General features: G+C 69.3%; 38 protein-coding genes. 23 read left to right on the top strand and 15 right to left on the bottom strand.

Annotated features, from left to right (window positions below; all coding sequences use genetic code 11):
- The coding region (locus ABD378_RS36115; protein WP_344528194.1) for an amidohydrolase at positions 1–1,830 on the bottom strand (1,830 nt) is incomplete at its 3' end.
- Positions 1,831–1,986: 156 nt separating this feature from the next.
- On the opposite strand from ABD378_RS36115, the gene ABD378_RS36120 reads away from it, so the two are divergent.
- From ABD378_RS36120 to ABD378_RS36140, 5 genes are all read left to right on the top strand, one after another.
- Positions 1,987–3,009 (top strand): LacI family DNA-binding transcriptional regulator, encoded by a 1,023-nt coding sequence (locus ABD378_RS36120; RefSeq protein WP_344528196.1) that lies wholly within the window; start codon positions 1,987–1,989, stop codon positions 3,007–3,009.
- 149 nt (positions 3,010–3,158) lie between these two features.
- Complete coding sequence (acnA, locus tag ABD378_RS36125) at positions 3,159–5,873, top strand: aconitate hydratase AcnA (RefSeq protein WP_344528198.1); 2,715 nt, start codon at positions 3,159–3,161, stop codon at positions 5,871–5,873.
- Between the two features lie 115 nt (positions 5,874–5,988).
- The gene (locus ABD378_RS36130) at positions 5,989–9,213 is read left to right on the top strand and encodes an NACHT domain-containing protein (protein WP_344528200.1); all 3,225 of its coding nucleotides are present in this window, start codon (positions 5,989–5,991) and stop codon (positions 9,211–9,213) included.
- Positions 9,214–9,341: 128 nt separating this feature from the next.
- Entirely contained in the window at positions 9,342–11,534 is a 2,193-nt protein-coding gene (locus ABD378_RS36135; protein WP_344528202.1) for an ATP-binding protein, read from the top strand.
- Entirely contained in the window at positions 11,531–13,078 is a 1,548-nt protein-coding gene (locus tag ABD378_RS36140) for an ABC transporter substrate-binding protein (protein WP_344528204.1), read from the top strand. Before ABD378_RS36135 ends, ABD378_RS36140 begins: the two co-directional genes overlap by 4 nt.
- On the opposite strand, the gene ABD378_RS36145 is transcribed toward ABD378_RS36140, so the two are convergent.
- Both ABD378_RS36145 and ABD378_RS36150 read right to left on the bottom strand, forming a co-directional pair.
- Positions 13,073–13,459, bottom strand: coding sequence for a VOC family protein (locus ABD378_RS36145; protein ID WP_344528206.1), 387 nt, complete (start codon positions 13,457–13,459; stop codon positions 13,073–13,075). The genes ABD378_RS36140 and ABD378_RS36145 overlap by 6 nt on opposite strands.
- A 145-nt stretch (positions 13,460–13,604) precedes the next feature.
- Positions 13,605–13,958: a hypothetical protein gene (locus ABD378_RS36150; RefSeq protein WP_344528208.1), complete on the bottom strand. Its 354-nt coding sequence runs from the start codon at positions 13,956–13,958 to the stop codon at positions 13,605–13,607.
- Between the two features lie 226 nt (positions 13,959–14,184).
- Between ABD378_RS36150 and ABD378_RS36155 the strand changes: the two genes are divergently transcribed.
- Positions 14,185–16,986: an AfsR/SARP family transcriptional regulator gene (locus tag ABD378_RS36155; protein WP_344528210.1), complete on the top strand. Its 2,802-nt coding sequence runs from the start codon at positions 14,185–14,187 to the stop codon at positions 16,984–16,986.
- A gap of 4 nt (positions 16,987–16,990) precedes the next feature.
- Here ABD378_RS36155 and ABD378_RS36160 read toward each other — a convergent pair whose 3' ends face one another.
- The 3 genes from ABD378_RS36160 to ABD378_RS36170 form a co-directional block, all read right to left on the bottom strand.
- On the bottom strand, positions 16,991–18,340 hold the full coding sequence (locus ABD378_RS36160) for an MFS transporter (RefSeq protein ID WP_344528212.1): 1,350 nt from the start codon (positions 18,338–18,340) through the stop codon (positions 16,991–16,993).
- A gap of 74 nt (positions 18,341–18,414) precedes the next feature.
- Positions 18,415–18,660 (bottom strand): DUF397 domain-containing protein, encoded by a 246-nt coding sequence (locus tag ABD378_RS36165; RefSeq protein ID WP_344528214.1) that lies wholly within the window; start codon positions 18,658–18,660, stop codon positions 18,415–18,417.
- The gene (locus ABD378_RS36170) at positions 18,657–19,484 is read right to left on the bottom strand and encodes a helix-turn-helix domain-containing protein (RefSeq protein ID WP_344528216.1); all 828 of its coding nucleotides are present in this window, start codon (positions 19,482–19,484) and stop codon (positions 18,657–18,659) included. Before ABD378_RS36170 ends, ABD378_RS36165 begins: the two co-directional genes overlap by 4 nt.
- An 84-nt stretch (positions 19,485–19,568) precedes the next feature.
- Here ABD378_RS36170 and ABD378_RS36175 point away from each other — a divergent pair, with 84 nt between their 5' ends.
- Positions 19,569–20,051 carry an ATP-binding protein gene (locus ABD378_RS36175; RefSeq protein ID WP_344528316.1) on the top strand — a complete coding sequence of 161 codons (483 nt, stop codon included), beginning with the start codon at positions 19,569–19,571 and terminating at the stop codon, positions 20,049–20,051.
- Here ABD378_RS36175 and ABD378_RS36180 read toward each other — a convergent pair.
- The gene (locus ABD378_RS36180; protein ID WP_344528218.1) at positions 20,002–20,679 is read right to left on the bottom strand and encodes a hypothetical protein; all 678 of its coding nucleotides are present in this window, start codon (positions 20,677–20,679) and stop codon (positions 20,002–20,004) included. The genes ABD378_RS36175 and ABD378_RS36180 overlap by 50 nt on opposite strands.
- A gap of 219 nt (positions 20,680–20,898) precedes the next feature.
- Between ABD378_RS36180 and ABD378_RS36185 the strand changes: the two genes are divergently transcribed.
- Together ABD378_RS36185 and ABD378_RS36190 are read left to right on the top strand one after the other, a co-directional pair.
- Positions 20,899–22,884, top strand: a complete 1,986-nt coding sequence (locus ABD378_RS36185) for a trypsin-like serine peptidase (RefSeq protein ID WP_344528220.1) — start codon at positions 20,899–20,901, stop codon at positions 22,882–22,884.
- Positions 22,885–22,978: 94 nt separating this feature from the next.
- A complete protein-coding gene (locus ABD378_RS36190; RefSeq protein ID WP_344528222.1) occupies positions 22,979–24,625 on the top strand; it encodes a M1 family metallopeptidase in 1,647 nt (548 codons plus the stop codon).
- Here ABD378_RS36190 and ABD378_RS36195 read toward each other — a convergent pair.
- The 3 genes from ABD378_RS36195 to ABD378_RS36205 form a co-directional block, all read right to left on the bottom strand.
- Complete coding sequence (locus ABD378_RS36195) at positions 24,622–25,422, bottom strand: hypothetical protein (protein WP_344528224.1); 801 nt, start codon at positions 25,420–25,422, stop codon at positions 24,622–24,624. The genes ABD378_RS36190 and ABD378_RS36195 overlap by 4 nt on opposite strands.
- Before the next feature lie 45 nt (positions 25,423–25,467).
- Entirely contained in the window at positions 25,468–27,867 is a 2,400-nt protein-coding gene (locus ABD378_RS36200; protein WP_344528226.1) for a hypothetical protein, read from the bottom strand.
- A gap of 188 nt (positions 27,868–28,055) precedes the next feature.
- Positions 28,056–31,904 (bottom strand): GH92 family glycosyl hydrolase, encoded by a 3,849-nt coding sequence (locus tag ABD378_RS36205; RefSeq protein ID WP_344528227.1) that lies wholly within the window; start codon positions 31,902–31,904, stop codon positions 28,056–28,058.
- Positions 31,905–32,454: 550 nt separating this feature from the next.
- On the opposite strand from ABD378_RS36205, the gene ngcE reads away from it, so the two are divergent.
- From ngcE to ABD378_RS36270, 13 genes are all read left to right on the top strand, one after another.
- Positions 32,455–33,888, top strand: a complete 1,434-nt coding sequence (ngcE, locus tag ABD378_RS36210; RefSeq protein WP_344528229.1) for an N-acetylglucosamine/diacetylchitobiose ABC transporter substrate-binding protein — start codon at positions 32,455–32,457, stop codon at positions 33,886–33,888.
- A 211-nt stretch (positions 33,889–34,099) separates the two neighbouring features.
- Complete coding sequence (locus ABD378_RS36215; RefSeq protein WP_344528318.1) at positions 34,100–35,014, top strand: carbohydrate ABC transporter permease; 915 nt, start codon at positions 34,100–34,102, stop codon at positions 35,012–35,014.
- 21 nt (positions 35,015–35,035) lie between these two features.
- Entirely contained in the window at positions 35,036–35,929 is an 894-nt protein-coding gene (locus ABD378_RS36220) for a carbohydrate ABC transporter permease (RefSeq protein ID WP_344528231.1), read from the top strand.
- 148 nt (positions 35,930–36,077) lie between these two features.
- Positions 36,078–37,340 (top strand): ABC transporter substrate-binding protein, encoded by a 1,263-nt coding sequence (locus tag ABD378_RS36225; RefSeq protein ID WP_344528233.1) that lies wholly within the window; start codon positions 36,078–36,080, stop codon positions 37,338–37,340.
- Positions 37,341–37,460: 120 nt separating this feature from the next.
- Positions 37,461–38,339 carry a carbohydrate ABC transporter permease gene (locus tag ABD378_RS36230; protein ID WP_344528235.1) on the top strand — a complete coding sequence of 293 codons (879 nt, stop codon included), beginning with the start codon at positions 37,461–37,463 and terminating at the stop codon, positions 38,337–38,339.
- Complete coding sequence (locus ABD378_RS36235; protein WP_344528237.1) at positions 38,339–39,223, top strand: carbohydrate ABC transporter permease; 885 nt, start codon at positions 38,339–38,341, stop codon at positions 39,221–39,223. Before ABD378_RS36230 ends, ABD378_RS36235 begins: the two co-directional genes overlap by 1 nt.
- Positions 39,224–39,422: 199 nt before the next feature.
- Positions 39,423–40,622 (top strand): ROK family transcriptional regulator, encoded by a 1,200-nt coding sequence (locus ABD378_RS36240; RefSeq protein ID WP_344528239.1) that lies wholly within the window; start codon positions 39,423–39,425, stop codon positions 40,620–40,622.
- A 122-nt stretch (positions 40,623–40,744) separates the two neighbouring features.
- On the top strand, positions 40,745–41,827 hold the full coding sequence (locus ABD378_RS36245) for a substrate-binding domain-containing protein (protein WP_344528241.1): 1,083 nt from the start codon (positions 40,745–40,747) through the stop codon (positions 41,825–41,827).
- Between the two features lie 183 nt (positions 41,828–42,010).
- Positions 42,011–42,799 (top strand): ATP-binding cassette domain-containing protein, encoded by a 789-nt coding sequence (locus ABD378_RS36250; RefSeq protein ID WP_344528243.1) that lies wholly within the window; start codon positions 42,011–42,013, stop codon positions 42,797–42,799.
- The gene (locus ABD378_RS36255) at positions 42,796–44,079 is read left to right on the top strand and encodes a sugar ABC transporter permease (protein WP_344528245.1); all 1,284 of its coding nucleotides are present in this window, start codon (positions 42,796–42,798) and stop codon (positions 44,077–44,079) included. The genes ABD378_RS36250 and ABD378_RS36255 overlap by 4 nt, the downstream gene beginning before the upstream one ends.
- Before the next feature lie 248 nt (positions 44,080–44,327).
- Complete coding sequence (dxs, locus tag ABD378_RS36260) at positions 44,328–46,298, top strand: 1-deoxy-D-xylulose-5-phosphate synthase (protein WP_344528247.1); 1,971 nt, start codon at positions 44,328–44,330, stop codon at positions 46,296–46,298.
- Between the two features lie 157 nt (positions 46,299–46,455).
- On the top strand, positions 46,456–47,946 hold the full coding sequence (locus ABD378_RS36265; RefSeq protein WP_344528320.1) for an amino acid permease: 1,491 nt from the start codon (positions 46,456–46,458) through the stop codon (positions 47,944–47,946).
- 83 nt (positions 47,947–48,029) lie between these two features.
- A complete protein-coding gene (locus tag ABD378_RS36270) occupies positions 48,030–49,541 on the top strand; it encodes an ArnT family glycosyltransferase (RefSeq protein WP_344528249.1) in 1,512 nt (503 codons plus the stop codon).
- Here ABD378_RS36270 and ABD378_RS36275 read toward each other — a convergent pair.
- Complete coding sequence (locus tag ABD378_RS36275) at positions 49,496–49,903, bottom strand: NTP pyrophosphohydrolase (RefSeq protein ID WP_344528251.1); 408 nt, start codon at positions 49,901–49,903, stop codon at positions 49,496–49,498. The two genes, ABD378_RS36270 and ABD378_RS36275, sit on opposite strands and share 46 nt — an antisense overlap.
- Before the next feature lie 123 nt (positions 49,904–50,026).
- Between ABD378_RS36275 and ABD378_RS36280 the strand changes: the two genes are divergently transcribed.
- Entirely contained in the window at positions 50,027–51,148 is a 1,122-nt protein-coding gene (locus ABD378_RS36280; RefSeq protein WP_344528253.1) for a PLL family lectin, read from the top strand.
- 110 nt (positions 51,149–51,258) lie between these two features.
- Here the strand turns inward: ABD378_RS36280 and ABD378_RS36285 are convergent, their stop codons facing one another.
- The 4 genes from ABD378_RS36285 to ABD378_RS36300 all read right to left on the bottom strand — a co-directional run bounded on the left by ABD378_RS36285 (position 51,259) and on the right by ABD378_RS36300 (position 57,520).
- A complete protein-coding gene (locus ABD378_RS36285; RefSeq protein ID WP_344528255.1) occupies positions 51,259–53,400 on the bottom strand; it encodes a 3-hydroxyacyl-CoA dehydrogenase NAD-binding domain-containing protein in 2,142 nt (713 codons plus the stop codon).
- Complete coding sequence (locus ABD378_RS36290) at positions 53,397–54,623, bottom strand: thiolase family protein (protein WP_344528257.1); 1,227 nt, start codon at positions 54,621–54,623, stop codon at positions 53,397–53,399. Before ABD378_RS36290 ends, ABD378_RS36285 begins: the two co-directional genes overlap by 4 nt.
- 884 nt (positions 54,624–55,507) lie before the next feature.
- Positions 55,508–56,779 carry an HRDC domain-containing protein gene (locus ABD378_RS36295; protein WP_344528259.1) on the bottom strand — a complete coding sequence of 424 codons (1,272 nt, stop codon included), beginning with the start codon at positions 56,777–56,779 and terminating at the stop codon, positions 55,508–55,510.
- A gap of 78 nt (positions 56,780–56,857) precedes the next feature.
- Positions 56,858–57,520 (bottom strand): response regulator transcription factor, encoded by a 663-nt coding sequence (locus ABD378_RS36300; RefSeq protein ID WP_160507754.1) that lies wholly within the window; start codon positions 57,518–57,520, stop codon positions 56,858–56,860.
- Positions 57,521–57,671: the final 151 nt, after the last annotated feature.

Genomic DNA, 57,671 nt, shown 5'->3' on the forward strand with positions numbered 1-57,671 from the left:
GGGCCCCGCCGCCGCGCGCGTCACCCGGGCGGCGGCAGCGCGCCCGGCCGACGTGTCGGCGTCATGCACCACTGTGCCTCCGGTCAGCGTCAGACGCACTTCGGCAGAGCTGATATCAGCCACCGGACACCGCGTCACATCGCGGTCGAGCAGCACGAGATCGGCCGACTTTCCCCGCTCGACGGTTCCGGTCAGATGGTCCATACGGAGTTGCCGTGCCGTGCCGAGGGTGTGCATGAGCAGGGCGGACGAGCGGCTGAGGCCTTCCTGCTCGCGATACAGGTCACCTTCCGCCTCTTCTCCCTCGGCTCCGAACCGGTCGACGGAGGTGCGCACCTGGTTCCACACCTGGAGCGGATCGACAGGCCAGTCCGAGCCACCGGAGAGCCGGGCCCCGTGCCGCTCCAGGCTGCGCGCCGGGTACTGCCAACGGTGGCGCGCGGCACCGATGTAGGGCAGCAGGGCGTCCATGGTCCAGGTGTTGCGGGTGGCCCACTGGAGCTGCATGCAGGGGATGACGCCGAGCCGGGCGAAGCGTGGCAGGTCGGCGGGGTCGACGAGTTGGAGATGGGCGGTGGTGTTGCGCAGGCCGCGCGCCCCGGTCGCGCGCAGGGCGTACGCGTACCCGTCGAGTGAGGTGCGGACCGCGCGGTCGCCGATGGCGTGCGCGTGCATCTGCCAGCCGTCCTTGTTGAAGGCGGCGGTGAGCCGGCCGTAGTCGGCGGCCGACACATACAGTTCGCCGCGGTGGTCGGTCGGCTTCCCGTCCTTGTCCAGATAGGGCTCCAGCAGCGCCGCGGTCTGGGCGGGGTACTCGATGACCCCGTCGAGGAAGACCTTCACCGTGCCGAAGCGCAGTCCGTGGACGCCGCCGAAGTCGGCACGCAGTCCGCGCGCGTACGCCAGGGCCGCCGCCGGGTCCTTGGCCAGATCCGAGTCGATCCGCAGCGCGGGCACGACGCGCTGCGGCAGAGCGCCGCGTTCGGCGAGCGCCTGATAGACGCTCAGCTCGCTCTTGCCGACGACCGCTTCCATGAAGGTGGTGATCCCGGACGCCGCGGCCTCGGCGAAGATCTTCGCGGCGGCGGCGACGAGCTGTTCGCGATCGGGCTCGGGGATGTGCCGGGTCACCAGGGGCTGCGCGTCGTCCTTGAGCACACCACTGGGCTTGCCGTCCTTGTCCTTGACGATCTTTCCGCCGGGCGGCTCCGGGGTGGCCGCGGTGATCCCGGCGATGTCGAGGGCGCGCTGGTTGACCCAGATGTTGTGCCCGTCGCCGCCGACCAGGGCGACGGGCCGCCGGGTCGGCAGGGCGTCGAGCATCGAGTGGTGCGGCGCGGTCCCGTGCGGCAGCAGACCCACCGGATTCCAGTCCTCCACGACGAGCCACCCGTCGGGCTCCTGGTCCTTGGAGTCCTTCAGGAACTCGGTGAGCGTCTTCCGCAGCTCCTCGACGGTCTGCTCGGCCCCCGCGAGCGACGGCTTCAGTGAACGGTCGGCGGCGCCCATCGGGTGGGCGTGCCCGTCGTGGATCCCGCTCATGAGGGTCCCGCCGCGCGCGTCGACGACTTCGGTGTCCCGCCCGATGAACCGCCGCAGCGAGGGGTCGCTCCCGACGGCGAGTATCTTCCCGTCCCGCCCGACGGCGACGGCCTGTGCGTGGGCGTGCCCCCGAGTGCCGGTGAAGACACGGGCGTTGTGCACGACCAGGGAGGCGGACCGGCGAGGTGCGGCAACGGCGGGCGCACCCACGGCGGTGAGTAGCCCGGCAGCCCCGGCGGAAGCAAGCAGTCCGCGCCGGGAGAGAGGGGAGAGATGCGGGGAAGGCATGGAGACTCCTGAGGGCAGCCCGGACCCAGGACGCACACGATGCGCCGCGGGGCAATCGGGTGGGTGGGCGGGAAAGATCCGCCGCGAAGCGGCGGCACAAAGACTCGCTGCGTAACCCGTTAACCAGAACCCACCCGCGACGACGGAATCCGTACGATGTGCCCCGTGCCAAGGCCAACCCTTGCCGACATAGCCCGCGCAGCGGAGGTATCGACTGCGACGGTCTCGCACGCCCTGAACGGCACAGGCCGCCTGGGCCAGACCACCCGCCGCCGGGTGCGCGAGGTGGCCACGGCCCTGGGCTACGGGGCGCCCCAAGCCCCCCGCACCCGCACCCTCGGCGTCGCCGTCACCACGTACCCGCGAGCCTGGAACTACACCGAGGTCGCCTACTTCTCCCGCGCGGTCGCGGCGGCGACCACCGCCGCCCATGCCCGCGGTTACGCCCTCACCACGCTCCCCGCTGACCGCGTGACCGAAGACACCTGGCACAGCATCGCCGTGGACGGAATGCTCGTCATGGACAGCCCGCGGGGCGACCCCATGGTCCGTGCGCTCCGCGCCCGCGGCATCCCGCTCGTCTTCGACGGCGTCCCCGGCGACACGCGCCCCGGGGACCACTGGGTGGACAACGACCACGTGGCGACCACCCGCGAGGTCCTCGACCACCTCACCGCGTCCGGGGCGCGCCGCATCGCCCTCCAGTCGGGCGACGGCCACGAGCACTACGCGCGCGTAGTGACCGAGACGTACGAGGAGTGGTGCGCCGACCGTGCGATGCCCCCGCTGGTGGTCCCCTTCGATGCGTACGACGATGAAGGTCACGCCTTCGACGAGGTGCTGGGACGGGAGGTGCCCGCAAGGGAGGCGCTCGGACGGATCGACGCCGTCCACGCCGCCTACGACCCCGGCGGCCGCCAGCTCCTCGCGGCGGCGGCCCGGCACGGCCTGCGCGTCCCGGACGATCTGCTGCTCGTGTGCGCGAGCGAGGATCCGGGGTACGCGGAGACCGAGCCGCCCGTCACCACGGTGACGCTCGACCCGGAGCGCACGGCCCGCACGGCCGTGTCCCTCCTCGTCGATCTGATCGAAGGAGGGCAGGCCGAAGCCCCCGGCACGGTCCTGGTCCCCGCCGGTCTGAGACCCCGCGCCTCGTCGCGACGCCGGGTGATGTACTAGAGTTATCTCGACATCGAGATATCTGCCGAGGCGCACCAGAAGCCGCCACTCGGTAAGGGTTACCTAACTAAGCCTTACCTTAGCGGATCGACGAGGAGTCGTGGCGGCAGGATGTGACGGAAACGCGCACATATATGAAGGAGACTGTCGTGTCGGCGAACAGCTTCGACGCCCGCAGCACGCTGCGCGTGGGCGACGAGTCGTACGAGATCTTCAAGCTGGACAAGGTCGAGGGCTCCGCGCGCCTCCCTTACAGCCTGAAGGTGCTGCTGGAGAACCTGCTCCGCACCGAGGACGGCGCGAACATCACCGCCGACCACATCCGTGCGATCGGCGGCTGGGACTCCCAGGCCCAGCCCTCGCAGGAGATCCAGTTCACGCCGGCCCGCGTGATCATGCAGGACTTCACCGGCGTGCCCTGCGTCGTGGACCTCGCCACGATGCGTGAGGCCGTCAAGGAGCTCGGCGGTGACGCGGACAAGGTCAACCCGCTCTCCCCGGCCGAGCTGGTCATCGACCACTCCGTGATCGCCGACAAGTTCGGCACGGCGGAGGCCTTCGGCCAGAACGTCGAGCTGGAGTACGGCCGCAACAAGGAGCGCTACCAGTTCCTGCGCTGGGGTCAGACCGCCTTCGACGACTTCAAGGTCGTCCCCCCGGGCACCGGCATCGTCCACCAGGTGAACATCGAGAAGCTGGCCCGTACGGTCATGGTCCGTAACGGCCAGGCCTACCCCGACACCCTGGTCGGCACCGACTCGCACACCACGATGGTCAACGGCCTCGGCGTCCTTGGCTGGGGCGTCGGCGGCATCGAGGCCGAGGCCGCGATGCTCGGCCAGCCGGTCTCCATGCTCATCCCGCGCGTCGTCGGCTTCAAGCTGACCGGTGAGCTGCCCGCCGGCACCACCGCCACCGACCTCGTGCTGACCATCACCGAGATGCTGCGCAAGCACGGTGTCGTCGGCAAGTTCGTCGAGTTCTACGGCGAGGGTGTGGCGGCCACGAGCCTCGCCAACCGCGCCACCATCGGCAACATGTCGCCGGAGTTCGGCTCCACCGCCGCGATCTTCCCGATCGACGACGAGACGCTGAAGTACCTCCGTCTGACCGGCCGTGACGCCCAGCAGGTCGCGCTCGTCGAGGCGTACGCCAAGGAGCAGGGCCTCTGGCTCGACCCGGCCGCCGAGCCCGACTTCTCCGAGAAGCTGGAGCTTGACCTCTCCACGGTCGTCCCCTCCATCGCCGGTCCCAAGCGCCCGCAGGACCGCATCGTCCTCGCCAACGCCTCGCAGCAGTTCGCGCTCGACGTACGCAACTACGTCGAGGACGACGACGAGGCGGGCAAGGAGTCCTTCCCGGCCTCCGACTCCCCGGCCTCCTCGAACGGCGTTCCCTCGCGTCCGACCACCGTCACCGCCCCCGACGGCTCGACGTACGAGATCGACCACGGCGCCGTCACCGTCGCCGCGATCACCTCCTGCACCAACACCTCGAACCCGTACGTCATGGTCGCCGCCGCGCTCGTCGCGAAGAAGGCCGTGGAGAAGGGCCTGACCCGCAAGCCGTGGGTCAAGACCACTCTGGCGCCCGGCTCGAAGGTCGTCACCGACTACTTCGACAAGGCGGGGCTCACCCCCTACCTCGACAAGGTCGGCTTCAACCTCGTCGGCTACGGCTGCACCACCTGCATCGGCAACTCGGGCCCGCTGCCCGAGGAGGTCTCCAAGGCGGTCAACGACCACGACCTGGCCGTGACGTCCGTCCTCTCCGGCAACCGGAACTTCGAGGGCCGCATCAACCCCGACGTCAAGATGAACTACCTGGCGTCCCCGCCGCTGGTCGTCGCGTACGCCCTCGCGGGTTCGATGAAGGTGGACATCACCAAGGACGCGCTCGGCGCCGACCAGGACGGCAACCCGGTCTTCCTGAAGGACATCTGGCCCTCCGAGGCCGAGGTGAACGACGTCGTCGCCAACTCCATCGGCGAGGACATGTTCAACAAGTCCTACCAGGACGTCTTCGCGGGCGACGCCCAGTGGCAGTCCCTGTCGATCCCGACCGGCAACACCTTCGAGTGGGACCCGCAGTCGACCTACGTCCGCAAGCCCCCTTACTTCGAGGGCATGACGATGGAGACGACCCCGGTCGCCGACATCACGGGCGCCCGCGTCCTGGCCAAGCTGGGCGACTCGGTCACCACCGACCACATCTCCCCGGCCGGTGCGATCAAGGCCGACACCCCGGCAGGCAAGTACCTCACGGAGCACGGCGTCGAGCGCCGTGACTTCAACTCCTACGGCTCGCGCCGTGGCAACCACGAGGTCATGATCCGCGGCACGTTCGCCAACATCCGCCTGCGCAACCAGATCGCGCCGGGCACCGAGGGCGGCTTCACCCGCGACTTCACGAAGGAAGACGGCCCCGTCTCCTTCATCTACGACGCCTCGCAGAACTACCAGGCGGCCGGCACCCCGCTCGCGATCCTCGCGGGCAAGGAGTACGGCTCCGGTTCGTCCCGCGACTGGGCCGCCAAGGGCACCGCGCTGCTCGGCGTCAAGGCCGTCATCGCCGAGTCGTACGAGCGCATCCACCGCTCGAACCTCATCGGCATGGGCGTCCTGCCGCTCCAGTTCCCGGAGGGCCTGTCCGCCGAGTCCCTCGGCCTGACCGGCGAGGAGGCCTTCTCCTTCACCGGCGTGACCGAGCTGAACAACGGCACGACCCCCCGCACGGTCAAGGTCACGACCGACACGGGCGTGGAGTTCGACGCGGTCGTCCGCATCGACACCCCGGGTGAGGCGGACTACTACCGCAACGGCGGCATCATGCAGTACGTGCTGCGTTCGCTGATCCGCAAGTAGGCGTCGCCGTAGGGCAGTTGTGCCATAAGGCAGTTGGGCCCGTATCCCCCATGGTGGGGGGTACGGGCCCTACGCTTTGTGTGCCAGGGAACGCGCGGCGGCGACGGGGGTTGCAGTGGACGCTGGAGCAGTGGGCATCAAGGTCGCGTCCTCGGTCGTGGTGCCGCTGCTGAAACGGCTGCTCCTGCCGCCGCCCAAGGCGCCCGGAGCCGAGTACACCGAACGGCCCGTGCGGATCAAGGGGTTGCTGTCCTTCGCCGGTGACCACCCCGCGCTCAGCAAGGACGACATGCACCGGCTCGCCCGGGAGCTGGTGCGCCGGGCGGTGCGGGCCGCGGGGCCGCACGAGCGGCCGATCGCGGACGACGAGCACGACGCCGTGGGGCAGGCCCTGACCCGCACCCTCTTCGCCCTCGGCAAGCTCGACATGGACGACGTACAGGTCTTCGTGCTCGGGCCCGAGGAACTGGCCAGGGAGCTGTCCCGGCAGGCCGGGCCCGACACCCGCAGGCTGCTCACCCGCGACGCGGCGCTCTTCCACGACGTACTCCTGCAGACGGCCTGCGTGCACCTCGTGCGGTTCTTCACCCAGCGGCCCGGGTTCGCGGCCCGCGCCCAGCTCGAGGAGTTCCACGAACTGCGGCGCCAGCGCGACCAGTTGGAGGTCATCCTGCGCCGCGTATCGGGCGACGACTGGACGACGGCGGACGCCCGCTTCGAGGAGAAGTACGCCGCCTACGTCATCGAGCGCCACGGCAGCCTCACCCTCTACGGAGTAGATCTGCACGACCCCGGCGGCGGCCAGGAGTGGCCGGAGTGGCCCCTGGAGAGCGCCTATCTGAGCCTGCGGGCCGTCGCGACGCCTGCCCTGGACGCCGAACCCGACATGGCCATCGAGGGAAGGGCGGCGGAACTCGAGGAGAGCGTCGAGACCGTCCTCGTCGGCCACGGACGCGTACTCCTGCAGGGGTTCGCCGGTACGGGCAAGACGACGCTCGTCCAGTGGCTGGCCCTGACCACCGCGCGGCAGGACACGGTGCCGGGCCATCTGCCACAGCTCCTGGGCCGCGTTCCCTTCGTCCTGCCGCTGCGTACGCTGGTCCGCGAAGGCACCGAACTGCCCCTGCCCGACGACTTCCTGCGCCGGATGGGCTGCCCGCTGGTGGGCACCGAACCCGACGGCTGGGCGGCGCGCGTGCTGCAGAACGGCCGTGGTGTCCTGCTCATCGACGGCCTCGACGAAATCCCCGAGGCCGACCGCACACGCACCAGGGACTGGCTGCGCCGGCTCATCGCCGCCTTCTCCGGCAACCTGTGGCTCGCCACCACCCGCCCCTCCGCGCTCGCCCCCGGCTGGCTGGACCGCGAGGGCTTCCACGAGTTCACCCTGAACGCGCTGCGCCCCGACGACCTGCGGCGCTTCATCCAGCGGTGGCACGCGGCGACCGCGGCGCGCGAAGGGACGGACGACGCGCTGATCGAATCCCTGCGCACACAACCGGAATTGAGCAGGATCGCCACCAACCCGCTGATGTGCAGCCTGATCTGCGCCCTGCACAGGGGGCGCAAGGGATTTCTGCCCGAGGGGCGCGCCGCCCTCTACAAGGCGGCCCTTTCCATGCTGCTCGAACGGCGCGACAAGGAGCGCGGCGTGCGCCCCAAGATCGGCGATGAGGCCGTCGCGCTCAGCGAGGAAGCGGCTGCCGAGCCCCTCAAGCGCTTCGCGTACTGGCTGATCCGCAACGAACGCACCCAGATCGAGCGAACGGACGCCCTGGAGCTGCTCGGCAGGCTTCAGCCGCAGGTGCCGAGCCTTCAGCAGCTCGGGCGACCCGAGGATGCCTTGAAGTATCTCCTTGAACGCACCGGACTGCTGCGTGAACCCGCCTCGGGAGCCGTGGACTTCATTCACCGCACCTTTCAGGATTATCTCGGGGCCAAGGCGGTGCTCGAAGAGCGGGACTTCGGCATTCTGGTGAAGAACGCCCACGCCGACGAGTGGGAGGACGTGGTGCAGATGGCCGTCGCGCAGAGCGATCACAAGGGACGCGCCGATCTGCTCATGCGGCTCAACGAACGCGGCAACCGCGAGAAGGACGCGACGGTCCAGGCCAGACTGCGACTGCTCGCCCTCGCCTCCCTCGAGCAGGCCACCCGGCTCGACCCCGCCGTGCGCCGGACCATCGAGACCGAGGCGGCGCGCATGCTCCCGCCGCGCAGCCTGCGCCAGGCCAGGCTCCTTGCGCGCACGGGGCCGCTGCTGCTCGGCCTGCTGCCCAGGGCGCAGGACCTGGACGGCGACGAGGAGCTTGCGACCGTCCACGCGATCTGCCAGATCGGCGGTGACGCCGCCATCCCGCGCCTCAGGGAGTTCCGCGACACCCGCCAGCCCTTGGTGCGGGCCCAACTCCTCGGGCACTGGGACCGGTTCGACACCGATGTCTACGCCGACGACATCATCAGGCCGCTGCTCACCGCGGACCCTTCGCAGCCCGTCACCGTGCGCTCGCGGGCCGAGCTCGACGCGCTCGCGGGCATGCCCGGCTGCGAACGCGTCGGCATACACGGCGACTTCGCCCCGGAGGCCGTGCGCGCGGCGCTGGATCCGCAGCGCCTGCGCGAGCTGCGGCTGCGCGGCGCGCTCCAGCTTGACGACCTCGGTCTGCTCGCGGACTTCCCCGCACTGGAGAGCCTCACCCTGCAGAGCTGCCGCAACCTCAGGGAGCCCGCGCCCCTCACCAGGCTGCCCCGCCTGCACACCCTCGTACTGGAAGACCTCCCGCAGTTCGAACCGCTGGCGAAGCTGGCGGACTGCCCGCGCCTCGGTGCCCTGCACCTGGGTCTTCAAGTGCCCTGGCGCGGGCTCACCGAACTGTCCCGCCTCGGGGATCTGCGGGTCCTCGCGCTGCCGATGGGCACGGTCGAGCTCTCGGAGATCAGGCACTTCCAGGCCCTGGAGGAACTGCGCCTGCACGAAGCGGGCGGCCGGCTGCTGCCGGAGGGATGGGGCGCCCTGCTCGCCGGACTGCCCGAGCTGCGCACGCTGACCCTTTCCCCCGAGCAGCTGAGCGCGCTGCTCTACGACCCGAAGGCGCAGATCGCGCAGGTCACGCACCTCTATGTGTACGCCAAGCCGGGCGCACCCGTGTCGTTGCGGCGCATCGCCCGGAGGCTGCCGGGCCTCGTGGAGATCCATCTCACCCAGGGCAACGAGATCGATCTCTCTCATCTGGCCGGCCTGTCGGGGCTGCGGCGGGTCAGGCTCGCGTACCCCGGGGAGATCCGTGCGGCGGCGAACCTGCCCGACCGGGTAGATCTCGAGATTTACCCGCAACCCTGAACCGAACGGGGGTAAGTTCCACTGTTCCGAGGGGATTTGGAGCAGTAGTCAGCGGCTGGTGTCCGGGGGAGCGCTGCACCTCGCCCCGGTGACGGCCAAGGCCCCAGGGGGAAGCGGGATATCGTCGGATGGGCAAGCCGCAAACGCCACTGCTGTACGGTCGCGATCCTCTGGTGGGCTCACTCATTCCGTCACTCACCGGCCTGGCGTACGACGAACGGGCGCGCAGGAAAAGGGAGTTCGGCGACGACGTGCCCGTCATCCTGCTCACCGGGCAGCACGGACTCGGTCGCAGCGCCGTCCTGGACGGGCTCGCGCGGCACTACCACAAGAGGCTCCCGCTGGCCCATGTACGGGTCGTGGTGCCGGGGGAGTCCACCGCCGTCCGCGTCGTCCCCGCACAGCCGGGGGGCGTGCCCGCCGCGCCGGCCGCCGACTTCGTGCAGGTCCTGGAGCGGATCGTGTGCGCGCTCGCACCCGGGCTCGGCCTGTTCCCCGTCCTGCTGCCGGGCCTGTTCGCGGTCTCCGGCTGGTTCCTGGGCGACGCGGACGGGCGGGACGCCATCTGCGCCCGGCACGCCCGGCTCCTGATCGCCTGCGGTCTTCTTGCCGGGGGCGAGCGGGACGTGGCGCGGCAGTGGTCGGAGCGGGTCGAAGCCTCCGTCGCCGAGGCGGCGGGCGCGGTCGCCGCCGGTATCGAGGTGGAGGACGACGACGGTTCGCAGCCGGTCACCGCGGCGATCCTGCGTGAACTCCAGTCCCTGCGCGGCCTCGCCCCGGCCCGGAACTGGTACGGGCAGCGGCACACCACGCCGGACGGCGTCACCACGAAACCCGACGCGCTGCTTGAGCTCGGCCGGCGCTTCCACCGGGGCGGCGACTACCGGCACGCCGTCGAGAACACCCTCATGGCCGCCTTCCTGGAGGAGGTGGCCGCCGCCTACGGCCTGGTGCGGCACCTGAACCGTGAGCCCTGGCCGCTGATCCTGCTCGACGAGGCGCACGCCCCCGCGGGGCAGCGCTTCCTGAACCTGCTCCTCGAACACCGCGCCACCTCGCAGCGGCGCCACCGCGACCGGATCACCGTCGTCGCGACCCGTCTCGGGGACGTACCGCAGGGCGAGGCGCCGCAGGCGGTGCGCCGCGAACTGGCCGACCTGCTGCCCGCCGTGGGCGGCGCGCGGCGCAAGCAGGCCGCCGCCATCTGGCAGCGCACCGGGCACGATCCGTCGGCCGGGCTGGTCGTCGTGCCGCTCACGCCGCTCGGCAGGGACGACGTCCTTTCCATGCTCGACCGGGCGTCCGTGCGGCTGCTCCATCCGCATCTGGCATCGGCGCTGCACTCGCTGACCGGAGGCCACCCGGCGGCCAGTACGGTGCTGTGCGACGCCGTGGTGCACGCGGCGGGGCAGAACCGCACGGTGACCCCCAGGGACCTGCTCGACCTGCCCACCGCGCAGGGGCGCCCGGTCACCCAGGTGCTTCTGGAGGATCTGCTGCCCGACCGGCGCCAGCGTGACCGGCTCCTGGTGCTGTGCCTGGCGCGGGACAACGCGACCGCGGAGGCCCTCGCCGAGGATCTGGGTCTTGACGGGCCCGAGCAGCTGCCCGCCAACGCGGCGGCACAGTACCTGGTGGAGCGGCAGTGGCAGCAATCCGTCCCCGTCGATGAGCCGTTGGTCGAGAACAGGCTGCTCCAGTCGCTCCTGGTCCACGAGGCGCGCCGCACATCGCCACACCCCGACGATCCGCACAGCTGGCACCAGATCCACGGCTTCCTGCATCAGCACCACAGGCAACGCTCCGACACCGCGAGCGAAGCGGCCGCGTTGCGGCACAGCCTGGCCACCGGGAACGCGGCGAAGGTGGTGGAAATGCTGACGGACGAGTTCGTCGCGGAGGAGGCGGAGCAGAGCGTCGAGCCCTGGCTGATCTGTCTGCGGCACTGCGCCACCGCCCCGACCCCGCCGTCGGGAAGCGCCGGATCGGCTGTGAACCCCCAGGACGGCACGGACGGTTGGAGCGACCGACGGGTGGAGATCGCGCTCGGGGAGCACGCCGCCCGCTACACCCATCTCGACGAGGCGGGCCGCTCCATCAACCGGCTCCTTCACGCCCTGTGGTATCTGTCCGAGCCGTACGCCGACGCGGCGATCGACCCGGACGCCGAGACCCTGTGCCAGGCGGTGGGCGACGAACTCGGATTCCTCTCCCGGCGCCACCGCACCTGGTACGCAGCCCTTGGCAGGGCCGCCCGGGACTGGCCGGTGGCCGCCCGCAGACGGCAGGTCCTGCCCGTCCCCGCCAGTGAGGGGTCATGATGTTCAACCACCCGCCCAAGGAGTGGGGCCCCCTCGAATGGCTGGTGGCCGCGGTGGTGGTCATCGCCCTCGTCGTCGGGCTCGTCACCTGGAACAGCTCGCGCCCCGGTCCGTGCGGTGACGGCCTGGAGGAGATCGCCGGGGAGTGTGTCGGGGTCACCGACCACGCCTTCGACGCGGACGAGAGGACCGAGAGCCTCATCGAGGCCGTGGCGGACGAGAACGCCCGGGTCCGGCAGGACTGGGAGAACCCGTCGGGCGACAGGGCCCGCATCCCCTACGTACGTGTCGCCCTGATGATGCCCTTCACATCGAACGCGTCCAGTGCGATGACCGGCGACATGATCCGGCGCGCGCTTGCGGGGGCCCTCGCGGCGCAGCTGGAGGCGAACAGCGCCAGCGGGCCGCACTACCAACTGCTCTTCGCCCCCGACGGCAAACACCTCAGCGAGTGGAAGCCCGTAGTCGACCGGCTCGCCGAGATGACGAGGGACAAGGAGGCGCCGCTGGTGGGCGTGACGGGCATCCCGAGCAGTACGACGGAGACCCGCGAGGCGGTCGCCGAGCTCACCAGGCGCGGCATCCCCACGGTCGGCCCGGTGATCACCGCGGCCTCCATGAACTCCCGGTACTTCTTCAAGACGTCGCCCAACAACGAGGAGTTCGCCAAGGCCCTGTCCCGCTACCTCGACCGCTATCCGCAGGAGGAGCGGGGCCTGCTGCTCTGGGACAGCCGCGAGGGCGACGTGTACTCGCAGAACCTGCGTGCCGTCTTCGACCGGCAGTTCGGCAAGACCTACGACCTGAAGAACCACAACTCCCACTACATCGGTTCGTCGGGCGACGACCAGGGCATCCCGCAGCGCTTCGCCGACGCCGTCGCGAGGATCTGCCGTGACAAGGCGGACACAGTCTTCTTCGCGGGGCGTGATCAGGATCTGCCCGCGTTCATCAAACGCCTTGCCAACGAGGGCGGTTGCGACCGCGGCGGCAAGCTGCGGATCCTCAAGATCGGCATCGGCCTGGAGCCGACGCTCACCTCCGCCGACACCGAACGCAGTCTGCGCAGGGCCGACGCCACGATCGTCGACGCATCGGCCTACGACCCCTCCTGGGAGGAGACCCCCGGCGATGCGCCCTCGGGCTTCTCCCCCTTCCACGCCCGCTTCAAGGACATCGAGAGCGAGCACGAGCTGGGGGACAAGGCCTTGGAGGACGGGTACGCGGCCATGTACTACGACGGGTTCGCCCTCCTGGCGTCCGCGGTCGACCGTGCGTACAGCGAGATCAACGCGCTGCCCTCGACCAAGGACGTGTACAGCACGCTCACCTTCTCGACCATCAACGGCGGGACGTGCACCGGCTGTCTCGTCGGGGCGGGAGGCACCTATGGGTTCACCGGCCCCGGCGAGAACAACCAGTGGGCGGTCTGCAAGCCCGTCCCGGTCATCGAGTTCCCGCCGGTCGCCCGGTCCGGCGACAAGGAGAAACTGCCGCTGTACCGGACGTACCGGGGGGACAAGGCTAAGAGCTGCCCGTCATGAACCGCCGCCGTACGGCACGGTGATGATCTCCATGGCGTGGCCCGCGGGGTCCAGGAAGTAGACGCCGCGACCGCCGTCGTTGGTGTTGATCTCACCCGGCAGCTTCTGATGCGGATCGGCCCAGTGCTCGATGCCCTGGGCCGTGATCTTCTCGTACGCCGCCTCGAACTCGGCCTCGGAGATCAGGAACGCGTAGTGCTGCGGGGTGATCTTGTCCGCGGGGATGGTGGCGAAGTCCAGGGTGACGGAGTTGCTCAGCTGCACCGCGATGAACGGGCCCCACTCCGAGGCGATCTCAAGCCCCAGAAGATCCGAGAAGAACTCGGCGGACTCCCGGTTGTCCCGGGCGTGGATGATCGTGTGATTCAGTTCGACCGACAAGGAATGCCTCCAGAAGGCATCTCCCGACACCTCCATGCCTCACCCAGTCGGTGACCGACACGCGATGTCGCCGTGGATCTTAGACACGGCGACATCGCGCTGTCGAGCTATTTCGTGTGGGCGGTCACGATCCGCCGCCGGAACATCATCCTTCTTCCCAGCCCACACTGCCGACACCCGTGCCGCCGAAGCAGCGAGCGCTGGACACATCGGACCCGCCCGGCTTCAGCGTCTTCCACTGGCCGGAGGTGTCCGGCCATTCCCCGCAGACCACCGTGACACGGAAGGCCGTCACGACACCGGTGTTGTTGGTGCAGTGCGCGTGACCCCAGTAGCCGTCGGTGTCCGTGGTGCAGTTGAGAACGTTGGCGGCCGCGACCGGTACCTGCTGTACCGCCGCCGCACCCGGCGCGACGGCGACGACGAGCGCCGGCAGCGTGGCGGCCGCCACCGCTGCGAGCTTGAGGGCGAGCCCGGTGAGGCAGCGAGGCTTGTTCATGAGTCGGTCTCCTTCTGGATCTGCGTCGCGGTGCACTGGCGTGCACCGCCGTCCGCACTCCAGTGATGTTTCCGAGCGGCCCTGTCGTGCCGGTCACTCGGCGGTCACTCGACACTCACCACTCGTGATGGAATGATGACTCAGGGTGACGGGGGTGGGGATCAAGGTGTTTGAGTACAGGCTTCTGGGGCCTCTTGAGGTGCTGTTCGACGGCAGGCCCGTGGCAATGCGGGCAGCGAAACAGCGGGCCCTTCTGGCGTCGCTCCTGGTGGACGCCAACAAGATCGTCCCCACCGACACCCTGATCGCCAGGCTGTGGGACGAGCCGCCGCACGGCGCCCGCAACGCCCTGCAGAATTACGTGCTGCGGCTGCGCAGAACCCTGGGCGGCCCGGCCGAAGGGCCGATCCGCACCTGCGCGGACGGCTATCTCATCGACGTGCCCGACGACGCCCTGGACCTGCACCGATTCGATGCCCTGGTGACCCGGGCACGGGCCGCCGCGGCAGCGCAGGCGGCGGAGCGGGCTTCGGCGCTCCTCGGCGAGGCGCTGGCGCTGTGGCGCGGAGAGCCGCTTTCGGACGTTCCGTCGGAGCGGCTGCAGCTGGAGGTCGTCCCCGCACTGAACGAGCGCCGCCTCGGCGCGCTGGAGTTGCGCACCGACGCCGACTTCCAGCTCGGGCGGCACACGGACGTACTGCCGCGCCTGCGCGAACTGACCGCGGCCCACCCGCTGCAGGAGCGCTTCTGGGCGCAGCGCATGCTGGCCCTCTACCGCTCGGGTCGGCAGGGCGAAGCCCTGGAGTGCTACCGCACCGTCAGCGCGCTGCTCCTTGAGGAGTTGGGCGTGGACCCGGGGCCGGAGTTGTGGCAACTCCATCAGCAGATGCTCACGGCAGACCGCTCCCTGACCGCACCGGCGTCGCCGGAGGGCCCACGGTCCGAGGGAAACCTGCCCGCCGAGACGACGACGTTCATCGGCCGGGAGAGCATGCTCCGCAGAACGCGGAAGCTGCTGGAGAACGCCCGCCTCGTCACGCTCACCGGGCCCGGCGGCGTCGGCAAGACGCGCCTCGCGCTGCGCGCGGCGGCCGAGGCCTCGTGGGCCTTCCCGCACGGCGCATGGCTCGCCGACCTCGCGCCCCTGACCGAGCCGCAGCTCCTGGACCGTGCGGTCGCCGAGGCGCTCGGCATCCCCGACCTGTCGTCGCGCCCCGGTACGGAGGTGCTCGTCGAGCACCTGCGGGAGCGGCAGTTGCTGCTGGTCCTCGACAACTGCGAGCACGTCGCCGAAGCGGCAGGGCGCCTCGTGGGTACGCTGCTGCGCGCGGCCCCGGGCCTGCGCGTGCTGGCCACGAGCCGCCAGGGGCTGCGCGTCCCCGGGGAGTACTTGCTGCCCGTACCGCCGCTTGCCGTCCCCCGGGACCGGGGCGCACCACCGACGCTGACGCGCTGTGAAGCCGTGCGGCTTCTTGCCGACCGTGCCGAGGCCTGCGCCCCGCACTTCCGGATCACCGCCCGCAATGAGGAAGCCGTGGGCCGCCTGTGCCGTCGTCTGGACGGCATTCCGCTGGCGATCGAGCTGGCAGCGGTGCGGCTCGGCACGCTCTCCGCCGAGGAGATCCTGGAGCGCCTCGACGACCGGTTCCGGCTGCTCTCCGACAGCGGGGCGCGCACAGGACCCCGGCATCAGCGCACCCTGCGCGGCGTCGTCGACTGGAGCCACGACCTGTGCGACGAACGCGAGAAGAGCCTGTGGGCAGGGGTGTCGGTGTTCTCCGGAGGCTTCGACCTCGCGGCGGCCGAGGCGGTGTGCCCGGGCGAGGACATGACGCGTGAGGACATCGTGGACGTCCTCGCCGCCCTCGCGCACAAGTCGGTGCTCACCGTCGACACGACAGGACCCCGGGCCCGGTACAGAATGCTGGAGACCCTGCGCCAGTACGGGCAGTGCAGGCTCCAGGAGCTCGGCCGGGACATCCCGCTGCGGCGGCGCCACTGCGCGTACTACGCGGACATGGCCGCGCGGGCGGCGGAGCGGTGGTGCGGGCCCGACGAGGTCGCCTGGCTGTCCCGGCTGCGCCTGGAGTCGCCGAACCTGCGGGCGGCCCTGGACTTCTGCGTCACAGGGGAGGGCGACGCCACGGTCGGCCTCGGGATCGCCGCGAACCTCACCCGCACCCGGTACTGGTTCTTCACCAGCTCGCTCGGGGAGGGCCGCCATTGGCTGACCCGCACCCTTGACCTCGCTCCCGAGGCGCCCGCCCCGCTGCGGGTCGGCTGCCTGGCGCTCACCGCCTGGATCGCGCTGTGCCAGGGGGACCGGTCCTCCGCCGAGCGACTCCTGACCGATGCCGTGCGGCTCGGCAACGCCGTCGAGGACGGCGAATCCCTTGGCGTGCTCGCCTACATGGAGGGCGCCTTCGCCTTCCTCGTCTACGCGGACGTACGGTCCATCGCGCTCCTGGCAAGCGCCAGGGAGCGTTTCCGGGCCGACGGCCAGGTGGGCGATGCTCATATGGCGACCATGCTCTGGTCCATGGCGGCGTCCTTCTTCGGTGAACGGGAGCCTGCCCTTGCGGCCGGGCGGGAGTACGTGAACGAGGCCGACGCCCACGGTGCGGGCTGGGCACATTCCTGGGGGCTTTGGGGTATGGGGCTCGCGGAGCTCCGGCACGGCGACCCGCACCGGGCGGTGGATCTGTTCCGTGACTCCCTGCGCAGGCAGTGGGCCATCGGTGACCGCTGGGGGACCGTGTGGGGCATGGAAGCCATGGCCTGGGCCGTCGCCGCCACCGGGGACCATGGCCGGGCCGCCCGGCTGATAGGGGCGGCATGCCGACTCCTGCGGACGACGGGCGTCGCGCTGACGGGCCTACGGCCGTTCCACGAAGCCCATACCGAAGTCGAGCACCTCGTGCGCCGCACCCTCGGCGAGCGGGCCTTCGCGGCGGCCTTCGCGGAGGGAGCGGCGACGCGGGACGCCATGCGGCTCGCGCTGGGCGGGACCGGATGCGGGACCGGCTGAGCGGTCAGGCAGGGTCCCGGGGAGGGCACGTGCGGGCGGTGAGCGCCACACCCGCCGCCGCGACGAGCACGCCGACCGCCGCCCACCCGAACGCGGCACGGTAGTCGGCCACTTGAGCGCTGCCGCCACCGACCACCGCGCCCACGAGCACCGCGAGACCGAGCGAGCCGCCGAGCTGGTCCACGGAGCGCTGCACACCGGAAGCCGTGCCCGCGTCGTCCTCGGTGACGTCCGAGAGCGCGGCGTTCTGCAGGGCGAGCAGCCCGATTCCCATCCCGGCGGCGACGCCGATCATGCCGGGCAGCACGTCCACCCACAGCCCGCCCCGGTCGGGCAGCCGGGCCAGCCAGCCGAGCCCCGCCGCCGTGACGAGGAGACCGAGCAGCGCGGTGCGCTTCGTGCCGAACGCCCCGATCAACCGGGACGTCAGGAAGATCGCCGCCAAGAGCGCGCCACAGAACGGCAGATACGCCAACCCGGCCTGCAGCGGCGAGAGTTCGACGACTTCCTGCATGTAGAGGGTGAGCAGGAAGAAGCTGGTCGAGAGGCCCGCGCTGAGCGGTACCGTCGCCGCGTTCGCGACTGCGCGGGTGCGGTGCGCGAAGAAGGAGAGCGGCACGAGCGGACTCTTCGTACGCGCCTCGACGAGCACGAAGGCGCCGAGGAGTACCGCTCCGGCGAGCGTCGCCGCCACTGATCCGCGCAGGATGCCGTAGACGAGGGTGATGGGGCCGCCCGTCAGCAGCGCCGCGCCGAGCAGGTCGAGGCGGCGCCCGGCGGCGCGCGGACCGTCCGCCCGCACGAGCGTGGGCGTGATTGCGATGACGACCGCTGCGAGCGGCACATTGATGCCGAAGATCCAGCGCCAGTCGAGGAGTTGGACGATCACGCCGGAGAGCAGTACGCCGACGACGAGCCCGCCCGCCGAGATCGCACCCCAGACCCCGAGCGCCTTGGCACGCTCCTCGGGCCCTGGGAAGAGCAGCGCGATCAGTGACATCGCGGCGGGTGAGGCGAGGGCCTCGCCCGCGCCCTGTGCGAAGCGGGCGGCGATCAGCGTCTCCAGGTTCGGCGCGAGCCCCGCAGCGAGCGAGGCGATGGCGAAGAGGGCGGCGCCGAGCAGGAACATCCGCCGCCTGCCGAGCAGATCGGTCAGCCGCCCACCGAGCAGCAGCAGGCCGCCGCCGACGAGGGTGTAGCCGGTGACCACCCAGGAAAGGGCGGCCGGACCCGCGTCGAAACGCTCCCCGATGGCGGGGAGCGCGACGTTCACGACGGTGACGTCGATCGCGATGAGGAACTGGAGGAGCGAGAGAAGGGCAAGCGTGAGCGTGCGCCGGGGATAGGTGTTCACGTGACGGGCACTCCAGGTCGGCCCCGGGCCGTCGGGCGGCGGGGGCGCTGCCGGGTCCGCTGGCGTGCACCTGGTTATTCGGGCAGGGCCAAGAAGGCGGTCCAGGCTTCCGGGGCCACGGTGAGGTGCGGGGCGTCTTCCGGGTTCTTGGAGTCGCGGATGTGTACGGCGGTGGGGTGGGGTGCGATCTCTAGGCACTCGCCGCCGTTGCTGCCGCTGTAGCTCGACTTGCGCCAGGCGTAGGCGACTTCGAGGCAGGCGCCGCCTTCGTCGCTGCTATGGCTGGACTTGAACCACTTAAGCGCTGTGCTGCCGCTCATTGCTCTCCTAGCATCCGGTTCAACAGGCCCTTGGTGTCCTCGGTGTTGAGGGCCTGCGTCCGCAGCATCGCATACTTCTGGTTCAGGATCGCCACCTCGTCTGCATCGAAGATCAGCTGGCTTCCGCGGACCGTTTCGGTGTAGGCGAGCCTTTGGTGCTCGGGGGTTTCCAGCAAGATGAATGGACCCGCGAGCCCAGCGTGAGAGGTGCGGCCCAGAGGCAGGATTTGCAGCCAGAGGCCAGGCAGTTCGGCGTATTCGCGGAGGTGGCGCACCTGCTGGGCGTGCACCTTGGGTCCCCCCAGTTGGTCGCGTAGTGCGGCCTCCCAGATTACGAAGCTGATCATCGGGGGCTGCTTTTGATGCAGGATGTCTCGCCGCTCGATGCGCTTCGCGACGAGCTGTTCGATCTCGTCTTCGTCGTACACCGGGACGCGGCTGCGAAAGACGGCCCGTGCGTACTCCTCGGTCTGGAGTAGGCCGGGCATCAGCAGACTCTCGTACCAGGAGATCGCAATGGCCTCCCGCTCCCGATCCATGTACTCCTCGGCGAACCTCGGCACGAGATCCACCTCCGGCATATTGTCGACGGCGGTCTCCAACGTCCGGTTGGTGCCCAGGAGTTGGTCAAGCTGCACCGCCAAGTCCATCTTCAGCGGCCGCCGCCCCTGCTCAATAGAGGCGATGGCCTCCTCGCCGATCACGAACCGTTCGGCCAGCGACCTCTGTGTGTACCCGGCCGCCTCGCGGTGGACGGCGAGCAGCGCGCCCACCATCCGCATCGCCGATGCGTTCCTGCGCGAACGTCGCTTTGGGCTGCTCATACGGGCCAACTCCCCACCAGAGGGCGTGCATTCACGCAGTGAACCCGTACAGCCCAGCTGTACGGGTTCACGTACTGCTTCATGATGGCCACGGAGCGTGACTCTCGTCACGTGAATGACGAAACTCCACGCGAACGCTTCTACCGGCGCGAACGCCAGTCCGTCCCCGCCGCCCGCGCCTTCGCGAGCGCCGCGCTCGCCGACTGGGGGATCGGCGACCGGGCGTACGAAATCACCCTCTGCGTAAGCGAGTTGGCGACCAATGCCTTGCTGCACGGCGCCCCGCCGGGGCGGGGGTTCCGGCTGTACCTGAGCCGCGACGGTGACGTACTCCGTGTCGAGGTGCACGACAGCGGCGACGGATGGCCCCGGCCCGTCGGCGAAGGGGAGGGTGCCGACGAGTCGGGGCGTGGCCTGCTGCTCGTGGCGGCCCTGGCCGACAAGTGGGGGGTCGCCGAGCGCGATCCCGGAAAGATCGTCTGGTGTGAGTTCGTTCAGGCCGCCGTCGGTGTCCCGCTCACAGCCGCCTCTCGGCGTGGCTGCCCTGATCCTCGCTGGTCACCGTGACGGATTCCGCGCTCTCGTCGCCGTCCCACCAGTCGGCGAACGCCTCGCTGAGGGCGTCGACGTTCTGCTGGGTCTTGTCGTCCTTGTGCGTGACGTAGTCGGTCGAGACGGTGACGGCGCCGGAGCCCTTCGCCCCGTATCCGATGGTGAGTTCGGTGATGTGCGGGGTGAGGCGTTCGCTGCTCGGTGAGTTCTTGACGGACCAGGAGCGGAATTCCTCCAGGAGGTTCGACGGCTTGTCACCGTCGTAGAGCTTGGCCTTCTTCGCTGTCTTTCCGCCCTGCCCGAGGAAGTGTGCGCTTCCGGCCGCCGGATCCTCGTCCCACCACGTCGTGAACGCCTTTGCCAGCGGCCCGACTTGATCCTCGGCCTCGCCCCAGGGGCCGTAGTCGGTGAGGACCTCGACCACCCCGTCGCGGTCACCGGACCGGTAGTCGAGGCTGACGTTCAGGGCGTGGCCCGCCAGAGCGTCGTCGCGCTCCGAGTCGTTCGTCTTGAGCCACGTACGGAACCCGAGCAGCAGATTGGGGTTGTCCTTCGCGGACGCAGACGGGGACGCAGACCCGCTGCCGCCGCCGTCACTCCCGGAACACCCCACCGTCAGGAGCAGCGCCCCTGTCGCGAGCACCCCCGCGCGCATCCCGGTTCGAGCGAATCGCCCCGTCTTCCCCACTGCTCTTCTCCGATCAACCGGCTGGTGCAATACATCACTTAGGGGGCAATCAGCAAGTTCCGCCCCAATCGACACATCGTTCGATCTGTGCGTAACGTACCTTCTCGATTGATCTGTACCAATCGGGCCCCGGATGACCGGGGTCCGTTTTTGTGGGGGAACACAACCGTGAGAATGAAACGCAGCCTGACTGCGATTGCTGCCGCGGCAGCGCTCCTTGCCGCCGCGGGACCGGCCTGGTCCGCCCCGGACCCGACGCCGACGCCCAGTGCGGCCACGCCAACGCCCACCGCGGCCACGCCTACGCCGACCTCGACTCCGTCGGCGACTGCGACCCCGACCCCGTCGAAGTCGCCCTCCCAGGACCCTGACCAGGACCTGGCCCCCGAGCTCGAGAAGTTCTGGACGCCGGAGCGCATGGCCCAGGCCAAGCCGGTCGAGGAGCAGCAGGCTCGCGAGGCCGCGGCGGCCGAGGAGAGCGACGAGGAGGCGGCGCCCCGGGACGGCATGCTTCGCTCGCCCTCGCACACCTTCAAGGGCATCAAGGAAGTCGGCACCTTCTACTGGGCGCAGAAGGCGGGCAACGACTACCCGGACCGCTACGACTACCGCTTCTGCGGCGGCACCGTCGTCCCGTCCCCGGGCAAGAACCTGGTCGCGTCGGCGGCGCACTGCTTCGACAGCAACGACCAGAAGACGAACCTGATCTTCGTGCCGCAGCACAGCGCGAAGAGCCCGATGCCGCACGGCATGTACCCCATCAAGAAGGGCCACATCTTCAAGGACCCCGGCTACACCGGGTCCAAGAAGAGCGAGGAGAACTTCACCGACGTCGACGTCGCGTTCCTCGCCACCGAGCCGCGCAGCGACGGCAAGGAGGTCGAGAACGTCGTCGGGGCCATCCCGATGGGCTTCAACACCGGCTTCAGCCACACCGCGCACGCCATCGGCTACCCGTATCTGTACGGCGGCGGCAACTACAAGCCGAAGCAGGACCCGCTCAGCTGCACCACGCCGACGAAGAAGTACACCAGCGGCAACACCAAGGACGGCGGCGGCAGGCTCTGGCGCGGCGGCACCTTCACCGAGATCAACTGCGACGGCTACGTCGGCGGCACATCGGGCGGCCCCTTCATCACCGCGGGCAGCGAGTCGCCCAAGCTGATCGGAGTCACCGGAGGCTGGATGACCGGCGGCCACAGCTCCGACACCTCGTACTCGTCGTACTTCGACAACGACGTGAAGCGGATCTACGACGCCGCGAAGGCGGGCAAGCAGCCCGCGAGCATCAACCCGCCGCCGATGGCCGACCCGGTCCTGCCCGGCGCCGGCACGTGGAAGCACGCCAAGTCCATAGCCAACGGCTACTTCGCCCTCGACGGCCCGGTCCCCGACGACCGGATGGACATGTTCGTCATGTGGTCGGACGGCGAGCTGAGCATCTACCGCGGCGCGGGCAAGGCCAAGAACCACTTCGACAAGGAGTTCAAGGTCCAGGGCCCCAACGCCCTGTGGGGCAAGCACGCCAAGCAGGTCGTCGCGGGCGACTTCACCGGTGACAACGGCTCCGACCTCATCGTCCGCTGGTCGGACGGCGAGGTGACGCTCTACCCGTCGGTCGACGAGAAGGGCTTCCACGGCGAGTACCAGCTGGCCGCCGCGAACGGCACCTGGAAGCACGCCGAGGCGATCACCTCGGGCCGTTTCGGCGGCAACAAGTGGCAGGACGACCTTGTCGTGCGCTGGTCGGACGGCGAAGTCACGCTCTACCAGAACACCGGTGACAACAAGAAGCTCGGCAAGGAGATCAAGGTCGTATCGCCGGGCACATCGCTGGCCGGTACGTGGAAGCACGCCACCCAGATCACCGCGGGCGACTACTCGGGCGACGACACCTGGGACCTGATCGTGCGCTGGTCCGACGGCGAGCTGACGCAGTATCAGGACTTCACCGGCACCGGTTCTTCCTGGGGCGAGAACAAGTGGCAGGCCCCGAGCGGCCTGTGGAAGCACGCCCTGCTCGTCAGCGGCGGCGACTTCACCGACAACCCCTGGGCCGATGACACCATCGTGCGCTGGTCGGACGGCGAGCTGACCCTCTACGCCGACGGCAACGCCTCCGGCATCGGCTCGGAGAACCAGCTCGTGGCGCCCGCGTAACCGCAGGCAGAGCCCTCTTTGAGTGAGGGGCGGCGGCAACCTGAGGGTGCCTCCGCCCCTCTTCCCCTGCGGACGACCGGATGGAGACCACACCATGAACCGCCCCGCCGTGCTCGCGGCGGCCGTCTGCCTCGCTCTGACGGCGTGCGACACGAAGACCCCGGGTGACCAGGACGACCCCGTACGGGAGTCCCACCACCGCCTCCTTGAGCAGTTCCGCTCCTGGGCCCGCGACACCGGCGAGTCCCGCACCGCACGCCACGCGCAGGCCCTGTACACGGTCGAACTCACCGATTCCGATGCCGATTCCGATGCCTACGACGTAGAGGTGCAGACCGACCTCTCCGCGAAGTCGGCCGAGGCCAAGCGGTTCGCCGAACTCTTCCGCACCTGGTGGGACGGCGACGACGGCGACGGCACCGTGCGGGACCTCGTCATGCTCGACGCACGCGGGAATCGCGTCGACGACCACCTGTTCCCGGCGCTCGGCAACGGCGGCTACGACGTCGCGCACTACGCCCTGACCCTCGACTACACCCCGGACGGCAACCACCTGACGGGCACCGCTGTGATCACCGCGCGGGCGACCGAGGACCTGTCCCGCTTCAGCCTGGACCTCGCGGGCCTGCGCGTGCGCCGTGCCGAGATCGACGGCTCGGACGCCCGCTTCAGCAGGAAGAAGAACAAGCTGACGCTCACTCCCGACCGGTCCATCGGCAAGGGGGAGACCTTCAAGGCCACCGTCCGGTACGGCGGGACGCCCAAGATGCTCACGGCGGAGGACGGCGGTGACGAGGGCTGGATCGAGACGGACGACGGCGTGGCGGCGCTCGGCGAGCCCACCGGCTCCATGACGTGGTTCCCCGGCAACCACCACCCGTCCGACAAGGCGACGTACGACATCGACGTCACCGTGCCGTCCGACTACACCGCGGTCAGCAACGGAACGCTGCGCGAGACGCGGCAGCGGGGCAAGCGCACCACCTTCCGCTGGCACAACCCCGAGCCCATGGCCAGCCATGCCGCGACCGTCGTCACCGGCGTCTTTGACATATCCACCAGCACGACGGACGACGGCCTGCCCGTCTACACGGCCGTCGACCCCGACGAGGCGGACGGGCCCGTCGACGTCCCCGACCTGGTGCCCGAGGTCGTCGACTGGGCCGCCGACCGCTTCGGGCCCTACCCCTTCTCGTCGACCGGCGCCGTCGTCGACCACCTCCCCGACCTCGGCTACGCCCTGGAGACGCAGACCAAGCCGTACTTCGACGAGGCCCCGGACGCACGCCTGGTCGTCCACGAACTGGCCCACCAGTGGTTCGGAAACTCCGTCACGCCCCGCGCATGGCAGGACATGTGGCTGAACGAGGGCTTCGCCACCTATGCCGAGTGGCTGTGGGACGAGGAGCACGGACACCGCAGCGCCCAGGAGACCTTCGACTCCTTCTACGACGGCACGCACCCGGAGAGCGAGGGCATCTGGGACTTCCCCGCCGCCGACCCGCCGAACGCGACCCGGGTCTCCGACTCACCGGTGTACGGCAGGGGCGCCATGACGCTGCATCAGCTGCGCAAGGCGGTGGGTGATCGCACCTTCTTCGCCATCCTGCGCACCTGGACACGCGAGCACCGGCACGGGAATGCCGACACCGAGCAGTTCATCGCGCTGTGCGAGAAGAAGTCGGGGCAGGACCTCTCGGACCTGTTCGACACGTGGCTCTTCTCGGCGGGCAAGCCCTAAGGGCGGTCGAGGTCCCGGCATGTGTGCTCGTCGGGGAGCAGGGGCCTGAACGCGACCGCGTAGAGCGTTCCTCCACTGCTCCAGCGAGTGTTCTTCCGTGCCTCCAGGGCGAGTTGACGGGTGCGTACGAGATCCTCGCCCGTCACCACCTCGCAGCGGACGGCAATCGGCCGCAGTGGCCACGGTCGCGCCGTGCTGTCGTCGGCGCCGACCCCGCCGGTGGCGAGAATCGCAAGGGCGGTCGGGCGGTAGGCGGTGGCACCCGGCGGGGGAGTGTCCGAAGGCGCGGGCGGGACCCGAGTGCGTACGAAGTCCAGGACGCGGCCCCGATCGCCGTCGCCCCCGGCTTCGGGCGCGGTGACGCGCGTGCCGCGAAGGCCGCCCGGCGTGCGGTAGGTGACCGTCAGGAGGGAGGCGTCCGTGGACGTGGAGTCCTCGTGGCGGCGGGCGCGGGCGAGCCCCGCCGCGTGGGCCGCGTCGGTGAGTTCGCGGTAACGGGCGGGCGTCAGGCGGTAGTTGACGGCGGTGCGCAGGGCGCCCGAGGTCCGTGCCGGGGCGATCACGTGCCCGCCGCCGTAGAGGGAGAAGCGGGGTAGGTCGCCGCGGTCCCAGGGGCGTGGGGCGCTGTGGAGCTCCTGGACGCGCAGGACGAGGGTCTTGGGGTCCTGGGGTGGGGCGGGTGCCGGTGCGGTGACCGCCTCCGTGCCGCAGGCGGTCACCGCCACCAGCAGGAGCGGGAGCAGGAGGCCGCGCATGCGGGTGGGACGAGGTGGTGTCCCCGCCGGTTCCACCCGCACGAGCGGCTCCCTTCAGGCCGTGGTGTCAGACGTCGTGCCGTGGCGTCAGGACTCGGTCACGGTGTACGTGCCGGTCCCGGCCTTGTTGACGAGGACGACTCCGTAACAGCCGCCCTGCGAGGTGAACTTGAACGACTCGGCCTGGCCGGGGCCGTTCGCGGTCCCCGACGCGGTCGCCGCGTAGCGGCCGCGGACCGCGGTATTGGCGTTGGCCGGGTCGGAGTCCATCAGGAACAGCTCCGCGTCCTGGCTCGCGTCGGACGGCGTCGCGGTGATGGTGACCTCGGTGCCGGCGGCCGGGCAGGTGTCCCAGACGGCGGTCACGTCGTCGGCGCCGTTCATCACCTTGGTGTCGGAGCCGATGAGCAGCTTGCCGCTGTCGGCGACCTCGATGCGGTAGTCGCCGGTGCCCGTGCCGCCGAGCGGCCGCTTGACGACGGGGTAGTAGTCGCCGGGACCCCGCGCGTTGGAGTCGACGGCGATGAAGTCGACGGTGTCCCCGGTGGCCAGGCTGACGTCGAGCCGCTGCTGCAACGCCTGGTCGTCGTACAGGTCGAGGTCGTAGTCGACGCCCGCCGGTGGCCGCAGCGCCACGACCGACCAGAAGCGGAAGGTGGTGTCGTAGCGGTAGTTGTGCTGCGGATCCGGTGTGGGCAGCGTCTTGGACTGTCCGTCGGTGAGCTGGTTGCGGAAGCCGTAGTCGATGCCGTTCTGGTAGAGCGCGCCGCCGGGACCCGAGCCCACGTCGTGGCCCTCCTGGCCGCGGTGGGTCCAGAACTCCTGGAAGGTGTTCGACCGGCGGTCGAGCAGGGTGTCCCAGATGGCGTTCTTCGCGGACTCCTGGTGGTGGTCCCAGTAGCGCTCGCCGGACGGGTCCATGAGGTCCCACAGGGATCCGGTGACCCGGCCCTCGGTGTCGTCACCGCTGTCGTAGGACGTGGTGTCCTCGACGTGCCAGCCCCGGTACTCGTCGTTGTTGAAGATCGCCATCGGGTAGAAGTTGGCGAAGCCCTCGACCCAGGCGCACCCCTTCGAACTGCGGGTGTCCATGGCGTGCGGGCTGCAGTTGTCGATGGCGGGGGGCCTGTTGTCCTCGTACACGTCGGCCATCACCGCGTGGCCGTACTCGTGCACGGTGTCGGTGCGGTCGTCGGGGGCGGCGGCTTCCAGCCAGACGCTCTTGTCGCCCCACTGGTAGCGGCTTCCGTCGCCGTCGTCGTCGTCGGGGTAGACGATCTCCATGCGGCGGCAGTCGCCGCTGTCGCGGGAGTCCCAGCACTCGCCCGGCGTCCAGTTCTTGGCCTGGTTCGCCAGGTCGTACGCGTGGAAGACCCGGTTCATCGTCTGGTCGCCGGGGGCGATGCGGCCGAAGTCCACCGTGCGGCCGTCGCCGATGTCGTCGCGCTGGCCGGAGCGGAACTCATAGACGTCACGGCCGAAGAAGTTGTCCTCGACGATCCGCCACAGACCGCTCTCGGTGCGGACCTTGACGTACACGTCCTGGCCGCCGGAGGTGTCGTTGTTGTCGAAGCACATCCGGAAGCCGCCGCTGCCGTCGGTCAGCGCGGAGTCGAGCCGGTCGTCGCCGCCGAAGGAGTCGTCGTCCCAGGCCTCGACCTGGATGTTCGGCGAGGGGTGCGCGCCGCCCGGCTCCGTGTAGCCGACCGTGCCGGTGACACAGGAGAGTGCCTTCGCCGACGGTTCGGTGGAGGGGGCGTCGTCGCTGTGCGGCTTGGGGAGCTTCGTCCTCGCGGCCACCGGCTCGAACGGCCGCTCGGGCTTGGCAGGGGTGAGCTCGACGCCGTCCGGGAGCTGGTGCAGCGCGGTGGAGTTGCGGCGCTGGTCGAGGCCGAGGTGCGAGGCGGCGGGCGTGGCGCCGACCGTGAGGAGCTGCATGTGCTCGTCGCGGTCGGTGGGCTCGGCCGATGTGCCGTCGACGCGGGCGCGCACGGAGGTGGCGGCGGCCTTGACTCCCTTGACCGGGAGCGAGAAGCGCAGGGTCTTCCCGGCCGCCAGGTCGATGGTGCGCTGGGCGCGGTGCACCGTGCCGCCGTCCTCCGGCAGCAGCTGGCCGATGTCCTTGAACTGCCATCCCGCGGGCGCGGATGCCCAGTCGACGGCGGCGGGCAGATCGGCCTGGACGCGGGCGCCGGAGAGGTCGACGCGGGTGTCGACGGTGATGTCGAGGCGGGCCCGCTGCCCCACCGAAGGGGCCCGGTCCAGGCGGGTGGTCACCTGTACACAGCTCGACCAGTCCTTGGGCGCCGTACAACTGCCCTTCGGTGCCTTGCCGGACGCGGTGGGCGAGGGGTCCGCCGCGGAGGCGGGGCCGAGGAGGGTGAGCGGTGCGCCGATGGCGAGGGCGCCGATGACGGCGATGGCCTTGGAGCGGGTGCCGGGTCTTCTTCGCCGTAAGGCCGAGGGGCTGGCTGATCTTCGTAACACGAACGATCTCCCATCAGTGGCGTGATCATGACAAATGGTGTGTTACGAGGTGAGTCTGTATCCCTGTGGAGAGTGAGGCCAGGGGTGTTCCGGCCAACGGCCCCGACGGCCCCGGTGGGTGCATGCGAACGGGGGCGGGAGTGAACTCGCCACTCCCGCCCCCGCGTTGAGCTGTTCTTCCTGGTGGATCAGCTCAGGAGCTCCACCTCCGCGAGCGTGGCCGAACCGTCAAGGACGAGCCGGTAGCGCTCGTACTCGCCCGGATCGTCCACGGTGAACGCCCGCGTCTGCTTGTCCCAGGCGAAGGACTGCCCGGACCGCTTGTCCAGCTGCTCCCACTTCTCGCCGTCGTCGGAGCCTTCGAGCACCCAGCCGTGCGGCGCCTTCGCCTTGTCGGACGACGTCAGCGTGTACTGCGCGGCCTTGGTCGCCTTCGCGACCGGCAGCTCCACGGAGGCCGAAGCGGCGTCCGTGGCCGAGGTGTTGTCGAAGAGCGCGCCCTCACCCTTGATGGCGTCACCGCGCGGCGCGGGCACCTTGTCGTCCTGCGTGACCGACGTCGGCTGGGCGTTCTTGCCCGTGCCCCATGCCGACGGCTTCGGGCCCATGTCGAACTCCAGGACGCCGCCGCGTGCGATCTCCTTGTGGGGCAGGGCGGTTGAGGTCCACTTCTTGCCGTTGACCTTCAGGCCCTGGACGTAGACGTTCTTCGCGCTGTTCTTCGGCGCCTTGACGACCAGGTCGCGCCCGCCGTCCAGGTGCACGGTCATCTTGGTGAACTGCGGCGAACCGATCGCGTACTCGCCGCTGCCCATGACCAGCGGATAGAAGCCGAGCGAGGAGAAGAGGTACCAGGCCGACTGCTCGCCGTTGTCCTCGTCGCCGTGGTAGCCCTGCCCGATCTCGCTGCCGGTGTAGAGGCGGGAGAGGACCTCGCGGACCTTCTCCTGCGTCTTGGACGGCTCACCGGCCGCGTCGTACATGTAGGCGGCGTGGTGGGCGACCTGGTTGGAGTGCCCGTACATGCCCATGCGTACGTCGCGTGCCTCGGTCATCTCGTGGATGACGCCTCCGTAGGAGCCCGCGAACTCGGCGGAGCCGGTCTCCGGAGTGGCGAAGTACTTGTCCAGCTTGTCGCCGAGGCCCTTGCGGCCGCCGTACAGGTTGGCCAGGCCGCGCGAGTCCTGGGGGGCGGTGAAGGCGTAGCCCCAGGCGTTCGTCTCCGTGTAGTCGTAACCCCACACGCGCGGGTCGAACTTGTCGGACGGGACGCGCCAGTCGCCCTTTTTGTCCTTGCCCTGGAAGAACCCGGCCTTGTCGTCGAAGAGCTTCACGTAGTCGCGGGCGCGGTTGAGGAAGTAGTCCGACTCTTCCTTGTAGTGCTTCTCGCCCGTCTTCTTGTAGAGGGCCTCGCCCATGCGTGAGATGCCGTAGTCGTTGAGGTAGCCCTCAAGGGCCCAGGACAGGCCCTCGTGGGTCTCGCTGGGGGTGTAGCCGAGGAACGGGGACGTCTCCATGCCCTTGCGGCCGACGCCCGAACTCGGCGGCACCACCGTCGCGTTCTTCAGCGCGGCGTCGTACGCGTCCTTGGCGTCGAAGTCCACGCCCTTGACGTACGCGTCGGCGAACGCCACGTCCGACGAGGTGCCCGTCATCAGGTCCGCGTAGCCGGGCGACGACCAGCGCGACGTCCAGCCGCCGTCCTTGTACTGCTGGACGAAGCCGTCGACCAGCTCACCCGCCTTCTTCGGCGTGAGGAGCGAGTAGGCGGGCCAGGTCGTTCGATAGGTGTCCCAGAAGCCGTTGTTGACGTACGGCTTTCCGTCGACGATCTTCGCGCCGGTGTGGGTCGGGGTGTCGGGACCCGTCTGCGGCGAGAAGGGCGAGGCGTACTGGTACTTCGACTTGTCGTCCGCCGAAGTGACCTTCTCGAAGCCCGAGTTGGGGTAGAGGTACAGGCGGTACAGGCTGGAGTAGAGCGTGGTCCGCTGGCCCTCGCTCGCGCCCTCCACCTCCACCTTGCCGAGGATGTCGTCCCAGCTCTTCTGCGCGCCGTTCTTCACGCGGTCGAAGGAGGTGCCGGACGGGATCTCGCGGTCGAGGTTGGCCTTGGCCTGGTCGAGGCTGATGAGCGAGGTGGCGAGGCGCAGGTTGACCGTGCGGTCCTTGCCCGCCTTGAAGCGCAGATAGCCGGTGACGTCACCGCCGCCACCGCCCTCCAGCTTGCCGCCCGCGGTGACGGGCGCGTCGAAGGTCCCGTACACGAAGAGGCGTGTGGCGCCGGTGGAGAGCCCGGACTTGACGTCCGAGAAGCCGCTCACGATCCCCTTCTCCTCGTCGAGGGTGAGGCCGCCCTTCTCGGAGACGTTGTCGAAGATGACGCTCGCGTCGTCACCGGGATAGGTGAACTTCATCATCGCCGCGTGATCGGTCGGGGCCATCTCGGCCTTCAGACCGTTCTCGAACGTCACGCCGTAGTAGTGCGGACGCGCCGTCTCCTTCTCGTGTTTGAAGGGCAGCGCGCGCTTGGTGCGGGACGCCGACGGTGTGTCCTTGTCGACCGACGGCATCATCTGGAAGGTCTGCCGGTCACCCATCCAGGGACTCGGCTCGTGGCTCGCGCTGAACGCCTGGATCGTCGGCAGGTTGTCCGCGTTGTTGCCGCGCGCGTAGTCGTAGAGCCAGCTCAGGGAGCCCGCGTTGGTCACCGGCGTCCAGAAGTTGAAGCCGTGCGGCACGGCCGTCGCCGGGAAGGTGTTGCCGCGCGAGAAGCCGCCGCTGGAGTTGGTGCCGCGGGTGGTGTCCGCGTAGTCCGAAGGGTGGGCCTTCGGCTTCGCCGGCGCCTTCTCCTTCAGGGACACGTCGTCCACCCAGCCCCGGAACTTCGCCGGGCCCTTGGGGGAGTCGTACGCGACGAGCACCCGGTCGACGGTCTTGCCGCCCGCGACCTGCCCGATCCGCGAGGCCACGTTGTTCCACTGGTTGACGTAGAGACCCTTCGCGGCGCCCTGACCCTGCGGGTTCAGCGGGAAGCCGTGCTGGTCCATGGCCTTGAGGTCACTCAGATAGGTGCCGTCGGTGAAGGCGAGGTCCACCGACACGTTCGTGGCGTCGTAGTCGAGGTCGCCCTCCGCCATGGACGGGAAGATCCGGTACGACAGCTCGGTGTCACGCCGCACCGAGACGTTCACGTCGAAGACCTTGTTGTACGAGTAGCCGCGGGCGTCCACCTTGTGGGTGCCCGCGTAGCGCAGCGCGCGCTTGCCGGTGAACCCGGCGCCCGACTTCGCGGTCGGGGAGCCGCTGGGGCCGCGGTCGACGAGCGAGAGCATGTCGTCGGGGGCGGGTGTCTCGCTGCCGCCCACGGAGAGGTGGACGTCGGCGAGCTGGAGCGCGTCGGACGCGCCGTTGTTGGCGGTGACGTCCAGGCGGTAGTGGGAGTACGCGGTGTCGTTCTGTATGTCGTACTTCTTCGTCTGGTGCCGCTGCCCGAACGCCTCGCCCTTCCGGCTGTCCAGGTCCTTCCAGTCCTTGCCGTCCGTGGAGCCCTGCAGGGTCCAGTCCTTGGGGTCGCGCTCGTCGTGGTCGTTCGCCGAAGTGAGTGCGTATGTCACCACCTTGGCGGGTTCGTCCAGGTCGAACTCGACCCACCCGGTGGGCGCGAAGGTCAGCCATTTGCTCGTGGGCTCACCGTCGGTCAGGTTCTCCTTGACCTCGCCACTGCCGGAGTTCTCGCCGCTGGCGCGGACTTCCGTGACGTGGTCGTTCACACTGCCGGGGATCCCCGAACTGAACGCGCCGTTGACGCCGGCGGTCCGCTTCTTGCCGTCGGGGCCGGTCTCCACGGTGTTCAGCCAGTCGGGCTGGGCGTCGCCCTCCTCGAAGGAGGAGACGAACTCCCGAGCGGTTTTGGGCGGTTCCTCCGGTTTGGCGACGGCGGCGCCCTGCGCTGTCGCGACGAGCGTGAACGCGGCCGCTCCGAGGACCGCGGCCGAACGGTGGTGTCTGAAGCGAGGTCTGCGTGATCTGTGCGGCATCCCCGAGCCCCTCCCTGCGAGTTGGACAACGTTGTCAAATCGCTGCGCAAGGTCCAGTAGTGCGCCAAGTTGCCGGTGGTGTCAAGGCTGTTGGAAGGGGTGCCGGGAGCCGGAAGGGGGCGGCGGAGGCCGCGGGACCTGGGGGAAAGTCCAAGGGGAGCGAGGGGAAAGTCCAATGAGGGGCGAGGAAGGGGGAGGCAGGATCGTGGGCGAGGCGGCGGGCCACAAACGCCCGCAAATCTCAAGGAAACACCGTCGACACCTCGGGTCTCATTTGCTCACGCCGTGAACGAACCAGTCCACATCTCCGCGAGGTCTCAACTCGGGAAAGACTGCTGGCCCAAGCTGCATTCGATCTTGCTCTGCTGCCGAGAAGTGGACTATACCTATCGGCACCCTGAGTGGCGGGTGCGAGCCCTTGCCATGTAGTTGTCGCACGTTCAGTACCACCAAAGCTTCAACTGACCCGCGGTGTCGGGCCCTTCGCCTTCGGCGAGCTGTCGGGAGCCCCGTACGCCGCCTGAGTCCTGGAGAAGGCGAGGACTTGAGCATGGGATCGACCAGCATCAACCGTCGTGACGTGATGAAGAGGGCGGCGGCCACCAGCCTTCTGGCAGTGCCGGCCATGGGCGCCCTGAGCTCCTGCGCGAGCGGGGGCGGGGAAGAGAACAAGGCGGAGAAGGGCGAGAAGTCCAAGAAGAATCCGCTCGGCGTGAAGACGGACGCCGCTCTCGGGGTCTACATCTTCAACGGCGGATACGGCGACAAGTACGCCCAGTTCGTCACCGACATGTACCAGGAGAAGTACCCCAAGGCCGACCCGAACCAGAAGGCCACCACGAAGATCGCCACCCAGCTCCAGCCGAAGATCGTCCGCGGCAAGCCCACGGCGGACGTGGTCAACAACTCCGGTGCCGACCAGATGAACATCGGCAAGCTGGTGCACAACAAGCAGGTCGCCGACCTCGGCGAGCTGCTTGACGCCCCCTCGTGGGACGACCCGAGCAAGACCGTGCGCGAGACCCTCGTGCCGGTGGTCGAGCAGCAGGGCACCTTCGGCGGCAAGGAGTGTTACCAGCTCAACATCGCGCTGACGGTCTACGGCAACTGGTACTCCAAGAAGCTGCTCGAAGAGGGGCTCGACTCCGAGTACCCGAAGACCTGGGACGAGATGCTCGCGGTCTGCAAGAAGGCCAAGGGCAAGGGCATCCACGGCTGGAGCTACCCGGGCGGCCACCCCCGCTACATGTTCTTCAGCATGTACGCGATGTTCGCCCAGCGCGGCGGGCGCGAGGTCACCACGGCCATGGACTACCTGGAGCCGGACGCCTGGAAGCACGAGGCGGTCAAGGACGTCTTCGAGGCCTGGGAAGAGCTCGTCTCCAAGAAGTACGTCCTCACCGGCTTCGACGGCACCGAGGCGCACACGGAGATGCAGACCGCCTGGACCAAGGGCGGCAAGTGCCTCTTCGTGCCCAACGGCTCCTGGGTGGAGAACGAGGCCAAGGACACCACGCCCAAGGACTTCCAGATGTCGGTCGGCGCGACCCCGTCCCTGGACTCCGGCGACAAGATGCCGTTCGGCACGCTCTACGCCCCGGCCGGTGAGCCGTTCGTCGTGCCCGCCAAGGCCTCGAACGTGCAGGGCGGCATGGAGTGGCTGCGGATGATGTACAGCAAGGAGGCCGCCCTGAACCTGTTCAAGGAGGTCGCCTCGATCCCCGTGGTCAAGGGCGCCATCGACGGCCAGAAGCTGCCGTCCGGCACGGCGAGCGCGAAGGCGGCCATCGAGGCGGCCGGCGAGAACGTCGTCATCCCGAAGTTCTTCGACTGGTACAACGAGCTGTTCCGCGAGGACTTCAACAACATGATCGCGAAGTTCATGCTGGGCCAGATGGGCACCAAGCAGGCGATGGACACCATGCAGAAGGCGTCCGACCGCATCCTGAAGGACCCGGACATCAGCAAGATCAAGAAGTCCTGAGGGGCGCAGGAACCGGTAACGGATCCAGCGGCGGAACCGAGAACGCGGGCACGTGAGCGAGGCGGGGCGGAGTGGCGTGAAGACTGACACCCGGGTGGACGATTCCCCACCTTCGAAGAAGGCACAGGACCGGGCAGGCGGACGCAAGTCGCCGAACCGGCTCCTGTTCCTCCTGGCAGTGCTGCTGCCGCCCCGCTTCACTCCCGAGAGCGTGCGCTACGACCGGCGCTACCGGACGCTCGACAAGTACCGCTTCATCGCGGGCTTCCTGTCGCTGCCGCTCGCGTTCTACGCCCTGTTCGTCATCTCGCCGTTCATCCAGGCGATCTACTACTCGTTCACCGACTGGTCCGGCGGACCGGTGGCGAACTTCATCGGCTTCGACAACTTCACCAAGATGTGGAACGACGAGCGCTTCTGGGACTCCCTGGAGGTGAGCGTCACCCTGGCGATCGTCGCCCCGCTGATCACGCTCGTGCTCGGCATGTTCTTCGCATACATGATCACGTCGGGCGGCCGGCACCGTAAGGGCCGGGCCATCGCCGGTGTCGCGGGTTCGTCGTTCTACAAGGTCGTCTACTTCTTCCCCCAGGTCCTGTCCGTCGCCATCATCGCCGTCGTCTGGGGCCGCGTCTTCAACACCAACAGCGGCCTGATCAACGGCGGGCTCGACAAGCTGGGCATCGACGGCCCCGCCTGGCTGGGCGGCGACCGCGGTCTCGCCCTCATCGCGGTGATGGCGGTGCTCTCCTGGAGCTTCGTCGGCTTCTACGTGGTGCTGTTCTCCGCCGCGATGGGCGCGATCCCCAAGGACATCTACGAGGCCGCGCTGCTCGACGGGGCCGGCCGGGGCCGGACCTTCTTCAGCGTGACGCTGCCGCTGATCTTCGACACCGTACGGACCGGCTGGATCTACATGGGGATCCAGGCACTCGACTCGTTCGCGATCGTGCTCGTCATGGTGCCCGAGCACGTCCTGAAGGTCACTCCGGTCTTCCTCTACGAACGGTTCCGTGACGGTCAATACGGCTATGCCACCTCCATCGGCGTCGTCCTCCTCGTCCTCAGCATGGCGTTCTCGCTGATCGTCATGAGGATCGGGAATCGCGACCGGATCGAATACTGAGACCGCGGGAGCCACTGCATCATGACCACGACCACCGCGCCCCGCACCGACTCCGCCGACGCACCCCGCCGTGAGGCCGACTCGGCGGGCGGGGCGACCCTGAACGTCTTCTCGCACGCCTTCCTCGTCCTGTGGGTGGTCCTCGCGGCAGGGCCCCTCGTCTGGGTCGCCCTCACCGCGCTGCGCCCCTCGGTCGAGATCCTCAGCGATCCGATGGGCTGGCCGACCTCCTTCCACTGGGAGAACTTCACCCACGCGTGGACCACGGCCAACATCGGGCAGTACGCCATCAACTCGCTGATCATCCTGGCGGGTTCACTGACCGGCACGATGCTGCTCGGTTCGATGGCGGCGTACGTGATCGCCCGCTTTACCTTCCCGGGCAACCGGTTGATCTTCATGCTCTTCGCGGGCGGCATGATGTTCCCCGTCATCCTCGCCCTGGTCCCGCTCTTCGCGGTGATGGAGAACTTCGGCCTCCTGGACACCAGGCCGGGCCTGATGATCGCGTACATCGCGTACTCGCTGCCCTTCACCGTCTTCTTCCTGACGTCCTTCTTCCGTACGCTGCCGACCGGCGTGCAGGAGGCGGCGATGGTCGACGGGGCCTCGCACACGCGCACGTTCTTCCAGATCATGCTGCCGATGGCCAAGCCGGGCCTGGTCAGCATCGGCATCTTCAACTTCCTCGGCCAGTGGAACCAGTACCTGCTTCCGCTGCTGCTCAACAACGAGGAGGAGAGCAGGTACGTGCTGCCGCAGGGGCTCGCCTCGCTGGCGGTCTCGCAGGGGTACCGGGGCGACTGGGGGGCGCTCTTCGCGGGGCTGACGATCGCGATGCTTCCGGTTCTCGTCGTGTACGCGGTGTTCCAGCGGCAGGTGCAGGCCGGGCTCACCGCGGGGGCTCTCAAGTGACCCTGACCGCCGGTGATTTCAGCTTGGCCACGAAAGTGGTCTAGGCCTGTCGCGCCAATTCCGGCCGTGAGTAATGTCGGCACACGGCGCCGCGGGGGGATCCTTTGCCCGCGTTCAAGTCGACACCGATGTCGAAGGGTTGAACAGCATGAGGAATCGAGTAATCGCCACCGGTGCGGCAACGCTCGCGATGGCCATGGGACTTACCGCGTGCGGCGGTGACAGCGACAGCGGCGACGGCAAGACGATCAAGATCGTCGCCGCCGACTACGGCGACAAGGCCTCCAACGCCTCCAAGATCTACTGGAACGGCGTCAAGAAGGAATTCGAGAAGGCCAACAAGGGCTACAAGGTCGACGTCCAGGTCATCAACTGGAACGAGATCGACAAGCAGGTCAAGAACATGATCCAGGCGGGCAACCAGCCCGACCTGCTGCAGACCGGCGGCTACGCCGACAAGGTCGCCGACGACCTGCTCTACAAGGCGGACGAGGTCCTTTCGCCCAAGACGCGGGAGAACCTCATACCGACCTTCGCCAAGGCCGGCGAGGTGGACGGCACGCAGTACGGCATCCCGTGGGTCTCCTCGAGCCGCGTCATGTTCTACAACAAGGACGTCCTGAAGAAGGCGGGCGTGAAGACGCCGCCCAAGACCTGGGACGAACTCGCCGCGGCCGCCAAGAAGATCAAGTCCTCCAAGGCGGCCGAGACCCCGTACGCCCTCCCGCTCGGCCCCGAGGAGACCCAGGGCGAGACGATGATGTGGGAGCTCGGCAACGGCGGTGGCTACACCGACGCGAGCGGCAAGTACACGCTCGACAGCGCGAAGAACGTCGAGACCTTCGACTGGCTGCAGAAGAACCTGGTCAAGCCCGGTCTCACGTACTCCAACCCGGCCTCCACCGACCGCAAGACGGCCTTCGCGGACTTCGCGGCCGGCAAGGTCGGCATGCTCAACGGCCACCCGAGCCTGATCCAGATGGCCAAGGACGGCAAGGTCGACTACGACGTCGCGCCGATCCCCGGCAAGACGGGCCCGCTGGAGTCCACCCTCGGCGTGGCCGACTGGATGATGGCGTTCAAGGACGGCGGCGCGGAGAAGGAAGGCGTCAAGAAGTTCCTCGACTTCACGTACTCCAAGAAGATGCTGGAGTTCGACGAGATGTACAACCTGATGCCTGTCACCCAGGACACGCTCAAGGAGATGCAGACCAACGGCAAGCACAAGGACCTGGAGCCGTTCTTCGAGGTCCTGCCGAACGCCAAGTTCTACCCGCTGGGTGACACCTCGTGGGACGTCATCTCCGCGGAGATGAAGAAGACCGGTGGCAAGGCCGTGAGCGACGACCCGAAGTCGGTCCTCGGTGACCTGCAGAAGAAGGCGGAAGACGCGGCTGCCGCGAGCAAGTAGCAGACAGGCGGCTCCCCTTCGTCCCGTACGTCTCGTTCGCTAGGAGACCTTGTGTCACTGAAGGCCCCTCCGCCCCCGGCCGACACCGGCCGGGGACGGAGCGGGCGCGCACCCAGGCCGGTGAGCCGACGCAGCGGTATCGCCCGGCTCGGCCCGCTGCCCTGGATAGCGCCCGTCATCCTGCTGATCCTCGCCGTGGTCATCTGGCCGGTCGTCGAGTTGATCCGCACCTCGTTCCTCAACATCTCCATCGCCGGCATCGTGCGCGGCAGCGCGGGGACCGACAAGTACAAGAAGCTCTTCGACGAGACCGACTTCGGGGCGGTCCTGCTCTGGACGGTCGTGTGGACCGTCGTCGTCGTGACCGTGACGATGCTGCTCTCGCTGGCCCTCGCCCAGCTGTTCAACCAGAAGTTCCCCGGCCGCACCGTCACCCGCTGGGCGCTCATCGCGCCCTGGGCGGCGTCCGTCCTGATGACCGCCATCGGCTTCAAGTGGATGCTCAACCAGACCGCGGGCGTGCTCAACACGGTGATGCTCGACCTCGGCCTCATCGACAACTCCAAGGACTGGCTGGGCAAACCGGAGACGGCCTGGCCGTGGATGATGGCCGTCGCGATCTTCGTCTCGCTGCCCTTCACCACGTACACGCTGCTCGCCGGTCTGCAGACCGTCCCGGGCGAGGTCTACGAGGCGTCGCGGATCGACGGGGCGAGCCCCTGGCAGACGTACCGGCACATCACGCTGCCGATGCTGCGGCCCGCGTTCCTCGTCGGCGTGGTCATCAACCTCATCAACGTCTTCAACTCCTTCCCGATCATCTGGGCCATGACGCAGGGCGGACCCGGCTATGACACCTCCACGACCATGGTGTTCATGTACAAGCTGAAGGAGACCGACATCGGCGAATCCGCCGCCATGTCCGTGGTCAACTTCGCGATGGTCGTCGTGCTCGTGCTGATCTTCCTGAAGGTCAGCCGGTGGAACGAGGAGGACTGATGGCCACCGCGACGGCTCCCCGGGCGGGGTCCCCGAAGGGCCCCGCGCCCCAGCGCAAGCCCAAGCGCACGTTCCGGCCGCGCACGCTGGTCATCACGGTGGTCGCCTGGGCGCTCGCGGCGATCTTCCTTGCTCCGTACCTGGAGATGGTGATCACCGCGCTCCGTCCCAAGGACGAGCTGCGCGACCGGACGTACCTGCCGCAGAACCTGGAGTGGTCGAACTTCATCGAGGTCTGGAAGGAGTCGGAGCTCGGCCAGAACCTCCAGGTGACCCTCCTTGTCGCGGGCGGCGCGACACTCCTGGTGCTCCTGGTCTCGCTGCCCGCCGCGTACTACACGGCGCGCATGCGTTACCGCGGCCGCAAGGCCTTCCTGCTCCTCGTCCTGATCACCCAGATGTTCCAGCCCACCGCCCTGCTTGTCGGCCTCTACCGCGAGTTCCACCAGCTGGACATGCTCAACTCGGTCTGGACGCTGATCATCACCAACGCGGCGTTCAACCTCGCGTTCGCGGTGTGGATCCTGACGGCCTACATCAGCTCGATCCCGCCCGAGCTGGAAGAGGCGGCCATGGTGGACGGCACGAGCCGCTTCGGCGCCATGGTGAAGGTGACGCTGCCGCTCGCGCTGCCGGGCGTGGTCACCGCGGTGATCTTCACCTTCATCACCTCGTGGAACGAGTTCGTGATGGGGCTCACGCTCACCACCGAACCCGACAAGCAGCCGCTGACCGTCGGCATCAACAACTTCATCGGCGCCTACACCGTGGAGTGGAACTACCTCTTCGCGGCCTCCGTGGTGGCGATCGTGCCGGTCATCGTGCTGTTCGCCTTCATCGAGCGGCATGTCGTCTCGGGTCTCACCGCGGGATCGGTCAAGTAACGGATCGGCCCGCACAGGCCGGGTCTGGATGGTTTGGGGTGCATCCTCGCCGCTTGGACCCGGCCTGTCCCGCTGTTCAGGGGTGTCGATTTACGTCAAGGACTTGACTGCGCCAACCCGTTCAGCAGAGCTTGGAGTTCACAACTTGTACGGGCGGCTACATCGCCGTTACGTCATACGGAAAAGGGTGGCTGAGTCAATGGAGACTCCGGGGTCGCAGTCGTCGCTGCACCGGGCCAATCTCGAGCGGGTCGTACGTGCCGTACGGCTCGCCGGGTCGCTCACTCAGGCGGAGATCGCCAGGACGACGGGTCTGTCCGCGGCCACGGTCTCCAACATCGTCCGGGAGCTCAAGGACGGCGGAACGGTCGAGGTCACGCCCACCTCGGCAGGCGGCCGCAGGGCCCGCAGCGTCTCGCTCAGCGGCGACGCGGGCATCGTCATCGGCGTCGACTTCGGCCACACGCACCTGCGCGTGGCCGTGGGGAACCTCGCCCACCAGGTGCTCGCCGAAGAGGCCGAGCCGCTGGACGTGGACGCGTCGGCCGCGCAGGGCTTCGACCGCGCCGAGCAGCTGGTCAGCAGGCTGATCGCGGCGACCGGCGTGGACCGCGCGAAGATCACGGGCGTCGGCCTCGGCGTGCCCGGACCGATCGACGTGGAGTCCGGGACCCTCGGCTCGACCTCGATCCTGCCGGGCTGGACCGGCACCAAGCCCGCCGAGGAGCTGGGGGGCCGCCTCGGCGTCCCGGTGCACGTCGACAACGACGCCAACCTCGGCGCGCTCGGCGAGCTGGTCTGGGGCAGCGGCCGCGGGGTCAAGGACCTCGCGTACATCAAGGTCGCGAGCGGTGTCGGCGCCGGGCTCGTGATCGACGGGCGGATCTACCGCGGCCCGGGCGGCACCGCGGGCGAGATCGGGCACATCACCCTGGACGAGTCGGGCCCGGTCTGCCGCTGCGGCAACCGCGGCTGCCTGGAGACCTTCACCGCGGCCCGCTATGTGCTGCCCCTGCTCCAGTCCAGCCACGGCACCGAGCTGACCATGGAGCGCGTGGTCTCCCTCGCGCGCGACGGCGACCCGGGCTGCCGCCGCGTGATCGCGGACGTCGGCCGGCACATCGGCAGCGGTGTGGCGAACCTCTGCAACCTCCTGAACCCCAGCCGGGTCGTCCTCGGCGGTGACCTCGCGGAGGCCGGTGAGCTGGTCCTGGGGCCCATCAGGGAGTCCGTGGGGCGCTATGCGATCCCCAGCGCGGCACGCCAGCTGTCCGTCCTTCCAGGGGCGCTCGGCGGCCGTGCCGAGGTGCTCGGGGCGCTGGCTCTCGCGCTCAGCGAAATGGGCGATTCGACCCTTTTGGATGGCTCGCTGCCCGCGACCGCACCTGCCTTCACTTAGATAACGCATGGCACCGTTGTCATCTCGTTAAGGATTTACTCCTTGACGCTGGTGTGGCGGCCGAGTTGACTTCGAGCCACCTCGGCCGCAACGACGCGGCCACGTCAGGGAGGTTTGAATAAGTGAACACCCATCTGCGTCGTGCCGCGATAGCCATGACCGCTACCGCGATGGCCGTTTCCCTTGCTGCTTGTGGCGAGGCCGGCGGCGGTGACGAGGGCAAGGACAACAAGACCATCGGTCTGCTCCTGCCCGAGAGCAAGACCACGCGTTACGAGTCCTTCGACTACCCGCTGATCAAGGCGAAGGTCCAGGACCTCTGCTCGGACTGCAAGATCAACTACAAGAACGCCTCCGAGAACGTCTCGACCCAGAAGCAGCAGTTCGACGACCTCGTCGACTCCGGCGTCAAGGTCATCATTCTGGACGCGGTCGACTCCGGTGCCACCAAGGCGTGGGTGCAGGAGGCGGAGAAGAAGGACATCAAGGTCGTGGCCTACGACCGGCTCGCCGAGGGCCCGGTCTCCGCGTATGTCTCCTTCGACAACGAGAAGATCGGCAAGCTGCAGGGCGAGGGCATCGTCAAGGCCCTGGGCGCCAAGGCCAAGGACTCCAACGTCGTCATGATCAACGGCAAGGAGTCCGACCCGAACGCCGCCCTCTTCAAGAAGGGCGCGCACTCCGTCCTCGACGGCAAGGTCAAGAAGGTCGTCTACGAGCAGACGGGCGAGTGGGACCCGAAGATCGCGGGCGAGAAGATGGGCACCGCCATCACCTCCCTCGGCAAGGACGGCTTCGACGCCGTCTACTCCGCCAACGACGGCATGGCGGGCGGCATCGTCGCGGCGCTGCAGTCGGCGAAGGTCAAGGGGATCCCGGTCGGCGGCCAGGACGCCGAACTGGCGGGCATCCAGCGCATCCTGAAGGGCACGCAGGCCTTCAGCATCTACAAGCCGTACAAGCCCGAGGCGGAGAAGACCGCCGAGGTCGCGGTCAAGCTCCTGAACGGCGAGAAGATCGACTCGCTGGTCACGGCCAAGCTGGACAGCCCCAGCGACAAGGGCATCCCGTCGGCCCTCGTCCAGGCGTTCGTCGTCACCAAGGACGACATCAAGGACACCGTGGTCAAGGACAAGCTCTACAAGACGAGCGAGATCTGCACCCCGGACTTCGCCAAGGCCTGCGCGGACGCCGGCATCAAGTAGCGCCGGGTTGCGGGCAATTGACTCGTACGGCGTCTCTGTCTCCTTCACGCTTGCCCCGCTGTCGGGGGCAAGGACGCCGTACGTCTGCTCGCCTTCCTGCCTCATCCCCCCTTAGCCCACACATCACATCCCGCCGTACGCCATGCCCGTACGGCCTCCGCCATCCCCTGGCGGACGAAGGAGATGGTTCACATGTCCGCTCCGCCCGTGCTGGCGTTGCGCGGCGTCTCCAAGCGATTCGGTGCCGTCCAGGCGCTCACCGATGTCGAACTGGAAGTACACGCAGGTCAAGTGGTCGCCCTGGTCGGCGACAACGGAGCCGGTAAGTCGACCCTCGTCAAGACGATCGCGGGGGTCCACCCCATCGACGAGGGCACCATCGAGTGGGGCGGCAAGTCCGTCTCCATCGCGCGCCCCCACGATGCCCAGGGCCTTGGTGTCGCCACCGTCTACCAGGACCTCGCGCTCTGCGACAACCTGGACGTCGTGGCCAACCTGTTCCTCGGCCGGGAGCTCGGCCGGGCCAAGGTCCTCGACGAGGTGGCGATGGAGAAGCGTGCCAAGGAGCTCCTTGACACCCTCTCCATCCGCATCCCGAGCGTGCGTATCCCGATCGCCTCGCTCTCCGGCGGTCAGCGCCAGGTCGTCGCGATCGCCCGCGCCCTGGTCGGCGACCCCAAGCTGGTGATCCTCGACGAGCCCACCGCGGCGCTCGGCGTCGAGCAGACCGCACAGGTCCTCGACCTGGTGGAGCGGCTGCGGGAGCGCGGCCTCGCGGTACTCCTCATCAGCCACAACATGGCCGACGTCAAGGCCGTGGCCGATGAGGTGGCCGTCCTGCGCCTCGGCCGCAACAACGGTGTCTTCAGCGTCAAGGACACCAGCAACGAACAGATCATCGCCGCGATCACCGGAGCCACGGAGAACGCCGTGACCCGGCGCACGGCGCGCAACGCGGAGGCCGCGAAGTGAGTGAGACCGTGAACACCCCACCGCAGAAGGTGGACGCGGAGGCCCCGGCCGCCGCCATCCCGGTCGTCGACCCGCGCCTGCTCGTCCGTGAGCAGGGCTTCGCCGGCTATCTCGGCGAGTTCAAGCGGAAGATCAAGGGCGGCGAGCTCGGCTCCATACCGGTCGTCACCGGTCTGATCGTGATCTGGACGATCTTCGAGATCACCACCGGGCGATTCCTCGACCCGTCCAACCTCAGCAACATCGCGCAGTACATCGTCGGGCCCGGCCTCATCGCCACCGGCATCGTCTTCGTCCTGCTGCTCGGCGAGATCGACCTGTCCGTCGGCTCGGTCGCGGGGCTCACCGCCGCGATCAGCTCGGTGCTCGCGATCAAGCAGGACGTGAACGAGGGGCTCGCCGTCATCATCGGCCTGGCCGCCGCCGCCGCGATCGGCGCACTGCACGGATTCTTCTTCGCCAGGATCGGAGTCCCGGCCTTCGTCGTGACGCTGGCAGGCTTCCTGGGGTGGAGCGGCCTGCAGCTGTACGTCCTCGGCAACACGCTCAGCCTGAACAACATCTCCGACGGCATCATCTACAAGCTGAACAACTACTACTTCAGCGATGTCGCCGCCGCCTACGGCCTCGCCACCGTCGCGGTCGTCGCGTACGGCTACTCCCAGTGGAGTCAGCGTCTGCGCCGCAAGGCCGCGGATCTGCCGCACCGCCCGGTCAGCGAGCTGGCCCTGCGGACCGCGGTCGTCGCGGTCCTCGCCTACGTCGTGGCCTTCGTCCTGAACCAGGAGGACGGTCTCCCGCTCGGTCTGACCGTCTTCGTCGCCGTGGTGGTCCTGGCCAGCTTCGTGCTGCGCCGCACCAACTACGGACGGCAGGTCTTCGCGGTCGGCGGCGGCGTCGAGGCGGCCCGCAGGGCCGGCATCAACGTCGTATGGATCCGGATCTCCGTGTTCACGATCTCCGGCTTCCTCGGCGGCCTCGGCGGCCTCTTCATCGCCTCCCAGTCCGGCGTCGCCGACTCGAACCTCGGTGGCGGCGACACCCTGATGCTGGCGATCGCCGCCGCGGTCATCGGCGGCACCAGCCTCTTCGGCGGCCGGGGCACCCCCTGGTCGGCGCTGCTCGGCATCCTGGTCATCCAGTCGATCATGACTGGCCTGTACATGTCGGGCAGCTCCAGCAAGGCGGTGCAGTCGATGATCACCGGCGCCGTGCTCCTCGCCGCGGTGGTGCTCGACTCCGTGTCACGCCGGAGCCAGAAGGCGGCAGGCCGCGCCTGACGCCCGGCGACGAGGCCGCCGTCATCCGATCGGCAGCAGTCGCACGTGAACCCTGTGCCCGGCGTCAATGGAGACGCCGGGCACAGTCATGCCCCCGGCAAGGGGGGCGCGTGCTCCTGCGGTCACACCCGATCGCGTGACGCGCAACTCACGGCCCGGACGCCGTCGGCAATGGCGGAACATTAGACTCAACAGGCCCGGCAACAATCCGGTCAACGCTCGAAAAGCTCTACTGCAAGGAGGCACGGGTGCCGCTGCTGACCCGCATCAGGGGACCGCGCGATCTGGACCGGCTCAGCCCGGAGGAGCTGAACCAGCTGGCCGGCGAGATCCGCGCCTTCCTCGTCGACGCAGTCTCCAAGACCGGCGGCCACCTCGGCCCCAACCTCGGCGTGGTCGAGCTCACGATCGCCATGCACCGCGTCTTCGAGTCGCCTCAGGACAAGGTGCTGTTCGACACCGGCCACCAGAGCTACGTGCACAAGCTGCTCACCGGCCGCCAGGACTTCACCAAGCTGCGCACCAAGGGCGGCCTCTCGGGCTACCCCGCGCGCGCCGAGTCCGAGCACGACGTGATCGAGAACTCGCACGCCTCGACGGTCCTCGGCTGGGCCGACGGCCTCGCCAAGGCGAACGAGGTGCGGGGCAAGGACGACCACGTCGTCGCCGTCATCGGTGACGGCGCGCTCACCGGCGGCATGGCCTGGGAGGCGCTGAACAACATCGCCGCCGCCAAGGACCGCCCCCTGGTGATCGTGGTCAACGACAACGAGCGTTCGTACGCCCCGACCATCGGCGGCCTCGCGAACCACCTGGCGACCCTGCGCACCACCGACGGCTACGAGCGCTTCCTGGCCCGCGGCAAGGACCTCCTGGAGCGCACCCCGGTCGTCGGCAAGCCCCTCTACGAGACGCTGCACGGCGCGAAGAAGGGCCTGAAGGACTTCATCGCCCCGCAGGGCATGTTCGAGGACCTCGGCCTGAAGTACGTCGGCCCGATCGACGGCCACGACATCGAGGCCCTGGAGTCCGCCCTGGTGCGCGCCAAGCGCTTCGGCGGCCCGGTCATCGTGCACTGCATCACCGAGAAGGGCCGCGGCTACAAGCCCGCCGAGGAGGACGAGGCCGACCACTTCCACGGCATCGGCCCGATCCACCCCGACACGGGCCTGCCGATCGCCGCGGGCGGCATGGACTGGACGTCCGTCTTCGGCGAGGAGATGGTCAAGCTCGGCCACGAGCGCGAGGACATCGTCGCGATCACGGCCGCCATGCTGCAGCCGGTCGGCCTGCAGAAGTTCGCCAAGGCGTTCCCGGACCGGGTGTACGACGTCGGCATCGCCGAGCAGCACGCGGCCGTCTCGGCGGCGGGCCTGGCCACCGGTGGCCTGCACCCCGTCTTCGCCGTGTACGCGACGTTCCTCAACCGCGCCTTCGACCAGCTCCTGATGGACGTGGCCCTGCACAAGTGCGGCGTCACCTTCGTCCTGGACCGCGCGGGCGTCACCGGCACGGACGGCGCCTCGCACAACGGCATGTGGGACATGTCGATCCTGCAGTGCGTGCCGACCCTGCGGATCGCCGCCCCGCGCGACGCCGACCAGGTCCGCCTCCAGCTCCGCGAGGCCGTCGAGGTCGACGACGCCCCGACCGTCGTGCGCTACTCCAAGGGCGCGGTCGGCCCGGCGGTCAAGGCCGTCGGCAAGGTCGGCGGCATGGACGTCCTGCGCAAGGCGGGCACCGGCCGCCCCGACGTCCTCCTGGTCTCCGTGGGCGCCCTCGCGCCCATGTGCCTGGAGATCGCAGGGCTCCTGAACAAGCAGGGCATCACGACGACGGTCGTGGACCCCCGCTGGGTCAAGCCCGTCGACGAGGCGCTCGCCCCGCTCGCCGAGCAGCACCGCGTGGTCGTCACCGTCGAGGACAACTCCCGCGCGGGCGGCGTCGGTTCGGCCGTCGCCCAGGCCCTGCGCGACGCGGGCGTCGACGTGCCGCTGCGCGACTTCGGCATCCCGCCGCGCTTCCTGGACCACGCCTCGCGCAAGGAGGTCATGGCCGAGATCGGTCTGACCGCCCCGGACATCGCCCGCCAGGTGACCGGTCTGGTCGCCAAGCTCGATGGCCTCCCCCACTCTCAACTTCGTTCGAGCGGGGGGACCCCCACCGAGCGCACGGCGGCCGTGGACTCCGTCGAGGCGGGGGAGCCCGCGCGCGACTGAGTCAACATGCACCGCTGACGGGCCGGTTTCAGCACCCTGTACGGGTGGTGGAATCGGCCCATTCGCGTGAATAGGCTCGCGCCGGGACCTACGGGGTACTCGCCGTCTCGATCATGTCGGGGACGACAAGCGTGGAGGTAGGTCCGTGAGAAGCACCCTGTTGAGAACGAAGAGCATCGAACAGTCCATCCAGGACACCGTCGAGCCGGAACACGCACTCAAGAAGTCGCTGTCCGCCCTCGATCTCACGGTCTTCGGCGTCGGTGTCATCATCGGCACCGGCATCTTCGTCCTGACCGGAAAGGTGGCCAAGGAGAACGCGGGACCTTCGACCGCGCTGGCGTTCGTCGCCGCCGGCATCGTCTGTGCGCTAGCGGCCCTGTGCTACGCCGAGTTCGCCTCGACCGTCCCGGTGGCCGGGTCGGCCTACACCTTCGCCTACGCCTCCATCGGGGAGCTGCCCGCCTGGATCATCGGCTGGGACCTCGTCCTCGAATTCGCCCTGGGCACGGCGGTCGTCGCGGTCGGCTGGTCCGGATATGTGCGCTCCCTGATGGACAACGCGAACTGGCATCTCCCGAGTGTGCTTGAAGGCCCCGATGTGCCGGGCGGCACCTTCGACATCCTGGCCTTCGTGCTGGTCCTGGTGCTGACCGCGATTCTCGTGGTCGGCATGAAGCTGTCCGCCAACATCACCGCGGTCGTCGTGGCCATCAAGGTGACGGTGGTCATGATCGTGATCGTCGCGGGTCTCTTCTTCATCGTGGGTGACAACTACTCGCCGTTCATCCCCGACCCGGTGACCCCGGACGTCGGGGTGGGCTGGGAAGACGCCCCCATGGCTCAGCTGATCTTCGGCTACGAACCCACCAACTTCGGCGTCATGGGCATCTTCACCGCGGCCTCCGTCGTCTTCTTCGCCTTCATCGGCTTCGACGTGGTGGCCACCGCCGCCGAGGAGACCAAGAACCCGCAGCGCGACATGCCGCGCGGCATCCTCGGCTCGCTCCTCATCTGCACGGTGCTGTACGTGGCCGTCTCGCTCGTGGTCACCGGCATGCAGCACTACACCAAACTGTCCGTCAGCGCGCCCCTCGCCGAAGCCTTCAAGGCCACCGGCCACCCCTGGTACGCCGGCGCCATCAGCTTCGGTGCCGCCGTCGGCCTGACCACCGTGTGTCTGATCCTGCTGCTCGGGCAGACGCGGGTGTTCTTCGCGATGAGCCGCGACGGTCTGCTGCCGCGCTTCTTCTCCGTCACGCACCCGCGCTTCAAGACGCCTTACCGGCCGACCATCCTGCTTGGCGTCCTCATCGCCGTCATCGCGGGCTTCACCAGCATCAACGAGCTCGCGACCCTGGTGAACATCGGCACCCTCTTCGCGTTCGTCGTCGTGGCCATCGGCGTGATCGCACTGCGCCGCACCCGCCCCGAACTGCACCGCGCCTTCCGCACCCCGCTGGTGCCGCTTGTGCCGATCCTCTCGGTGGCCGCCTCGGTGTGGCTGATGCTGAACCTGCCGGGCGAGACCTGGCTGCGGTTCGGCATCTGGATGGCGATCGGCTTCGTCGTCTACTTCGTGTACGGGCGCTCGCACAGCCGGCTCGGCAGAGGGGAGACGGAATTCCCGCCCGGAAACGTTCCGTAGCCGAAACGGCTCCTTCCGGCTAATCCATCGGCCCCGTATGTCCCGTTCAGGCAGGGACTGCGGGGCCCGATAGCGTGCTCCGTATGCTCGCCGAGCCCCCCGCGTCACTACGCTCCGTACGCACGCTCCGGCTGCCGCGCCCGCGTACGGAGCACGCCCCGGCGCCCCCCACGCCGTACTGGCCGCGCCTGCTCCCGCTCCTCGCCGCGCTGGCCTGCATCACCCGGATCCCTTCCTTCCGGTGGCCGCTGTGGAGCCCGGACGAGGGCTATCTCGCCGTCCAGGCAAGGATGCTGGCGGACGGCGGAGAGCTCTACGAAACGGTCGTCGACCGCAAGCCGCCGCTCGTCCCCTGGCTGTACGAGGGGGCGTTCGTGCTCTTCGGCGACGCGACGCTGCTGCCGCTCAAGGTGCTCGCGGTGGCGGCCCAGCTGCTGACCGCGGTCATCCTCGTCTGTATCGCCCGGCGCCGCTGGGGCGACGGCGCGGGCCGCACGGCGGGCGTGCTGTACCTCCTCCTCTCGGTCGGCCTGAACCCCGAGGACGTCCAGGCGGCCACCTTCGAGGTCTTCATGCTGCCGTGCACGGCAGCCGCCCTATGGTGCGCGGACCGGCGCCGCTGGCGCGCCGCGGGGGCAGCGGTGGCCTGCGCGTTCCTGGCCAAGCAGACCGGGGGAGCGGCCCTGGTCCCGGTGGCGTGGCTGCTCTGGCAGGCGGGCGGCGCCCGAAGGGACGTACTGCGCCTGGGGGTTGGCCTGGGCGGCCCGGTCCTTGTGGCGGCCGCCGTCACGAATCCGGCGGGGTTCCTGTTCTGGACGGTGACGGGGTCGGGCGCGTACGCCTCCTTCACCGGGTCCGAACTCCATGTGCTCTTCCGGGGTTTGACCAACGCGGCGATCCTCGCGGCGGCCTGCGCCGGGATCATCCCGCCCGTCGTACGGGTCCTGCGCATCGCCCGCACCGGCTCGACGGAGCTGTGGCTCTGGCTCGCCTCGTCCGCGGGCGCGGTCCTCGTCGGCTTCCACTTCTTCGGGCACTACTACCTGCAACTCATGCCGCCGCTCGCCCTGTTGGGAGCGGCGGCGCTCCAGATCCTGCCCCGGGAGCGCACGCTGACGGCGGTGTCGGTTTCGGCAGGGGCGTGCGCGCTCTTCCTGACCTGGGGGATGCTGGCGCCGCGCCCCGAGCTCGCGCACGCGGAGCGGATCGCGGGCGAGGTCCGGGCGCGCACATCACCGGCGGATCGGGTCCTGGTGTGGGGCATACACCCCGAGACGTACTGGCTGGCCGACCGCGCCCCCGCGAGCCGCTACCTCACGGCGGGGCTCCTGACCAACTACAGCGGCGGCCGAAACGGCCCTCAGGTGGGCGAGAAGTACGCGGTGGACGGCGTCTGGCCGGTCTTCCGCGGTGAGCTCGCGGCCGGTCCGCCCGCGCTGATCGTGGACGACTCCCGTGGCAAGCCCTTCGCGCCGCAGCGGGTGCCCTCGCTGCGGCGGATCCTCGCGGCGGGCTACGAGCCGGTGGCGACGGTGGAGGGCGCGGTGCTCTACTCGCGCTCCGGCGACGGCCGGTCCCGCTCGGCCCCGGGCTGACGCACCGAGCGCGGGCCCAGGCACTGGGCACCCAACTCGCCGACGCGGCCGCGGAGTTCCCGGTCGGCGGTGATGACAAGGCAGGGTCGCGGTGCGGCCTCGGCGACCAGCTCCACGATGCGGTCGTCCCCGCTGCCGGGCGCGGAGACCACGCGTACGCCCTCGACGGACTCCACGCCGCGCGCCGCGCCCTCGACGACGAGGACGATCTCCAGGGGGCCCGGATGCCCCGGCAGGCCCTCGTCCGCGTACCCGACGAGTCGGTCGCGCAGTCGCTCGGCGGCTCCGTGCCGGTCGCGCCACCAGCCGTCGGGGACCGAGCCGACGACATTGGCGGCGTCCACGACGAGGAGAGTTCTCATGGCGTCACCCTGGCACACGGGGGGCCGAGCCCCGGACAAGCCCCGGACAGGAGCGGTTTGCGCCAAACGTAGACTAAAAGGGCCGGAGAAGACGCACGCTCGTAGGAAGGTCGGCGCAGAGTCATGCCGCTGAGGTCCGCCCCCAGGCCCGAGCGGGAGCCCTCCCGCCAGACGGCTGCCGCCGCCGATCACGTCGCGAGCGGCACCCTCGCGACAGGCCGCTGGCTGCTGCGCGGCAAGGACGGCAGGCTCACCGCGTACGCCCGCTCGGCGGACGGCCTGCTGCGCTGGACGGAGACCCGTCCCGGCGGCCCGGACTGGACGGGCCCTGAGCTCTTCGAGGCGCCGCACCTGACCCACCTGACCCTGGCCCAAGGGGCCGACGGGTACGTCCACTTCGTCGCTCTGCGAGGGCTCCCCAAGGAGGGTGGCGGCACGGAGGTCGACGTCGTGCACGCCGTCCAGTACCAGTCGGGCCGACCGCTCATGGACTGGCGCTCGCTCGGCAATCCGCACACCAAGGTCGTCGAGCGCGCCCCGCACCTCGGCGCCCCGACCGCCGCGGTGGACGCCTCCGGCACGGTCCACGTCTTCGTACGGGACGCGGTGAACAGCGTCCGGGTGCGGCGTGAGGGCAAGGGCGGCAAGTGGGAGGGGTGGAAGGACCTCAAGGTCCGCGAGGTCCTCGACGGCATCACGGCGGTCGCCACCTCGACGGGCCGGGTGGAGGTCTTCGGCCCGGCGGAGAACAAGACGCTGCACTGGACCCAGGAGAAGCAGGGCGCCGAGCTGACGCGCTCCGGCGACATCGCGCTGCCCCCGGCCTCCGGTTCCGGCACGGCCCTGGAGACGGCCCCTGACCGCCTCACGTACTACGCCGCCGACGCCCGCGGCAAGGGAGTCTTCGCCCACCGCGGCGACGACGAGGACATGCGGCCCCTCGGCGGAGCCCCCGCCGCGGGCCCCATGGCGGCCCTGCGCGCGACGATAGAGGGCCACGACTGCACGGTCCTCGCCCACCGGGGCCAGGACGGGCGCCCGGTGATAGCGGCCTGTCCGACGGAGGACGAGAAGGCGGGCGTCTGGTGGGCCGGGACGGGCGAACCCTGCCTGGGCTCACCGGCGTTGGCGCTGGACGCGCAGGACCGCGTGGTCATGGCCACGATCGGCCTCGACGGCACGCTGCGGCTCGCGCGCCAGAAGGCGGAGCCGGGCCTCGCGCTGGACGCGTGGACGCGGGTCTGAGTCCTGGCAGAGGACAGACGGCAGACGGCAGACGGCAGATGACAGACGGCAGATGCCCGGCCGGCCAAGAGGCCGGCCGGGCATCGCCGTATACGCCGTACGTGCAGGTGTTACGCGGGAACGCTGGCCACGCCCTGCGCCAGGAACCGCTTGCCGTTGACGCGCTCGCTGACACCGGCCCGGTCCAGGTACGGCGTGACGCCGCCCAGGTGGAAGGGCCAGCCGGCGCCCGTGATCAGGCACAGGTCGATGTCCTGCGCCTCGGCGACGACACCCTCGTCGAGCATCAGGCCGATCTCCTGCGCCACGGCGTCGAGCACGCGGTCGCGGGTCTGCTCCTCGGTCAGGACGACATCGCCCTGCTTGAGGAGGGCCGCGACCTCGGGGTCCAGCTCCGGCTTGCCGGAGTCGTAGACGTAGAAGCCGCGCTTGCCGGCCTTCACGACCGCCGCGAGGTTCGGGGAGACCGTGAAGCGCTCCGGGAAGGCACGGTTGAGCGTCTCGGAGACGTGCAGACCGATGGCGGGACCGACCAGCTCGAGGAGCACCAGCGGCGACATCGGCAGGCCGAGCGGCTCGACGGCCTTCTCGGCCACCTCGACCGGGGTGCCCTCGTCGATGACGTTCTGGATCTCGCCCATGAAGCGGGTGAGGATGCGGTTCACGACGAACGCCGGGGCGTCCTTCACCAGGACCGCGGTCTTCTTCAGCTTCTTGGCGACACCGAAGGCCGTGGCCAGCGAGGCGTCGTCCGTCTGCTCGCCGCGCACGATCTCCAGGAGCGGCAGGATCGCGACGGGGTTGAAGAAGTGGAAGCCGACGACCCGCTCGGGGTGCTTCAGCTTCGACGCCATCTCCGAGACGGACAGCGAGGAGGTGTTGGTGGCGAGGATCGCGTGCGCCGGAGCGACGGCCTCCACCTCCGCGAACACCTGCTGCTTGACGCCGATCTCCTCGAAGACGGCCTCGATGATGAAGTCGGCGTCGGAGAAGCCCTCGGCCTTGTCGAGCACGCCGGAGACGAGCCCCTTCAGACGGTTCGCCTTGTCCTGGTTGACGCGGCCCTTGAGGAGGAGCTTGTCGATCTCCTCGTGGACGTAACCGACACCCTTGTCGACGCGGGCCTGGTCGATGTCCGTGAGGACGACCGGGACCTCGAGACGGCGCAGGAAGAGCAGCGCGAGCTGCGAGGCCATCAGACCGGCGCCGACGACGCCGACCTTGGTGACCGGGCGCGCCAGGTTCTTGTCCGGGGCACCGGCCGGGCGCTTGGCGCGCTTCTGGACGAGGTTGAACGCGTAGATGCCGCTGCGCAGTTCGCCGCCCATGATGAGGTCGGCGAGCGCGACGTCCTCCGCGTCGAAGCCCTTCTGCAGGTCGCCGTCCTTGGCGGCCGCGATGATCTCCAGGGCGCGGTAGGCGGCCGGGGCGGCGCCGTGCACCTTGGAGTCCGCGATGCCACGGCCGCGCGCGACGGCGGCGTCCCAGGCCTCGCCGCGGTCGATCTCGGGACGGACGACCTCGACCGAGCCGTTGAGGACGGAAGCCGTCCAGATCAGCGACTGCTCAAGGAAGTCCGCGCCCTCGAAGAGCGCGTCGGCGATGCCGAGCTCGAAGACCTGCTTGCCCTTGAGCTGGCGGTTCTGGTTCAGCGAGTTCTCGATGATGACCGAGACCGCGCGGTCCGCGCCGATCAGGTTCGGGAGCAGCGCGCAGCCGCCCCAGCCCGGTACGAGACCGAGGAAGACCTCGGGCAGCGAGAAGGCGGGCAGCGCCTTGGAGACGGTGCGGTACGAGCAGTGCAGACCGACCTCGACACCGCCGCCCATCGCGGCACCGTTGTAGTAGGCGAAGGAGGGAACGGCGAGCGTTGCGAGCCGCTTGAAGACCTCGTGGCCGCCCTTGCCGATGGCGAGCGCGTCCTCGTGGCGCTTGAGGATCTCGACGCCCTTGAGGTCGGCGCCGACGGCGAAGATGAACGGCTTGCCGGTCACACCGACACCGACGATCGTGCCCTCGGCCGCCTCCTTCTCGACCTGGTCGATCGCGGCGTTCAGGTTCGCGAGCGAGCCCGGGCCGAAGGTGGTCGGCTTGGTGTGGTCGAAGCCGTTGTCGAGCGTGATGAGCGCGAAGCGTCCGGCGCCCGCGGGCAGGTCGAGGTGGCGTACGTGCGCCTGCGTGACGACCTCGTCCGGGAACAGCTCGGCCGCGCCCTTCAGAAGCTCAGTGGTGGAGCTGGTGGAGCTGCTCACTTGTCGCCTCCGGCGTCCTTGTGGTTCGGGTTCTCCCAGATGACGGTGGCGCCCATGCCGAAGCCGACGCACATCGTCGTCAGGCCGTAGCGGACGTCCGGCTGCTCCTCGAACTGCCGCGCCAGCTGCGTCATCAGACGCACGCCGGAGGAGGCGAGGGGGTGGCCGTACGCGATGGCGCCGCCGTACTGGTTCACGCGCGTGTCGTCGTCCGCGATGCCGTAGTGCTCCAGGAAGGCGAGCACCTGCACGGCGAAGGCCTCATTGATCTCGAAGAGACCGATGTCGGAGATGCTCAGCCCCGCCTGGGCGAGCGCCTTCTCCGTGGCCGGGATCGGCCCGTAGCCCATGACCTCGGGCTCAACACCGACAAAGGCGTACGAGACGAGCCGCATCTTGACCGGCAGGTTGTTCTCGCGGGCGAAGTCCTCGGAGGCGATGATCGACGCCGTGGCGCCGTCGTTGAGGCCCGCGGCGTTGCCTGCGGTGACGCGGCCGTGCGTACGGAACGGCGTCTTCAGCCCGGCGAGGTTCTCCAGCGTCGTACCCGGCCGCATCGGCTCATCGGCGGTGGCGAGCCCCCAACCGGTCTCACCGGCTTCCTCGTTGGTGCGCCGTACGGAGACGGGCACGAGGTCCTGCTGGATCTTGCCGTCGGCGTACGCCTTGGCGGCCTTCTCCTGCGAGCGCACGGCGTACTCGTCGGTGCGCTGCTTGGTGATCGTGGGATACCGGTCGTGCAGGTTCTCGGCGGTCATGCCCATGAACAGGGCGGACTCGTCGACGAGCTTCTCGCTCACGAACCGCGGGTTCGGGTCGACGCCCTCGCCCATGGGGTGGCGGCCCATGTGCTCGACACCACCGGCGATGACGGCGTCGTACGCGCCGAACGCGATGGAGCCCGCCGTCGCCGTCACGGCGGTCAGCGCGCCCGCACACATGCGGTCGATCGAGTAGCCCGGCACGGACTGCGGAAGCCCGGCCAGGATCCCGGCGGTGCGGCCCAGCGTCAGACCCTGGTCGCCGATCTGCGTGGTCGCGGCGATGGCGACCTCGTCGATCTTGGCGGGGTCGAGGGCCGGGTTGCGGCGAAGGAGCTCCCGGATGGCCTTCACGATGAGGTCATCCGCACGGGTCTCGTGGTAGATGCCCTTCGGTCCCGCCTTGCCGAACGGGGTGCGGACGCCATCAACGAAGACGACGTCCCTGACGGTACGAGGCACGATGGCTCTCCTCCAGGGTGCGGGTGCGCCTGCCGGCGCGCTTCCGCACCCCATGCTACTTGCCGGTAACTAGGCTGCCCAGTCCCGCCTCGGGGAGGCGAAGGTCACACTTCTTCCGGGCGGGGGCGCCAAGGGGCCGGGTGGCACCGCTCCGGGGTCCTCTGCGGGCCGGTGGGCGCGTTCCTGTCCCGCCGCTCGCGGCGTGCCTTTCCCACCCACCCGCCCGATTGCCCCGCAGCGGTCGGCACCGCCGCGATTTCACCGTTCCGGCGTCCTCTGCGGGCGGGTGGGCGCCGCGCTCCTGTCCCGCTGCTCGCGGCGTGCCTTTCCCACCCACCCGCCCGATTGCCCCGCGGCGGTCGGCCCGCGCCGATTTCACCGCTTCGGGGTCCTTTGCGGGCTGGTAGGCGTGCTTCTGTCCCGCCGTTCGCGGCGTGTCTTTCCCGCCCACCCGCCCGATTGCCCCGCGGCGGTCGGCCCGCGCCGATTTCACCGCTTCGGGGTCCTTTGCGGGCTGGTAGGCGTGCTTCTGTCCCGCCGTTCGCGGCGTGTCTTTCCCACCCACCCACCCGATTGCCCCGCAGCGGTCGGCCCGCCGCGATTTCACCGCTCCGGGGTCCTCTGCGGGCCGGTGGGCGCGCTTCTGTCCCGCCCACTCGCCCGGTTGCCCCGCAGCGATCAGCTCACGCCCGCCCGCCCCGCCGCTGCCCCCGCCCCCAACGCAATCCACCCACCCGCCCCCTCACCCCGCACTGCGGGGTAAACGGGTGGGTGGGTGGGGAAGATCCGCCGCGAAGCGGCGGGGCGGGCCCGCGTGGCGGGGCGGGCCCGTGCGGTGGGGCGGGCCCGTGCGGTGGGGCAGGCCCGCGCGGTGGGGTCGGGGGTCAGTCGGTGGTTAGGGCTGTGATCAGGGACGGGGTGACCTGTTGGATCTGCCACCGCCGCGCGCCATGCGCGGCCAACGCGGCCGAAACGGAATCCGCGTCCACCTGAGCCGGCGGCTCCCAGCAGACCCTTCGTACCGTGTCCGGAGTGATCAAGTTCTCCTGAGGCATGTTCAACTCCTCGGCCAGCGCCGAGACCGCGGCCCGCGCAGCCGAGAGGCGTGCCGCGGCAGCCGGGTCGCGGTCCGCCCAGGAGCGGGGCGGCGGAGGCCCGGAAACGGCCTGCCCGGGCTGCGGAAGCTCGGCGTCGGGCACGGCCTTGGCCCGGTCCACCGCGGCCTGCCACTGCTCCAGCTGACGGCGGCCCATGCGATGCCCGAAGCCGGGGAGGGCGGCCAAGGCGTGCACATTGGGCGGAAGACCCAGCGCCGCCTCCACGATCGCGCCGTCACTGAGCACCTTGCCCGGCGACACGTCACGCCGCTGGGCCACCTTGTCGCGCGCGGTCCACAGCTCGCGTACGACCGCCATCTGACGGCGCCGCCGCACCTTGTGCATGCCGGACGTACGCCGCCAGGGATCCACGCGGGGTGGCGGAGGCGGCGCGGAGGAGATCGCGTCGAACTCCTCGCGAGCCCACTCCAGCTTGCCCTGCCGGTCGAGCTCCTTCTCCAGCGCGTCCCGCAGGTCCACGAGCAGCTCGACGTCGAGCGCCGCGTAGCGAAGCCAGGGGTCGGGCAGCGGGCGCGTCGACCAGTCGACGGCGGAGTGCCCCTTCTCCAGGACGAAGCCGAGGACACCCTCGACCATCGCGCCGAGGCCGACCCGGGGGAAACCGGCGAGGCGCCCGGCGAGTTCCGTGTCGAAGATGCTGGTGGGGATCATGCCTATTTCGCGCAGGCAGGGCAGGTCCTGCGTGGCAGCGTGCAGCACCCACTCCGCACCGGCGATCGCCTCGCCGAGCCCCGAGAGGTCGGGGCACGCGACGGGGTCGATCAAGGTGCTGCCCGCGCCTTCACGGCGCAGCTGCACGAGGTAGGCACGCTGGCCGTACCGATAGCCGGACGCACGTTCGGCGTCCACGGCCACGGGGCCACTGCCTGCCGCGAAAGCGGCGATCACCTCGGCGAGCGAGGTTTCGTCGGCGACCACCGGAGGGATTCCATCACGCGGCTCGTCCAAAGGGATCGGCGCCGTTTCGACGTCGTCCGGAGGGCCGCCTCCGGTGGTTCGCAGTGAACTGTCTGCTGCGGTCTCTTGGGCGTCGGTCACCTGTCAAGGGTATCTGTGTATGCACAGCGCCCGTCGACGGAACGTTCCGTCGACGGGCGCGCGAGGGTTGTAAATGAGTCAGTGGATGATTCCGGTGCGCAGGGCCACGGCTACCATCCCGGCCCGGTCACCCGTGCCGAGCTTGCGTGCGATCCGGGCGAGGTGGCTCTTCACGGTCAGGGCGGAGAGCCCCATCGAGACGCCGATGGCCTTGTTCGACTGGCCCTCGGCGACCAGGCGGAGAACCTCCACCTCACGGCCGGACAGCTCGCGGTAGCCACCGGGGTGGCTGGGGGCGCCCGGCGGGCGGCGGTGCATTCGGGCGGCGGCCGAACCGATGGGCGCGGCGCCGGGGCGGGTGGGGAGACCGACGTTGTTGCGGGTGCCGGTGACGACATAGCCCTTGACGCCGCCCGCGAGGGCGTTGCGTACGGCGCCGATGTCATCGGCGGCGGAGAGGGCGAGGCCGTTCGGCCAGCCCGCCGCGCGGGTTTCTGAGAGGAGCGTCAGGCCGGAGCCGTCGGGGAGGTGGACATCTGCGACGCAGATGTCACGAGGGTTGCCGATGCGGGGACGAGCCTCCGCGATCGACGAGGCCTCGATCACGTCGCGTACACCGAGGGCCCACAGGTGGCGGGTGACGGTGGAGCGGACGCGTGGGTCGGCCACGACGACCATGGCGGTCGGCTTGTTCGGGCGGTAGGCGACCAGGCTTGCGGGCTGCTCGAGGAGAACGGACACCAGGCCTCCTGGGGTGCGGGACTGAACCGGCTCGGGGATGAAGCCGGGACGAACCGTGCTTTCAAGGTCACCAACCTCTTCGGCACCAAACCCGCCCGCCTTTAGAGAATGATCACGATTTGGTGAGTAACAATTCGGGCGATTCGGACAC

It is taken from the genome of Streptomyces rectiviolaceus, from assembly GCF_039533825.1.
Lineage (GTDB): Bacteria > Actinomycetota > Actinomycetes > Streptomycetales > Streptomycetaceae > Streptomyces > Streptomyces rectiviolaceus.

What these genes read in the sequence shown, in the direction of transcription:
- ABD378_RS36220 (WP_344528231.1), top strand. Translation starts at nt 35,036, where the DNA reads ATGACCACGACCACCGCGCCCCGCACCGACTCCGCCGACGCACCCCGC.
- ABD378_RS36275 (WP_344528251.1), bottom strand. Translation starts at nt 49,903, where the DNA reads ATGAGAACTCTCCTCGTCGTGGACGCCGCCAATGTCGTCGGCTCGGTC.
- ABD378_RS36225 (WP_344528233.1), top strand. Translation starts at nt 36,078, where the DNA reads ATGAGGAATCGAGTAATCGCCACCGGTGCGGCAACGCTCGCGATGGCC.
- ABD378_RS36135 (WP_344528202.1), top strand. Translation starts at nt 9,342, where the DNA reads ATGGGCAAGCCGCAAACGCCACTGCTGTACGGTCGCGATCCTCTGGTG.
- ABD378_RS36240 (WP_344528239.1), top strand. Translation starts at nt 39,423, where the DNA reads ATGGAGACTCCGGGGTCGCAGTCGTCGCTGCACCGGGCCAATCTCGAG.
- ABD378_RS36205 (WP_344528227.1), bottom strand. Translation starts at nt 31,904, where the DNA reads ATGCCGCACAGATCACGCAGACCTCGCTTCAGACACCACCGTTCGGCC.
- ABD378_RS36155 (WP_344528210.1), top strand. Translation starts at nt 14,185, where the DNA reads ATGCGGGCAGCGAAACAGCGGGCCCTTCTGGCGTCGCTCCTGGTGGAC.
- ABD378_RS36185 (WP_344528220.1), top strand. Translation starts at nt 20,899, where the DNA reads ATGAAACGCAGCCTGACTGCGATTGCTGCCGCGGCAGCGCTCCTTGCC.
- ABD378_RS36150 (WP_344528208.1), bottom strand. Translation starts at nt 13,958, where the DNA reads ATGAACAAGCCTCGCTGCCTCACCGGGCTCGCCCTCAAGCTCGCAGCG.
- ABD378_RS36250 (WP_344528243.1), top strand. Translation starts at nt 42,011, where the DNA reads ATGGTTCACATGTCCGCTCCGCCCGTGCTGGCGTTGCGCGGCGTCTCC.
- ngcE (WP_344528229.1), top strand. Translation starts at nt 32,455, where the DNA reads ATGGGATCGACCAGCATCAACCGTCGTGACGTGATGAAGAGGGCGGCG.
- ABD378_RS36170 (WP_344528216.1), bottom strand. Translation starts at nt 19,484, where the DNA reads ATGAGCAGCCCAAAGCGACGTTCGCGCAGGAACGCATCGGCGATGCGG.
- ABD378_RS36235 (WP_344528237.1), top strand. Translation starts at nt 38,339, where the DNA reads ATGGCCACCGCGACGGCTCCCCGGGCGGGGTCCCCGAAGGGCCCCGCG.
- ABD378_RS36175 (WP_344528316.1), top strand. Translation starts at nt 19,569, where the DNA reads ATGGCCACGGAGCGTGACTCTCGTCACGTGAATGACGAAACTCCACGC.
- ABD378_RS36165 (WP_344528214.1), bottom strand. Translation starts at nt 18,660, where the DNA reads ATGAGCGGCAGCACAGCGCTTAAGTGGTTCAAGTCCAGCCATAGCAGC.
- ABD378_RS36140 (WP_344528204.1), top strand. Translation starts at nt 11,531, where the DNA reads ATGATGTTCAACCACCCGCCCAAGGAGTGGGGCCCCCTCGAATGGCTG.
- ABD378_RS36270 (WP_344528249.1), top strand. Translation starts at nt 48,030, where the DNA reads ATGCTCGCCGAGCCCCCCGCGTCACTACGCTCCGTACGCACGCTCCGG.
- ABD378_RS36190 (WP_344528222.1), top strand. Translation starts at nt 22,979, where the DNA reads ATGAACCGCCCCGCCGTGCTCGCGGCGGCCGTCTGCCTCGCTCTGACG.
- ABD378_RS36280 (WP_344528253.1), top strand. Translation starts at nt 50,027, where the DNA reads ATGCCGCTGAGGTCCGCCCCCAGGCCCGAGCGGGAGCCCTCCCGCCAG.
- ABD378_RS36120 (WP_344528196.1), top strand. Translation starts at nt 1,987, where the DNA reads ATGTGCCCCGTGCCAAGGCCAACCCTTGCCGACATAGCCCGCGCAGCG.